Below are 57,671 nucleotides of genomic sequence, written 5' to 3' on the forward strand. Positions count from 1 at the left end.
TATGTCATAATTCGCGTATATTATATTCCAAATATATCCAATCAATCTCAAAATGTGATGATTCTTATATCAAAGAAATGTATATTGTTCATAGAAAACTAAGGTAAGCGTTTTAAAAAAGTGTTACAATGAATTCGGCTTGTATAATCTGCCATTTCGTAGATTGTGAGAGCGAGAGTGGCCGTGAAGGTTCAGTTTAGTTCGCAAAAGTTTAAGGAGGATTCTAGAATGAATATCCATGAGTATCAAGGAAAAGAAGTCCTGAGACAGTATGGAGTTGCCGTTCCCCAAGGGAAGGTTGCATTTTCTGTAGATGAGGCAGTTGAAGCGGCGGAGTCATTAGGTACCCCTGTAGTCGTGGTAAAAGCACAGATTCATGCTGGTGGCCGCGGTAAAGCGGGCGGTGTTAAAGTAGCTAAAAATCTGGATGAAGTGCGGACATATGCTGAGCAAATTCTTGGTAAAGTTCTCGTGACGCATCAGACAGGTCCTGAAGGTAAAGAAGTTAAGCGCTTGCTGATCGAGCAGGGCTGCGATATTAAAAAAGAATATTACGTTGGTGTTGTTGTAGATCGCGGCACGGGTCGCGTTGTTATGATGGCATCCGAAGAAGGCGGTATGGAGATTGAAGAAGTTGCCGCTCATTCGCCAGAGAAAATTATTAAAGAGGTCATCGATCCAGCGATTGGATTGCAAGCATTCCAAGCTCGTAAATTGGCATATGCCATTAACATTCCTACAGAACTTGTGAATAAAGCAGCCCAGTTCATGATGGCTCTATATAGCGCATTTGTTGATAAGGATTGCTCGATTGCCGAGATCAATCCGCTTGTTGTGACTGGCGATGGCCAAGTGATGGCGCTCGATGCGAAGCTCAACTTTGATTCGAATGCATTGTACCGTCACAAAGACATTCAAGCGCTTCGCGATTTGGATGAAGAAGACCAGAAGGAAATTGAAGCATCGAAATTCGACCTCAGTTACATTGCATTAGATGGCAACATCGGATGTATGGTTAACGGTGCCGGACTTGCGATGGCGACGATGGACATCATCAAATATTATGGCGGCGACCCTGCGAACTTCCTTGATGTAGGGGGCGGTGCAACCAAAGAGAAAGTTACTGAAGCCTTCAAAATCATCCTTTCCGATGAGAACGTGAAAGGGATTTTTGTCAATATTTTCGGCGGCATCATGCGTTGCGATGTTATCGCTGACGGCGTCGTTGCGGCTGCCAAAGAAATTGGCCTCGATCGTCCGCTTGTCGTACGTCTTGAAGGTACGAACGTTGAGATCGGCAAACGCATTCTGAACGAATCCGGCTTGAATATTGTATCTGCGGATTCGATGGCAGATGGCGCTCAGAAAATCGTAAAGCTCGTTGAAGCTGTTTAATATAGAAGAGGATGTGAATAACCCATGAGTATTTTGATCAATAAGAATACAAAAGTCATTACACAGAACATGACAGGTAAAACAGGGATGTTCCATACCAAAGGCGGCTTGGAATACGGTACTCAAATGGTAGGCGGCGTTGCATCAGGCAAAGGCGGAATGAACGTCGATTTCGAACTTGAGAACGGTACTGTTGTGACATTGCCAATGTTCAATACCGTTGTTGAAGCGGTTGCTGCAACTGGCGCGACAGCAAGCGTGATCTACGTTCCGCCAGCATTTGCTGCGGATGCGATCATGGAAGCGGTAGATGCGGAGCTGGAACTCGTAATCTGTATTACAGAGGGAATTCCTGTTCTGGATATGGTCAAAGTGAAGCGTTACATGGAAGGTAAGAAGACGATTCTAATCGGACCGAACTGCCCAGGCGTGATTACGCCGGATGAGTGCAAAATCGGTATTATGCCTGGATATATTCATACCAAAGGTCATGTTGGTGTTGTATCCCGCAGTGGAACACTCACTTACGAAGCGGTTCATCAATTGACGACACGCGGCATCGGTCAATCGTCAGCTGTAGGGATTGGCGGCGACCCGGTAAAAGGCTCGGAGTTCATCGACATTCTTCGATTGTTCAACGAAGATCCAGATACGCATGCAGTGATTATGATTGGTGAGATCGGCGGAACGGCTGAAGAGGAAGCCGCGGAATGGATTCAAGAGAACATGACGAAGCCAGTCGTAGGTTTTATTGGCGGTGCTACAGCGCCAGAAGGTAAACGTATGGGTCATGCGGGTGCAATCATCTCCGGCGGTAAAGGTACGGCAGCTGAGAAAATTGCGAAGCTTGAATCTTGCGGTATTCGCGTTGCTCCAACGCCTTCTGAGATGGGCTCAACGCTAGTGGCAGTCCTAGAAGAGCGCGGTATGCTTCAGAAATGTCTAACGAAATAAAGACTGCAATTTCATAAGTGTTATCATACGTAAGGTAAGCAACCTTTCTACATCCGTCTTCGCGGTGTGTGGAGGGGTTGCTTTTTTTATGTTCGCAGGGCTTGGACTTGCAAAGGAGTACTATTTTATGCACAATGAGAAAGGAGTTTGGGCAAATGATAGAAGATCGTCTCGTATTAATTGGGTTGCATCAGTTAGAGGGTATTGGTTCAAGGACGATTCAAATCTTACATCAAAATTTGCAATCATTCCATGAATTGTTTACTTTAGATAAGGTGGATCTCGTTGCAATGGGGATTCCCACAGAACGAGCTACTTATATGAAGGAACACGTTACACTTGAGAGAATCGAACAGGCTGTAGAACGCTATAATCAGTCTCAGATCGGTATTATTACGATATTAGACCCGGAATATCCTGAACTACTCCGCGAGACGCCTGCGCCCCCTTGGGTGCTGTATACGATGGGTAATCAATCCCTGCTGAAGGAACCTTCCATCGGTATGGTGGGGACACGCGTGCCAACGGCATACGGGAAAAAAGTGGCTGATTGGTTAGCTGTTGATTTGTGCGAAGCAGGATTTACAATCGTTAGCGGACTGGCGCGAGGAATCGATAGCTGTTGTCATCGGGGTGCGCTGCAAGCGAAAGGCAATACGATCGCTGTGCTAGGAACGAGCATTCATACGATCTATCCACCTGAGAATCGTGCGCTCCATGAGGAGATTACGGCGAATGGATTGATTGTATCCGAGTATCCGATAGGCAAAAAGTCACACCCGGGACTATTCCCGCTTCGTAATCGAATTATTGCGGGCCTTAGCATAGGGACGGTCGTCGTCGAGGCTGGTGTAAAGAGCGGATCGTTAATTACAGCGGATGCCGCGCTAGAAGCTTCTAGGGAAGTATTCGCTGTTCCTGGCCCGATTACATCACCGAAGAGTCAAGGCACGCTGAACCTATTGCGTCAAGGAGCGAAGCTTGTTGTTACGGCAAATGATATTATTGAAGAGTTTCCATTGGTACAGTCGAATGCGCGATCAATTGAAATTTTTGAACCATATTCCATGCCGGCATTGACAACAGAGGAGGAAACCATATATCGTTTAATCGAACCGGAGCCTATTGCATTTGATACACTTCTGGAAAAAAGTGAAAGTAATTTTGGACATTTGCATTCAGTTCTGTTATCTTTACTAATAAAAAAGGTAATTAGCCAACTTCCGGGTTCTGTGTATATAGCGAATTCATAACAGAAATACAAATAATGTAAAGTTTGGATGAGATGGAGAGGAGGATGAGCCTATGGCGGATTCACTAGTCATTGTGGAATCACCTGCAAAAGCAAAAACAATTGGTAAATATCTAGGCAGTAAGTATATCGTGAAAGCGTCAATGGGTCATGTCCGGGATTTGCCGAAAAGTCAAATCGGAGTTGAAGTCGAGAATGATTTCAATCCAAAATATATAACCATTCGTGGTAAAGGTTCTGTACTGAAAGAACTGAAGGACGCGCGTAAAAAAGTCAAAAAAGTCTATCTCGCAGCTGACCCGGATCGCGAAGGGGAAGCGATTGCATGGCATTTAGCCCATGTGCTCGAACTTGAGGAAGGTGAGAGCTGCCGCGTCGTATTTAACGAGATTACGAAGCAAGCGGTAAAGGATGCCTTTAAGACACCGCGTCAGATCAATATGGATCTTGTGAATGCACAGCAAGCGCGTCGTATTCTAGACCGACTCGTTGGTTATAAGATTAGTCCTTTATTATGGAAGAAAGTCAAAAAAGGATTGTCCGCTGGTCGGGTGCAATCCGTTGCCGTGAAGATTATCATTGATCGAGAAAATGAGATTGATGCATTCGTACCTGAGGAGTATTGGACGATTCAAGCGAGACTTGCAATCGGTAAGAATGAATTCGATGCCAAATTCCATTCCTTGGACGGCGTAAAGCATGAATTGCACAACGAAGCGGAAATGCAAAAAATTCTGGCTGCCATCGCAAAGCAGAAATTTACGGTCTCAGAAGTGAAAGAGCGGGAGAGACAACGTCATCCATCGCCACCGTTTATTACAAGCTCATTGCAGCAGGAAGCCGCACGTAAGCTCAACTTCCGTGCAGCGAAGACCATGTCCGTCGCTCAGCAGCTGTACGAGGGTGTCGATCTGGGTAAAGAAGGCACCGTCGGTCTGATTACGTATATGCGTACGGATTCCACGCGGATTTCCACTATTGCGCAAGAAGAAGCGAAAGCACTGATCGTGGATAAATACGGAAGCGATTTCGCGCCGGAGACACCAAGGCAATATACGAAGAAATCGTCTGCCAATGCACAGGATGCACATGAAGCGATACGACCTACATCTGCGCTTCGTGAGCCTGATGAGATTAAATCGTTTATGAGCCGCGATCAGTATCGTCTATATAAATTGATCTGGGAATGTTTTGTGGCAAGCCAAATGACATCGGCCATTCTTGATACGATGACAGTGGACATTACAGCAGGGCGTACAACGTTCCGTGCAGTGGGTTCCAAGGTGCGCTTCAAAGGCTTTATGCAGGTCTATGTGGAAGGTAACGATGACGGTTCAACGGACGGAGAAGATAAGCTGCTTCCAGCGCTTGCGCAGGGGGATTCATTAACGAAAAAGGATATTGAGCCTAAGCAGCATTTTACACAGCCGCCGCCACGATATACGGAGGCACGATTGGTCAAGACGCTGGAGGAACTCGGCATCGGAAGACCAAGTACTTATGCTCCAACGCTAGAGACGATCCAAAAACGCGGTTACGTCGCGGTGGAGGAGAAGAAATTCGTTCCGACTGAACTTGGTGAACTGATTATCGAGCAAATGGAGCAGTTCTTCCCGGAAATCCTCGACGTTGAATTTACGGCACATATGGAAGAAGACCTCGACCATGTCGAAGACGGTGAAGGCGAATGGGTATCTGTCCTGGCAGAGTTCTACAAATCATTCGAGAAGCGTCTAGAGGTCGCCGAAGAAGAGATGAAGGAGATCGAGATCGTCGATGAAGTCTCCGATGAGATTTGCGAGAAGTGCGGCAGACATTTCGTCTACAAGATGGGGCGTTTCGGCAAGTTCCTCGCGTGCTCAGGTTTCCCGGATTGCCGTAATACGAAGCCGATCGTCAAGGAAACAGGTGTTGAGTGTCCGACTTGTCACGAAGGACAAATCGTAGAGCGCCGCAGTAAGAAAGGCCGTGTATTCTACGGTTGTACAAGGTACCCAGAGTGCGATTTCGTATCGTGGGATAAACCGATCTCCAAGCCTTGTCCGAATTGCGGCAAGTTGTTGGTAGAGAAGCGTACCAAGCAAGGGATCAAACATCAATGTACATCTTGCGACTTCAGCGAAGAGGTACAAGAGCAAGAGGATCAAGATTAAATCAAGAATCGATTATCGAGAAGATAGACGATCACAACCTCATACGTTAAGCGTGCCGCACAGTCCCTTATCTAAGGGACTGTTTCGGCGAAAGCGCTCATTTCACGATAGAAATAAAAACGTGTAAAAGTTACTCTCAAGCCCAGTTCAGGGTGTCCAGAGGGCGTAGCCCTCGGGGTCCCCCTTCGTGAAGGGGGATTTAGGGGGTTGAAATGATATTTTAAAAGTAATAAATAGTTAATGATTAAATAAATTGTATAAGGGGGTAGTGGGGGAAGCCCCCACACCTCAAGGAGGAACCAACATTGTCAGAACAACAAAGAGTTACCGTCATCGGAGCAGGATTAGCAGGAAGTGAAGCGGCGTGGCAGATCGCGAGTCAAGGTGTACCCGTTACATTATATGAAATGCGCCCTGTGCAAAAAACACCAGCGCATCATACAGATAAATTTGCAGAGCTCGTATGCAGTAACTCGCTGCGCGCAAACGGACTCAGTAACGCGGTGGGTGTGATTAAAGAAGAAATGCGTATGTTGAACTCCCTTATTATTGGTGCGGCTGATCGCAATGCTGTACCTGCTGGAGGAGCCTTAGCGGTAGACCGCGATGGTTTCGGAGATGAGATCACGAATACGCTGCGTAATCATCCACTGATCGAAGTTCGCAATGAAGAAGTGCAAGAAATCCCGCAGGATGGCATCACCGTGATCGCTACGGGACCTTTAACTTCACCAAGTCTCTCTGCACAAATTAAAGGATTGCTAGGGGAAGAATATTTCTACTTCTACGATGCTGCAGCGCCAATCATCGAGAAGGATTCCATCGACATGAACAAGGTGTACCTTGCTTCGCGTTATGATAAAGGGGAGGCTGCATACCTCAATTGCCCCATGACGGAAGAGGAATTTAATGTTTTCTATGATGCCTTGATATCGGCTGAGACAGCAGCGCTCAAAGAGTTTGAGAAAGAAATTTATTTTGAAGGCTGTATGCCGATTGAAGTCATGATGAAACGTGGGAAGCAGACGGCGCTGTTCGGCCCAATGAAACCGGTTGGTCTTGTGAACCCGCACACCGGACAACTTCCTCATGCTGTTGTTCAGCTTCGTCAAGACAACGCTGCAGGCACCCTTTATAATATGGTCGGTTTCCAGACACATTTGAAATGGGGCGAACAGAAGCGGGTCTTCTCCCTCATTCCTGGGCTTGAGAATGCTGAATTTGTTCGCTATGGCGTTATGCACCGCAACACGTTCGTTAACTCGCCGAGATTGCTAAGACCGACTTACCAGTTCAAAGGGCGGGATAATCTCTTCTTTGCTGGACAAATGACAGGCGTTGAAGGTTATGTAGAATCTGCGGCTTCCGGTCTGATTGCAGGGCTTAATGCGGCTCGTTATGCGAAGCAGCAGGAATGCCTTGTTTTCCCGCAAGAATCTACACTTGGAAGTATGGCGCATTACATCACGAATGCAGATCCTGAGCATTTCCAACCGATGAATGCAAATTTCGGGCTTGTTCCTCCGCTGGAGAAACGTATTCGTAATAAGAAAGAAAAGAACGAAATGATTGCGAATCGAGCGCTCGATACGGTCCGTAATTTTGCACAAGAGCACCAACTCATTTATACTTAATATATCGAGATTGATGACACTTTAAGAAGCAGCTGCTCGTAGCTGTTTCTTTGTTTAGGAAAAGGCTTTTGATGTCGGGTGGGGGTCCATGTAATGCGCCTCTATCGACTTCGAAGCCATATCCCCACTTGGTGGGGTTACTTTAGGAGGGAGATTGCCTTATGGAAATGGCATTTCACGCAACGACGATTTGTGCCGTACGACATCAAGGGAAGGGAGCTATTGCAGGAGACGGTCAAGTGACTTTCGGTAATGCAATGGTGATGAAGCAGCACGCGAAAAAGGTCCGTAGACTATATCGTGGGCAAGTTGTTGCAGGCTTCGCAGGTTCCGTAGCGGATGCGATTACGCTATTCGAGAAATTTGAAGGCAAGCTGGAAGAACATCATGGAAACCTTCAGCGTTCTGCAGTTGAACTCGCCAAAGAATGGCGCTCAGATCGCGTTCTTCGGAAACTTGAAGCCATGATGATCGTAATGGATCATAGTGGATTGTTATTGATCTCGGGGAATGGTGAGATTATCGAGCCAGATGATGGCATTCTTGCGATCGGATCAGGCGGATCATTTGCATTATCAGCAGCGCGAGCATTACAGCGTCATGCCCCAGAGATGGAAGCCAAGGAGATGGCGAAGGCGTCGCTTCAAATTGCTTCGGAGATCTGCGTATATACGAACGGTAATATTATCGTCGAGGAAATATGAGAAAATGCTATTAAGGCGAGATGAACGATTGAGTTGGAGGGATGAAGATGAGTAATCAATCATTAACACCGCGTCAGATCGTTGCGGAATTGGATAAGTATATTGTTGGCCAGAAAAAGGCGAAAAAATCGGTTGCTGTTGCATTACGGAATCGTTATCGTCGAAGCTTGCTCGATGAGTCGCTTCGAGATGAAATTGTGCCGAAAAATATTTTGATGATTGGACCAACTGGGGTGGGGAAGACAGAAATCGCTCGCAGACTCGCGAAATTGGTTCAAGCGCCATTCGTGAAGGTTGAAGCAACGAAATTTACAGAGGTCGGTTATGTGGGCCGTGATGTAGAATCGATGGTCCGTGATCTAATCGAGACTGCGATTCGTATGGTGAAGTCAGAACGAATGGAACAGGTGAAGGACAAGGCAGAAGAAATGGCTAACGAGCGAATTGTTCAAATCCTCGTTCCGTCAGCGTCGAAGAACAAGAATCAGAAGAATCCATTCGAAATGTTATTCGGTAATAATGGGAATACGCAACAGCAGGAAGAGGCAGAGCCGCAAGATTCGAATGTTACTGAGCGTCGCCGTCAAGTACGTTTTAATCTGCTTGCTGGCAAGCTTGAGAATGATACAATTGAGATTGACGTCGAGGATGCGGCGCCGAATATGATGGATATGTTCGCTGGTCAAGGGAATGAACAGATGGGCATGAATATGCAAGAAATGTTCGGCAGCTTGATGCCTAAACGAACGAAACGCCGTAAATTATCGATTAAAGAGGCACGCAAAGTGTTGATTCAAGAAGAAGCCGGAAAATTGGTTGATATGGATGATGTGACGCAAGAGTCTATTCGAAGAGCAGAGCAATCTGGCATTATTTTTATTGATGAGATCGATAAAGTTGCTAGTGCAGGCCGAGGATCGGGTCCAGATGTGTCACGAGAAGGCGTACAGCGTGATATCCTGCCTATCGTAGAAGGATCAACGATCATGACCAAATACGGGCCTGTGAAGACGGACTATATCTTGTTTATCGCAGCAGGAGCCTTCCATATTGCGAAGCCTTCGGATCTGATCCCAGAGCTTCAAGGTCGATTCCCGATTCGGGTTGAGCTTAGCAGCTTATCCCTGGATGATTTTGTATCGATTTTAACGGAGCCGAAGAACGCATTAACGAAGCAATACGCTGATCTTCTGCGCACAGAAGATATTGAAATTGAATTTTCCGCGGAAGCCATACGGGAGATTGCGCATATTGCTGCAACGGTGAATCAGAATACAGAAAATATTGGCGCACGTAGACTGCATACGATCCTTGAGAAGTTATTAGAGGATTTATCGTTTGAGGCGCCAGAATTGACGCTAGACAAGATGACGATTACGCCAGAGTATGTCCGTGAGAAATTAGGGGATATTGCACAGAATCGTGATCTCAGTCAGTATATACTGTGATTCATAAGTTGAACTAGGAGGTTACGAGGTGACATTACTCGCCAACACACGTGCTTTGAACAAACTGCTGCAGCGTGCAGATGGCAAGGCTGTCAATTTCCGTGAAATGTCGGAGATCCTGCGAGATGCCATTCAGGCCAATATCTATGTTGTGAGCCAAAAAGGCAAAGTACTTGGATATGGGGTCATGGATGAGTCGGATTTACACGCCCTGGAGCAGACAGCAAATGATGTGCGTATTCCAGAAGAAATCAATCAATTGCTTCTTTCTTTTGACAATACGGCAAGAAACACCGATGCAGGGATGCAGAATCAAGAAGGATTGAATCAAATTTCGGCATTTTTCTCCCATTCGATTGTAACTGTTGTTCCAATAATAGGTCGCGGGGAAAGAATTGGTACTATTGTACTAACGAGTCCAAAAGCACTGTTTCAGGATGATGATCTCGTTTTGGCGGAATTTGGATCTGCTATTGTGGGAATGGAAATTAGTCGAGACCTTGCTGACGAGCATGAAGTCGAGACTCGCAATAAGTCTGCAGTGCTATCTGCGGTCAATTCGCTCACTTACAGCGAACTGGATGCGGTCGAACATATTGTCCATGAATTAACAGGTAACGAGGGGTTGCTTGTGGCGTCCAAAGTTGCGGACCGCGCGGGAATAACCCGTTCCGTTATTGTCAACGCGCTGCGCAAGCTGGAAGGTGCGGGCGTCATCGAGACACGTTCACTCGGAATGAAAGGGACCTATATTAAGATCATCAATGACCAATTTATAAGTCATATTACCCGTTAAAATGTTAAGTGTATATTAAGGTTTATATAGAACGACAAGAGTCCTATCTTTCGACGAAAGATAGGGCTTTTTGCTTATTGTGAAAAAAGGTAAACTCACAGAATATTATGATATACTGCCAGTATACATATTTCTGCATATTTTTTATTACACGACAATTTGCCACTAAAATATTGTCGAATTAAGGAGGATATCCAGGAATTTTGTAGAATTTTATTATTGCTAATTTAAAATGAAAGTGGGGAAAATTGTGAATTTGCTTAGCGGCGCAAGCTTTGAACGCTTACAAGGCGCGATCGACACCTCGAATTTACGCCAGAAAGTCATTGCGAACAACATTGCCAATGCAGATACGCCGAATTTCAAGAGATCTGACGTCTCCTTCGAAAGTATGTTGGAACAAGAAATGGATCGAAATTCCTCTTCACTCATCGGCAATCGGACGGATTCCCGGCATTTCTATATCGGACCCCAGTCCGGTTCGATGGTATCACCTCAAGTGACTACGGATGAGACAACGGTGTACAACAATAATCTCAACAATGTCGACATGGATAAAGAAATGTCACAGCTAGCTCAAAACCAATTGAAGTATAATGCCCTCATTCAACAACTCAATCACGATATTAAGATGAAACGCGTCGTACTCGAAGGGAGATAATGGTCTTGAACATTAGTAACAGCTTTAATATTAGTGCTTCTGCATTGACCGCTCAGCGTCTGCGAATGGATGTCGTCAGTTCCAATATTGCGAATGCGGAGACTACGCGTGGCAGGTATGTTGATGGTAAATTCGAACCTTATCGACGGAAGATGGTTGTCATGCAGCCATATCAGGAGGGAAGCTTCGCGAGCGCGCTTCAGTCTGAGCTCGGTGAGCCAGATGTCGGAAAGGGAGTGAAAATTACTCAAATCAAAGAAGATCAGGCGCCATTCAAGCAAGTCTATAATCCAACGCATCCTGATGCAGATTCGAATGGATACGTGAGTATGCCTAACGTTGATGTACTGAAGGAAATGGTGGATATGATTTCTGCGACAAGGGCTTATGAGTCGAACGTAACGGCACTAAATGCATCGAAGTCGATGTTTATGAAAGCACTTGAGATTGGTAAATAACATTATCTCGATCGAACGGGGGGGAAATGATGATTCAGAATAATTTGTTGGCAGGCGTAACGCCGAAGCTGACAACGAACATCGCACAGAATACTGCAACACCAGCAGAAGTTACTAAACAGTTTAGTGAGTTTTTGGGTGATGCATTGAATCAAGTCGATGCACAAGAGAAGAACGTACATAAAATGAGCGATAAATTCATTCTTGGCCAAGTGAATGTTGATCAATTAATGATCGCATCCGAACAGGCGACGCTTAGTCTTCAGCTGACGACACAAATACGCAATAAAGTGATCGAAGCGTATCAAGACATTATGCGTACGCAAATCTAATTAGAGATACATATTTAGCAAAGTTTCGGATGGGGTGACAGTGTGAACGAGAAGTTTGTCCAGTATCGAGATAAAGTGACTCAATTCTGGGGTCAATTCGGGAAAAAGCAAAAAGTATTGTTTTTATCAGTAATCGGCATTCTGCTCGTCGTCATTGTCCTATTAACATATCAATTCTCGAAGGTGGAGTACGAGACTGCTTTCAGAGATTTGAATGAAGTCGATGCTGCAGCAGTGATGCAGAATTTGGATGCAAGCGGTATTCCTTACAAGCTTAGCGCCGATGGCAAATCGATCTCTGTTCCTAGCGCATCGGCTTCTAAAGTGAGAATTGATATCGCATCACAAGGGATCGTAAAGAACGGGTCTTTGGGTTTTGGTGCATTTACGGATAGCTCTTCGACATTCGGTTCTACGGATCGTGAGTTCGATGTGAAGTACAAAAATGCGCTCAATGGCGAAATTCAACAATTATTGAATCGGATGCAAGGTGTCAGTGATTCGAAAGTGGTTGTAAATTTACCGCGTGAAAGCGTCTTTGCAGGTATGGAAGAGCAAGAAGCTGCATCGGCGTCGGTGAGTCTTAAATTCAAGCCTGGTTATCGACCAAGTCAAGAATCTGTGGATTCCTACTTCAATCTCATTAAGACTGCTGTTCCTAATCTAGCACTAGATAACATCACCGTGACAAGTGATGAAGGTGAGTTGTTGTCTTCCATGAAGAACGGTAATGCAACGATGTCTAGCGCGATTGAAGAACAAATGCAGATTCGTAAAAAATTCGAGAACGATGTTCGCTCCAGCGTGAAGCAGTTCTTAGGCCGCTGGTATTCTCCAGACAAAATTGAAGTGCTTGTCGGGGCGTCGATCAATTTCGATAAGAAGAACTCTGAACAAAAACTTGTTGAACCTGTAAATAAAGACGAGATCAAAGGGATAGAAATCAGTGTTCAAGAATCTCAAAAAACTTACAGCGGCAAAGATAGTCAAGCTGGCGGGGTTGCTGGGACAGGAGCACAAGAAATCCCAGGTTACCCTGGTAGTGACAATAGCGGTCAGTCAAATTCGGAAGAAAGCTCCAAAACGACCAACTATGATGTGAATCGTATCACGAACCAAATTCAATCCAGTCCGTTTTCGGTTAAAGATTTGAGCGTCAATGTTGCAATCGAACCGCCTAATGGTGATCTAGCGGCCTTTACGCCGGAGAAGAAGAAAGAAATTGAGACGATGCTTGTCAATTTCGTTCGTTCGAAGCTAGCAGATTCAGGTCTTGATTATTCAGACGATGTATTAGCCAAAAAGGTTTCAGTTATTGCACAAAATTTTGGTTCGACAGCTGCAGCAGCGGAAAAAGCGACATTAACCAACACATTATGGATTGGTGGAGGGGTGCTTGCTCTAGCATTACTCGCTGGGATCGGATTCATGGTGTATCGACGCAAAAAGAAACAGCAGGAAGAGTTCGAAGATATTCCGTTACAACCAGCAATGGAATTCCCTTCGATTGATCTTGATAATGTAACGAATGAGAACCAAGTTCGAAAACAATTAGAAACCCTTGCCAAGAAAAAACCAGATGAGTTTGTTAATTTGTTACGTTCTTGGTTAGCAGATGAATCGAGGTGACATAGGTGGCAAGAAATCAGAATCAAGGCTATCAAGTGTTAACAGGGCGTCAGAAAGCGGCGATTCTGCTCATTTCTCTCGGTCCGGAAGTATCGGCACAAATTTTTAAACATTTAAGAGAAGATGAAATCGAACAACTTACGCTAGAGATTGCGAATATGCGCAAAGTGGATAGTACGGAAAAGGAATCCATTCTAGCGGAATTCCATCAGATTTGTCTCGCTCAAGAATATATTACGCAGGGCGGTATCACTTATGCGAAGGAGATACTAGAGAAAGCGCTTGGTTCGCAAAAAGCGATTGAAGTCATTAATCGATTGACGGCGACGTTGCAAGTTCGTCCATTTGACTTCGCGCGTAAAGCAGATCCAGCACAAATCTTGAACTTCTTGCAGAACGAAAATGCTCAGACCATTGCATTAGTATTATCCTATTTGCAATTCGAACAGGCTGCTGTCATTCTATCTTCGTTGCCGCAAGAGAAGCAGGCTGAAGTTGCAAGACGCGTTGCGATTATGGACAGTACATCACCAGAAGTGATTAGTCAGGTTGAACGTGTCCTTGAACAGAAGCTATCTTCGACGGTTACGCAGGATTACACAAATGCTGGCGGGATCGAGTCGATCGTACAAATCCTTAACGGGGTTGACCGTGGTACAGAGAGAACGATTTTGGATTCCTTGGAAATTCAAGATCCAGAGCTTGCAGAAGAGATCAAGAAACGGATGTTCGTCTTTGAAGATATTGTTAATGTCGATAATCGTTCCATTCAGCGTATTATTCGCGATATTGAGAACTCCGACTTACAGCTTGCGCTTAAAGTGGCGAGTGAAGAGGTACGTGATGTTATTTTCCGGAATATGTCCAAGCGGATGGCGGATACATTCAAGGAAGAAATGGAATTCATGGGACCTGTGCGATTGCGTGACGTTGAGGAAGCTCAGACCCGCATCGTAGCAACGATTCGCCGTCTGGAAGAAGCCGGAGAGATTATTATCGCTCGCGGTGGAGGAGATGATATCATTGTCTAATTTGATCAAATCATCTCAATATGTCGCGGTGAAAGATTTGAAGTATATTGAGAAAATTCAATATGCGCAAGGTCTCTCACCGGAGATGGCTATCGTAGACGAGAGCGAAGTTCAAGCGAAGAGAGAAGCTGAATACGAGAAGATTCGTAAACAAATTATGGATGAAGCAGCGTTCGTGGCGGAAGAGGAAGTGCGACATGCCACGGATGAAGCTGAACGCATCGTTGAGGCTGCAAAAGCTGAAGCCGAAGAATGGTGGCAAGAGAGGCGTCAAGAGGACGAGCAGCTCATCGAGATGTCGAAGCTAGATGGTTTTGAACGAGGTTATCAGGAAGGGCTGGAGCAAGCACAGGAGGCTACACGTCAGCAAGTGGAGCAAATGCTTGCAGAAGCCAAAGCAATACTCGAACAGGCCTATCTTGCCAAGGATCAAATCATTCAAGAGGCGGAGCCTTTTCTCGTGAATTTAAGTTGTGCGATTGCTGAGAAAATCGTAGACAAGCATCTATCCATGGAACAAGATTACGCCGTGGAATTAATTCGTAAGCAATTAACACGGAAGAGAGAACAGGGAATGATCACGCTTTGCGTGGCGCCAGAACATCTGGCATTCGTCCAGGCTGCTCGGGAGGAATTAATTCTATCCATTGATTCTCAAGCTGAGCTGCAAATTCTTCCGGATTCTTCCGTAACCGACTGGGGATGTGTGATTCGATCCTCTTATGGAAGCATCGATGCACGAATTGATACACAACTCACAGAAGTTAAGAAACATTTGCTTCAAATTGCACTGCATCAGGATGATCGCTCGCAGGAGGATGATCATGCTTAATGCGGACCGATACATAGAACATTTGAAACACATCGATCCCATTCGCGTGAATGGGAAGGTAACGCAGGTCATTGGGTTAACGGTTGAATCGGAAGGACCGGATGCGAGCATCGGAGAAGTCTGCTACATCTATCCTACGAAGGCAGCGCAACCTCTAAAGGCTGAAGTTGTTGGTTTTCGTGATAATAAAGTTATCCTCATGCCGCTCGGTGAACTCCACTCGATCGGGCCTGGATGTGATGTGGTTGGTACAGGGAAGCCGCTAACGGTTCAAGTTGGATCTGAGCTGCTCGGCAAAGTTCTGGACGGCCTTGGACAACCCCTTGATCAATCCCATCTACCAAGTCGTATGGCACACTATTCGACGCATAATGTACCATCCAATCCACTCAAGCGACCTCGTGTAGCGGAGCCGATTGGAACGGGAGTTCGTGCAATCGATGGATTGCTTACGATGGGGAAAGGCCAGCGTGTCGGTATTTTTGCCGGTTCAGGTGTAGGGAAGAGTACCTTGCTTGGTATGGTGGCACGGAATACATCAGCGGATGTCAATGTCATTGCATTAATCGGGGAACGGGGTAGAGAGGTGCTCGATTTTATCGAACGCGACCTTGGACCTGAAGGGCTAGCTCGTTCAGTTGTTATTGTAGCGACTTCGGATCAACCAGCATTGATTCGAATAAAAGGCGCTTTAATCGCAACGACGATCGCAGAATATTTCCGTGATCGCGGATTGAATGTCATGCTGATGATGGACTCTGTGACGCGTTATGCGATGGCGATGCGTGAAGTTGGACTTGCGATCGGCGAACCGCCAGCGACACGTGGATATACTCCATCGGTTTTTGCGAGTCTACCGAAACTGCTAGAGCGTGCAGGTACAGGGCCTACAGGATCAATCACCGCGTTCTACACGGTTCTGGTGGATGGGGATGACATGAATGAACCTATCGCCGATGCTGTACGGGGGATCCTCGATGGTCATATCGTGCTGAATCGTTCCATTGCACATAAAGGACATTTTCCTGCGATTGACGTTATGGCGAGCATTAGTAGGGTTATGAAGGACATCGTGGATTCTGAACATACGAGTGCAGCGGAGAATTTGAAGCGTCTGCTCGCGGTATACAAAGAATCGGAAGATCTTATTAATATTGGTGCTTATCAGCGCGGTTCCAATGCTCAAATTGATATGTCGCTTGAGTATATTGAAGCGATTTGGAGTTATACGAAGCAAAAGGTCGATGAGAAAGTCACTTATCAGGATGCGCATGAACAGTTAGTCATGCAATTCGGAGCGAGTTAATCGTTACATTTACAGTTACGATGAAATTGAGGTAAGGAGTGCTGAAAATGGCAGTGCGGTTTCATTACCCTTTTCAAAAAGTGGTTGATCTGAAAGAAAGTGAAAAAACGCAGGCGGAATGGGTACTCTCTGCATCGATCGGTAAGCTGCAACAAGTTACTTCCGTCCTACATCAATTGGAATCTGAGAAAGAGAATGCGTTAGAGTCTATCCAAGAAGCGACGGTGGCTTGTTGTGTATCGAGTCTACAATCGATGCAGACTTATCTTAGTCGGATCGAGCAATCCATTCGGAATCAATTGAAGGATGTTCAAGTGGCAAAGACCGATGTCGAACGTAATCAATTGCATTTGACAGACAAAATGAAAGATGAGCAAGTGTGGCAACAAGCGAGAGAAAGAGCTAAAGAACGGTTTCGTTATGAAATGCAGCTTCGCGAGCAAAATGAGCTTGATGAAATGGCGACCGTGCGCTTTTCCTTGTCGGCTCGTTAACGCTTGAATGATCTCACTGGCGTTCTAAGAGATCGTTGATTCGAGAAGGAGAGATCGGTTTGAAAGAAGCGGATATCGAGAAAAGTTCATACAGTGGGTTTGAACGATTTTTGTTTTTTGTGACACCCATCATTTTTACAATTGTATTGTTATTCGTGTTGCTGGCGTTATTCAATTTCCCAGTTCGTAATACGATCCTTGAGATTGCTCAGAAAATCCCGATTGTTAACCAGTTCGTACCTGAACCGTCATCCAAGACGGCGGTTCAAGGGGGAACAGACACGAACGCGAAGAATGACAATTTAGAGAAAAAAATCGAAGAATTGAATCAATTGCTAGCTGCCAAGGACGCAGAATTGAAGAAATCAACGGCATTAATTGATCAGAAGGATCAAGAGATTACGACATTGAAAGATAACGTCGCTCAGACAGAACAGAAGTTTGAAGAGAAGAAACAAACCGACGAAGCCTATCAAGCTCAGATTACGGGTCTAGCGAACATGTATGCGAAGATGCAGCCTTCCAAGGCAGCACCTGTCATGGAAAGCTTGACGCTCGACGAGCAAGTGCTGGTGCTCCAAGCGATGAAACCAAATGATCGTATTAAAATTCTAGAGAAAATGACACCGAAAGCCGCGGCGGATGCATCGATTCTATTGAAAGATGCACAACCATCCGAGAATCTGGCGATCGCAGCAGTACAAGCGAGATTGAACAAACTTAAAAACGAGGAGAAGAACAAAGTCAAAGACAAGCTGGACAACGTTCAGTTGACTCAGACGTTCCGGAACATGACGCCTAAAAGCGCAGCTTCCCTCATTCTAGAAACCGCTAAAATTAGCGAGGACAAAGCATTGCTTATCCTCAAATCGATCGATGATTCGACGAGATCCCAGATCTTATCGGCCATGACAGAGAATAAAGACACAAAATCGAATAAAGATACGGCGGCCATTGCTGCTAAGCTATTATCCAAAATCATGCCAGCCAAGTAATCGTTCGTACTTGAAAGGAGGTGAAAAAGATGGAAATGATGATTCAATCTACATCAGCTTCGATCAGTGCGAAATCGACGAATGTTTCGGCGACCAAGAGCGCGCCTAGCATGGATAAATCGGGTAATACCTTCGGACAAGTGCTTGGACAATCGATGAATGGACAAGAGGCAGCAAGTGGTACCGGGAACACGGCACCAGTAAACGTACAATCTTTGATAAAAAGTGCATTGGCGACAGATTCTACGGGAGAAATCAGTACTGATCAGCTGATTGAAGCACTTATCGCTTCACTGCAACAATCGGACGGGGAGATTGAGAATAATCCCGATCTATTGAGTCAATTGCAAGAATGGATTAAGTTGGCCGACGAGCTTCTAGCCGTTCTCGCTAACCCTCAACTAATTGTACAGGAGCCATTGAATAACACAGCTGAAATCGATTTGGCTGCTGACCCAGCAACATTGCGTTTTGCGGTTCAAGATAGGCTCGTCCAGCTCGTCACCCTTGTCAAGACAGAGGGAGCAGCAGAGATGCAACCAGCAGCGCTCATGAACAAGTCGACGAGTGCGGAATTCTTACAAACATTGCAGTCGATGTTAGGTGAGATGACAGAGCAATCGAACGACACGACAGCGCCGAAACCAACGAATGCAGCTCGTCAAGCTACACAGTTGATTCAAGCGCTGCAAGCGATCTTGAACAAAGGGAACGCAGTGAATACGGATGCGGTTAAGACGATGGAGCTTCTGTCAGCTCGTCCTATGCAACCGACAGCGATCGTAGGAAATCTTGTGAAGGTTTCATCCGAGAATCAAACAACATTACAACAAGCACAATCAACTTTGAATTCTTCAGGTGATCAATTAGGAACGAATGCAGCATCTGACACAGATGCGTCACCGATTGTCACTGCTGGTCAGATGGCACTACGTGCTCATGATACAACGGTACTTCGGCCTGCGGCTCCTGTGATCCAAGCGCAGAACTTTGCACCTGAGATGAGCCAGTTCATTAAACAATTGGATATTGCGAAATTCAATGGCGTTTCGGAAGCTAAGATCATTCTGTTCCCTGAACATCTTGGTCAAGTGGACATTCGTATTACAGTTCAGAATGGTCACATTGTCGCACAGTTTATGACGGAACATGCAGCAGCCAAAGATATGTTGGATACACAGATGGCTCAGCTCCGTACTGCGCTTCAATCTCAGGGCTTACAAGTTGAGAAGCTTGAAGTAACACAGAACCAGAACCTTCACTCCCAAATGTTCCATGATGGACGTCAGTCGAATCGTGGACAAGCACAAGCGGAGCAGCAGAAGAATCAAGCAGCAGGTCAAGAAGATGGTTCGATCGGTCAATTACAATCGAATCTGCAAGAGGAACAAGCGATACGCCTGAATGGGCTAAGTCGAGGCAGTTCCTTCCATGCAACGGTGTAGAAAGAGAGTAGGTGAATGCAATGGCAAAAGATGTGGTCTCAACCTCGAATATGTGGCCGAACTATAGTCCAACGAATGTGGCGGCAGCAGCGAAGAAGGAGAAGAGCTCCCTCGGGAAGGATGATTTCTTCAAAATCTTGATTACGCAAATGACGAATCAGGATCCGACGCAGCCGCTCAATGACCGTGAGATGATCGCCCAGATGGCTCAGTTCTCCTCGGTAGAACAATTAATGAACATTAATAAGCTGCTGACATCGATGCAGCAATCCCTTGGCTCTTCATCAGGTTTGATTGGGAAGCAGATCAGCTGGAAGACCGAAGGCGATAAACCGGAGATCAAATCAGGTATCGTGGAATCTATCATTATCCGTGAAGGCGTACAATACGCCAAAGTTGGGTCTGATGAAATCCTGCTAAGCAAGATTGATAAGATTGAGAATCCTGCAGATAAGACACCTCCAACGGATGAAACGAAGCCAGAACAGCCAAAACCTGACCAACCGAAGCCTGATGTACCTACGAATGGCAACAGTGATCAACCTGAGGCGGACAAGCCTTCGAATCCAACTGGGGCTAGCGAATCATGACGGATCGGATGACGGTTGGCCAGTTTTATACTGGCAAAATTGCTCCTGCTGGGGTTAGGCCACAAACAGGACGCCCATCAAACGTCAATGATGGAAGCTTTGAAGAGATCCTTCAAAGTAATTTTGTAAGGTTCAGCCAGCATGCCGAAATGCGTCTGCGCCAAAGAGGGATTCAAATGGGCCCAGAGCAGTTATCGAAGTTAGAGACAGCGATCGATAAGGCAGCGGCTAAAGGGGCGAAGGAATCACTCGTTCTCTTGCCAGATACGGCTCTGATTGTGAACATTAAGAATCGAATGGTTGTAACGGCAATGGACCAATCATCCATGAAGGACCATGTGTTCACACAAATTGATAGTGCAATCGTTCTGACATAAAGTGGGCTGGACCTAATCAGGAGGCCTAGGATTGCGGATCGACCGAAGCAATCTATGTATGACAAAGATACGATTAGAATGAGGAGGATATCTATTCATGCTAAGATCGATGTATTCTGGAGTATCCGGTATGCGCGGATTTCAGACGAAACTTGATGTCATCGGTAACAACATTGCGAACGTGAATACGGTTGGATTTAAATCAGGCCGTGTCATGTTTAAAGATATTATGAGTCAAACGGTTGGCGGCGCATCTGCTCCGAACGATGCAGGTCAAGGCGGTATCAACCCGAAACAAATCGGCCTTGGGGTAACCGTTGGTTCGATCGATACGATCCATCTTGGCGGAAGCGCGATGACAACGAACCAGCCGCTTGACCTCCGCATTGACGGCGATGGATTCTTTGCTGTTCAGCTTGGAGATGATCAAGAACAGCCATTTTTGACGCGTGCAGGTAATTTCCATATTGATGCGAATCGCAACATTGTGACAGGAGACGGGATGAGAGTCGTTGCATCCGGCGGTGGTCCGATTGAACCTTTAGAAGACACTGTTACAGGACTTACGATAGCGCAAGATGGAACGCTGATGCTAGCGATGAATGACGGAACCATTCAACAAGGACCGAAGATTGGTATCGTTAAGGTTGTCAATCCAGAGGGTCTTGAGAAAATCGGCGGGAACCTGTATCGCATGACAGCGAATGCGAATCCGGATGGTGCGCTCGAAGTTGTTGATGCGAACAGCACGGAAGCAGGAACGGGTGCAATTATTTCAGGACAATTAGAAATGTCCAACGTTGAATTGACAGCTGAATTCACGGAGATGATCGTTGCGCAGCGCGGTTTCCAAGCTAACTCCCGGATCATCACAACTTCGGACGAAGTTCTGCAAGAGGTTGTTAACTTGAAACGATAAGTTCCTATGATTAAGTAACGGAGGGGAGATTCCCCTCCGCATCTCACAGGAGGGTAGCCATGATCTCACTTACGCGGTTCAACGGTTCCCAGGTATGGATTAACGCTTTACTTATAGAGAGTGTCGAAGAATCACCCGATACATATATTACGCTCGTCACAGGTAAGAAAATCATCGTACTGGAGAAGTCAGCTGATATCATTCGTTTGATGAAAGATTACCTAAGCAGTATTGGTGTGCAAGGCGCGACCATCAAGTTTCAGCAAATGGAGGGACAATCATGAAAAGAATGTTGCCATGGCTAATTACCGTCCTACTCGCCATCACATTAATTATTGTTGCAGCATTTCTCTTGTTCAATTACTGGTCTAAGGATGCGAACAGTTCGAAGGTAGACAGCGCCATTAGTCAGGTAGAGACAAAACAATTGACTGCGGATCAAATCGTTGAAGTGTCTTCTCAAATTACGGATATCAAGACGAACTTGGCTGATACAGGCTATGTCGTGATGATGGGCTTCTCTTTCCAACTTGATAGCAAGAAGACGAAAGAGGAATTCGATAAAATCAAAGATATCACTATTAAGCCGATTATCATTAAGACTTTGGCGGATATGCAGCCAACGGAGCTTAATGGTGCGAAAGGCAAAGATCAACTCTGTGCGAAGCTGACCAACCTAATCAACACTGCACTTCCTAATGGAAAGTTGATCAATATGGGGATTACTGATTTTATTATGACGTCCATATAATTTGGCGATAGAATGATTCCTTTAAGGGGGTGAAACGATTGGTTGATGTATTGTCACAAAATGAGATCGATGCCTTGCTTGCGGCGTTATCTTCCGGCGAGATGGATGCAGAAGAACTGAAAAAGGAAGAATCGCAAAAGAAAATTAGATCTTACGATTTTAAGAGAGCAGTTCGTTTCTCCAAGGATCACATTCGAAGTTTGACACGAATACACGAGAATTTCGCTCGGTATTTGACGACGTATTTCTCAGCACAATTACGTACATTTGTGCAAATCAATGTCGTGCAAGTCGAACAATTGCCGTATGACGAGTTTATCCGATCAATCCCAAAAATGACGATTTTGAACATTTTTGAGGCAGAGCCGCTAGAAGGTCGAATGGTTCTAGAAGTTCATCCTAACGTAGCATTTGCTATGGTTGATCGTTTACTTGGCGGCACCGGCGTAGCTCCTTCGAAGATCAGTGCGCTGACAGAGATCGAGACGATGGTGATGGAACGGATTTTTAGCAGAGCCTTTGATAGTCTACAAGAAGCTTGGAAGACGGTCATCGACATTGCACCGAGACTAGAAGCACTTGAGACAAACCCGCAATTTATGCAAATTGTTTCGCCGAACGAGACGATTGCCTTAATTTCGTTAAGCACCAAAATCGGCGATACGACAGGGATGATTAATCTATGTATCCCGCACGTCGTCATCGAGCCGATCATGTCTAGATTGTCGGTTCACCACTGGTTCGTCTCTCAGAAGAAATCGAGAGCTCCGGAAGAAGTCGAAGTGCTTCGTCAACGGGTGAACAAAGCGAAATTGCCGCTGATTGCTGAGCTTGGTAATTCACAGATATCCATACGCGAATTTTTAAGTTTATCGGTGGGTGATGTTATAACGTTAGAGAAAAAAGTTGAAGAAGGCCTATCGATCCGCGTCGGAGAGAAATTGAAATTTCTTGGCAGTCCGGGTGTCGTTAAAGATCGCGTGGCGATTCAAATTGATGAAATTGTGAGCGAAGGGGTTGAAGAATTTGACGAGTAAAGACTATTTATCTCAAGAGGAAATTGATGCTCTATTGAATCAATCCTCCGCATCATATACAGATGAGGGTTCGAAGTCTGAAATATCCATCAATGATTATTTAACCGCACTGGAACAAGATGCTCTGGGGGAAATTGGTAATATTACGTTTGGAAGTGCAGCCACTGCGCTGTCCACACTTCTTGGGAAAAAAGTCGACATTACGACCCCCCAAGTATCTATCATTTCACGCGAAAATTTCAGCAGTGAGTTCCCAAAACCGCATGTGGCTGTACATGTTACCTATGTTGATGGGTTTGAGGGTATCAATTCGCTGGTTATACATACGAGAGATGCACAAGTCATCGCGAATTTGATGCTTGGTGGAGATGGTCAGATTACGGAAGATGAAGAGCTGAACGATATCCATATTAGCGCTGTACAGGAAGCCATGAATCAAATGATGGGGTCCTCTGCAACGTCGATGTCGACGATCTTCAATCGGTTCGTCAATATCTCGCCTCCAGGGATTGATATTCTCAATATTGAGAGTGGCAGAGGAGTTCAGAAGCTGCCTACAGAAGATTATTTGGTGAAAGTATCGTTCCGCTTAATTATCGGCGATTTAATTGACTCGACAATTATGCAGTTACTTTCGATTTCTTTTGCCAAAGAATTAGTGGCATCGCTACTAGGTGAAGCAGCAGCTGAACCTGAAGCACCAGCGCCTACGCCGGTCGCCAATGAGTCTGTGGCTGCGAATGAGCAGGCAGCAGCTGCCATGCACATGAACCCGAATGCAGGATTCAGCGCAGTTGATCCTACGATTGGTTATGAGCCTACCAACGCACCGTCCATGCCATATGCAGAGCAGCAAGCGCAACAGCCTATGATGCATCAGCAGCCGATGTATGGCCAACCGATGTATGCACAGCCTCAAGCCTATCAACAGCACGGTTATGGCGCACCAATGGGGCAACCTTCGATGCTTGGAAATGGCGCGAATCGAAATGTGCAACAAGTTCAATTTGCTAGTTTTCAGAATACTCCTTATTTACAGACAGAGGAAACTAATCTAAATTTATTATTAGACATTCCGCTGAAAGTGACTGTAGAATTAGGTAGAACCCAGAAGCAAATTAAGGAAATTCTCGAATTATCGCAAGGATCGATTATTGAATTGGACAAGCTCGCAGGGGAACCTGTCGATATATTGGTGAACAACAAGTTAATTGCCAAAGGTGAAGTTGTCGTAATCGATGAGAATTTTGGGGTTCGTGTCACAGATATCGTAAGTCAATGGGATCGTATTCAAAAACTACAATAAGCACTAGGGAGGATTTTTTAACATGTCAAACCGTATTTTAGTCGTAGATGACGCAGCTTTTATGAGAATGATGATTCGTGACATTCTGACGAAGAATGGGTATGAAGTTGTAGGGGAAGCACAAGATGGTGCTCAAGCGATCGAGAAGTTCAAAGAGTTCAAGCCGGACCTCGTAACCATGGATATTACGATGCCTGAGATGGATGGCATCTCTGCGTTGAAAGAAATCAAGAAATTGGATGGTTCCGCAAAAGTCATCATGTGTTCCGCGATGGGACAACAAGCGATGGTTATCGATGCGATTCAAGCGGGTGCCAAAGACTTTATCGTCAAACCATTCCAAGCGGATCGTGTAATTGAAGCGATTAAGAAAACGTTAGGATCCTAAATCGAATGATTTCGTTCCTAGCCCTAGAATCAGACACAGGTAATAATTTGAGCTACTCAGGTGCGGTGATGAATATCATCTGGGTGCTCATCGTTCTCGTAATCATTATCTTTCTAATCGTGTTTGTCATTCGATTCCTAGGACAGAAGAACCGCAACTGGAGCCGAAACCAAGCGATTCGTACGCTTGGGGCGATCGGGCTTGCGCAGAACAAATCGATGCAAGTAGTAGAGATCGGGGATTCGATCTACATTATCGGTGTTGGCGAAGATATACGTCTCATCGATAAGGTGTCGGATCCTGATGAGGTTGCGGTTATTCTTGCTTCCTTTGAGCAGAATCAAACCAGACAAGGGCAAGATATCGCTCCCATTCTCTCGAACTTGATGAAGAAATTTCGTAAATCGGAGGATTCGGCGCCCCTCTCACAAGAGGAACTGAATACCTCCTTTCATGAAGTGTTCCAGAGCAAGTTAAACCGAGTGACAAGCCGGAAGCAGAAGGTAGAGGAATTGCTTCAGGACGAAAATAATTCAGATCGGTTGATGGACAAATGAACAAAAAAGTATTGGTATGCTTAACCGTTGTATTGTTCTTGGCATCGCTGATGGTAGTACAATCCGCTTTTGCGGCTGACCCCATTCCGAATATTAATTTCCAAATCGGGGATGGTGGGGACAAGCCAGGTACGAGTTCGTTGTCATTATTGCTAATTATCACGATTTTAAGTGTTGCGCCTGCGATATTGCTTCTTATGACGAGCTTTACACGCATTGTCATCGTACTTGGGTTCGTACGAACCTCCCTTGGGACTCAGCAGATGCCTCCCAATCAAGTGTTAATAGGTCTAGCCTTATTCATGACATTATTCGTCATGTCTCCTACCCTCTCAGATGTGAACAAAGTTGCTTTGCAGCCCTATTTGAATGGACAAATCTCACAGACGCAGGCTCTAGAAAAGGCCGCAGTTCCAATGAAGAAGTTCATGTTCAAACAGACGAGGGAGAAGGATTTATTACTATTCATGAAGTACACGAAGACAGAGAAACCGAAGAGTTATGAAGACATTCCGATTTCTGTACTCGTGCCCGCATTTGCGATCAGTGAGCTCAAGACCGCGATGCAGATGGGTTTTATGATCTTTATCCCATTTCTAGTCATTGATATGGTCGTCGCGAGTACGCTTATGGCCATGGGGATGATGATGCTTCCACCGGTCATGATCTCATTACCTTTCAAAATATTATTGTTTATACTGGTCGATGGTTGGTATCTCGTTGTGAAGTCATTGTTAACGAGCTTTGGCACATAACGGATCAGGACAGATAGAAGGAGGACGCACATGACCACGGATTTTATTATCGGCCTTGCCGGTCAAGCCGTTTTCACGGTTTTGAAGGTTAGTGCTCCAATGCTTGTGCTAGGATTGCTGGTTGGACTTATAATTAGTATTTTTCAAGCGACGACTCAGATCCAAGAGCAGACACTTGCTTTTGTTCCTAAGATCGTTGCGGTAATGCTTGCCCTTCTCCTTTTTGGACCTTGGCTCTTAACAACCATGATTGATTTCACGCACAATATTTTGGACAATTTAAATCAATTTATCGGGTAGGCGTGAGCGAATGGATTTTATACAAGAGGCTCTCCCTGTTTTTTTGCTAATTTTTTGTCGGATTTCAGCGTTTTTTGTAATAGCGCCTGTCTTTTCATCACGAAATGTGCCGAATCAGTTTAAGATCGGTTTATCCTTTTTCGTCGCATTGATTATTTACTTAAGTTATGGCTTAAGCCAACGGGTGCCATTCGATACCCACTACATATTGCTAGTTATGAGAGAAGTACTTGTTGGATTACTTATTGGTTATTGCGCGGTTTTGTTCATGGCGGTTATTAATACGGCGGCGAGTTTTATTGATATGCAGATTGGGTTCGCGATGGCGAATGTGATCGATCCGTTATCTGGTCAATCCTCACCGATCATGGGGGGATTCAAATATGCCGTTGCCGTGCTGTTATTCCTGATCATGAACGGACACCATTATATGCTCGATGCGATGTTCAAGAGTTATGAATGGATCCCGTTATCCAATGCATTATTCCAGCGAATCTATGATGGGAGTGTCTCGACGTTCCTGATCACGACATTTTCGAACTCGTTCTTGCTTGCATTCCAGTTAGCGGCGCCGATCGTGGTTGCATTATTCTTAACCGATGTTGGGCTCGGATTCCTTGCTCGAACTGCACCGCAATTTAACGTGTTTGTCATTGGGATTCCACTCAAGATTATTGTGGGCTTGGCGATTCTATTGCTCGTCATTCCAGGACTTGCGTATTTGTTCCAACAGCTTTTCGCTACAATGTTCGATTCAATGGAGCAATTAATTCAATTGATTGGTCGTACAGGTGCTGCAACGTGAGAAGGGGAGGGGTAACGGTGAACTTGCGGTATCAACTGGACCTTCAGCTTTTTTCTCAGGAGAAAACGGAGAAAGCAACACCGAAGAAACGGCAAGAATCTCGTCAAAAAGGTCAAGTTGCAAAAAGTCCGGACGTATCTGGTGCTTCCATCCTATTGGGCGCATTTATGTGTCTATTGATGCTTGGAGGTTTCTTTAAAGAACGATTAATGAATCTTTTCACAGATCCGCTGCTTCACCATATGAATATTTCGTTCACGCAAGAGACGATTTTACAATTTTTCGGGCAGATCGCTTTGAATATTCTCATCTTCATGGCACCTATATTCATCATTGCCATCGTGCTTGGTTTGGTTGTGAACTATTTACAAGTCGGGTTCTTATTTACAGGAGATCCGATTAAGATGAAGCTGAGCAAAATTAATCCGATCAGTGGGTTCAAGAACATTATCTCGATGCGATCGCTGGTAGAATTTATGAAGTCGATCCTCAAGCTGACGGTCATAGGACTATTGGTATATACATCCATTATCGGTCAGAAAGCAGAAATTTTGCAGCTCTCGCATCAATCGATTGAACATATTTTCACTTTTGCGGCGAAAGTAACACTTGGGCTCGGGATAAAGATTGCAGCTGTTTTGCTCGTTCTGGCAGGTCTTGATTATTTGTATCAACGCTATGAACATGAGAAGAGTCTTCGCATGTCCAAGCAAGATATTAAAGATGAATATAAGAAAATGGAAGGGGACCCGTTGATAAAAGGAAAGATTCGTGAGCGTCAACGCCGTATGGCTTTATCGCGAATGATGCAGGAAGTACCTAAGGCGGATGTGATTATTACGAATCCAACGCACTTTGCTGTTGCCATTAAATATGACGCGGCAATGATGCAAGCACCACAAATTATTGCAAAGGGGCAAGATTACGTCGCTTTAAAAATCAAAGAGTTAGCGAAAGAGCATAACATCGTTACGATGGAGAACAAACCGCTTGCGCGAGCACTCTTTGCGCGGACGGAGATCGGAGATTCCATCCCTGCAGACCTCTTCCAAGCGGTAGCAGAAGTATTGGCCTATGTCTATAAGTTGAAAGGCAGAGTCAAATCTCGGTAGAAAGGGAGGTAGCGAATCATGAAAATAAGAGATATTACTGTTCTCGCAGGCATTATTGGTATCGTGCTTATGATGGTCCTGCCCATCCCTTCATGGCTGTTGGACGTATTATTAATCATTAACATCTCGACGGCGTTAATGATTCTTCTTATAGCGATGAATTCGAAGGAAGCATTACAGTTCTCGATTTTCCCAGCATTATTGCTCATTACGACGTTATTCCGGTTGGCACTTAATATCTCGACGACCAAACTAATCTTGACGCATGGTGAGGCTGGTCACGTCGTTGCAACGTTCGGTCAATGGGTTGCCCAAGGTGAGATTGCCGTTGGTTTCGTCGTCTTCCTTATCTTGGTTGTCGTACAATTCATCGTTATCACGAAAGGTTCAGAGCGGGTAGCCGAGGTTGCAGCTCGCTTCACACTCGATGCGATGCCAGGTAAACAGATGAGTATTGACGCAGATTTGAATGCGGGACTCATTAATGAACAACAAGCGAAGGAACGGCGTTCAAAGATTGAGAAAGAAGCAGACTTCTACGGCGCAATGGATGGAGCGAGTAAGTTCGTCAAAGGGGATGCGATCGCCTCGATCATCATCTTGATTATCAACTTAATTGGCGGATTTATTATCGGTATGGCTGTTCACGGCATGCCTTTTGGCGAAGCACTTAGCCGATATACGATTCTATCGATCGGGGACGGCTTGGTGAGTCAGATCCCTGCATTATTGATCTCGACAGCGGCTGGTTTGATCGTTACTCGCGCAGCATCGGATGGTAACTTGGCACAGGATCTTAGTGCGCAAGTATTCGCTTATCCGAAATTGATCTACATTGTCGTGGGTACAATTACGATCCTTGGATTGTTTACGCCAATTGGCCCATGGGCGACGCTTCCATTCGGTGCCTTACTCTTGTTCGCTGCACGCAAGATGCAGAAGACGATGGATAAGAAGCAAGCGGAAGAAGAACTTCAGGTGGAAGAGCAACAGATCGAAGAAGTTCGGAGCCCTGAAAGTGTTATTAACTTATTGCAAGTTGATCCAATCGAATTTGAATTTGGATATGGACTGATTCCATTAGCAGATACGCAACAAGGTGGAGATTTACTTGACAGGATCATCATGATCAGACGTCAATGTGCTCTGGAACTAGGACTTGTGGTCCCTGTTATCCGAATTCGCGACAATATTCAACTAAAACCGAATGAATACGTCATAAAAATTAAAGGAAATACCGTCGCCGGTGGTGAATTACTAATTAATCATTATTTGGCAATGAGTCCTGGGTATGATGATGATTCGATTACAGGGATCGACACGACAGAGCCGGCTTTTGGCCTACCTGCCCTATGGATCGATGAACCTACGAAGGAACGTGCTGAATTGGCAGGATATACAGTAGTAGATCCGCCATCTGTCGTTGCAACGCATTTGACAGAAATTATTAAGAAGCATGCATATGAGCTGCTAGGACGACAAGAGACAAAAGCCCTGGTGGATAACGTTAAGGAATCTTACCCTGTGCTTGTCGATGAGCTGATCCCGAATGTGCTTACCGTCGGTGAAGTACAGAAAGTTCTGGCGAAGCTGCTTCGCGAGAAAATTTCGATTCGAGACCTCGTGACGATTTTTGAGACGCTCGCGGATTATGGCGCGTATTCGAAGGATCCTGAAGTTTTAACGGAATATGTCCGCCAATCGCTATCCAGACAAATCACGCAGCAATTTACTGCACAAGGTGAGACGCTTCGTGTCATTACAGTTGGCCCTGCATTAGAAAAGAAAATTGCGGAGAGTGTACAGTCTTCGGACCAAGGAAGCTATCTCGCTTTAGATCCGAATTCGACACAGATTGTGTTCCAGAAGATCACTGAACAGGTACAGCGATTAATCCAATCAGGTCATCAACCCGTAGTGTTGACATCACCGACGATTCGGATGTACTTGCGTCAAGTGATCGAACGAATGATGCAGGATATTCCCGTACTATCGTATAGCGAATTAGAACCAAATGTTGAAATTCAAAGTGTAGGGGTGGTGAACTTATGAGAGTAAAACGCTATATCGTAGAGACCATGCCGACAGCGATGCAGCAAATTCGAGCCGAGCTTGGGAATGATGCCGTTATTTTAAGTACAAAAGACCTATATATCGGTGGCTTCCTCGGTATGTTTCGAAAGAAGCGCATTGAAGTGGTTGCTGCCGTCGATAAGGCTCCAGTCCCACCTGCGAAATCAGTAGATACTCGACAAGTTCGCTCCCTATCAACGCAACAAAATGCAGTGGATGATGGTGCAGTTGCAACGCTAATCGCAGCTGCATCTACGGCGTCCAATAAACATGCGGCATCGGCTTACAGGTCAGTTCAAAGTCAGGAGATTGGCGCAATTGGATCAGTAGGGCAACCAACCGCTTCTTCTGTCCTAGTCACCAGTCATGCTGAACCACAACGCCCTCCTGAGCCCAGCCCGATTGTTGGAATTGGGAAACCTCAACAAGGACAAGCCGTTCGCGAAGATTTGATCTTTGATGAACTGCGGCAAGTGAAAGAATCCATTGCTAGATTATCGAAACAGTCGATCGGGATGAACGAGGATGAGGTTTATGAGCCTGTCATCTCATTACTTCAAGAACAAGAGATTGCCTCCCATGTCATTGACACCTGGTTAGATGAATATAAGCAAATGCTGGCGTCGAGTGAGCAGGAAGGCTCAGCCGAGCAGTTTGCCACTTTTGTTCGAGACGGGATGAGACAGCAGATCCAATCTGTATCGCCGGAAGGCATTCAAAGTCATACTCGTGTTATTTATGTCGCTGGTCCTACAGGGGTTGGGAAGACAACAACGATTGCGAAGCTTGCAGCGGATCAATTATTCCGTCATGGGCGGAAGGTTGGATTTATTACGTCAGATACCTATCGGATTGCTGCTGTAGAGCAGCTTCGTACGTATGCGACAATCCTCAATATTCCATTAGAAGTGGTGAATTCACCAGCGGATCTCATGCGTGCCATGAAGGCGCTTGAACATTGCGATTTAATATTTATGGATACAGCTGGTCGTAATTTCCGCAATGAATTGTTGGTCTCGGAACTGAATAGTCTATTGAAGCCTTTGGATGCGAGCGAGACCTACCTCGTTCTTAGCTTGACCGCGAAATATCGGGATATGGCGAAGGTCGTAGAGCATTTTCAGAAGTATCAATTGGATAAGGTTATTTTTACGAAGTTGGATGAGACAGGGACCTATGGATCAATTCTGAATGTCATCCATGATTATCATTTGAAGTTGTCATACATAACGGATGGCCAGAATGTGCCCGAAGATATTCGACTGTTAGAGTCCGAGAGGATCATTCAACTTATTTTAGGAGAAGAAGTGCATGTTTGATCAAGCTCAAGCACTCAGGAATCTTGTTAATCGTCACAATCAAATGCAAGGCTCCCAGCGCAATACACGAATTGTTACAGTGACGAGTGGTAAAGGTGGCGTTGGAAAATCGAACTTTACCTTGAATTTTGCACTTAAGCTGCAATCGCTTGGACAGAAAGTGCTTGTGTTTGATGCCGATCTTGGGATGGCCAATATCGATGTTTTAATGGGTGTGAATTCAAGGGTGAACCTCTACCATCTCTTGAAGAGAGAGAAGACGATTTGGGAGGTTATTCTCAAAGGTCCGAACGACCTGCATTTTATTGCAGGGGGGTCCGGGTTCCAAGAACTACTCACACTGCCCGAGGAGGAGTTGCTCTATTTCACTGAACAAGTGCATGCAATTTCTGGGGAATATGACATCATTCTTTTCGATACGGGGGCAGGGTTATCCAAGGAAACGTTAAATTTCATCCTCTCAGCCGAAGAGACCATTGTCGTTACGACACCAGAGCCAACTTCGATTACAGATGCATACGCTCTGATCAAGATTGTACATCGGATGAATCCAAAGGTTGAATTTCGTCTAGTCGTAAATCGGGTATCAGGTCTACAAGAGGGGATACAGACATCGAACAAAATTAATTTAGTCTCCGAGCAATTTCTTGATCTGAAAATCCCAACCCTTGGGTATGTCATGGATGATGCACATGTCTCAAATGCGGTGAAAAAGCAAGTTCCTTTTACCATTGCATTCCCGCAGAGTGCGTCAAGTCGCGACGTCGAACAGTTAGCCCAAGCTTATCTTAATAAATCAAGTCAACCTCCACGATTGCCTTCGGAAGGCGGAGTAAAAGGATTCCTAACTAGAATGCTGAAATTTATGAAATAATCCTTTTCAAAGGAAGTGAGGCCGAGATGCAAGTCTTCAAAGTATTGGTTATCGATGATTCCGCATTTATGCGTAAATATATTTCAGATATGGTGACATCGGATACACAATTCGAGGTAGTGGACACGGCGAAGAACGGGCAAGAAGCTGTTGAGAAGGTTAAATCATTAAATCCAGATGTCATCACGATGGATATTGAAATGCCTGTTATGAACGGGCTTGAAGCGCTGAAGGTGATTATGGAAGATCATCCGACGCCTGCCATAATGTTATCTAGTTTTACGGAGAAGGGCGCTAGAGAGACTATTCTTGCGTTGGAGTTAGGGGCATTTGATTTTATTCAGAAGCCGTCAGGGACAATTTCTTGTGACATTCATGTGGTATCCGAGCATTTACATGAGCGATTGCGTGCTGCGATTACGTCAAAGATGAAGAAGCGGCCGATTCAAGTTAACGTCGTTACCGAGTCCGAGTCCATTGAGGGCGGTTCACCAAAGGTACCTATTCCACCGATATCAGCAGCTCCGGCAGCACCCGTGATTCCGGTGAAGAAGGAGTTCATCGATTCTGTCAGGAAACCGATGATTCAGGAACGCCAAGAATTACAATATCGAACACCTCTCTCACCAAAGAAACTGGAGCCGATCAAGCCGGAGGCGCCGAAATGGGATCGCAAATTACATACAGTTGAAACGATTCGAGAGACGGCCGCCACCCTTGCGTCTGTTCCACCTAACGAAGTTAGGGAGTCGAAAATAAAGCAGTCAAAACGAACAACCTTCAATCAACTGGTCGCCGTAGGATCATCGACGGGCGGGCCACGGGCGCTCAAGGAGCTCCTTACTGGTATTCCAGAAGATTTTCCGGCTCCGATTGTTATCGTGCAGCACATGCCAGCAAATTTCACGAAGTCGTTAGCGCAAAGATTGAACACCTTCTGCCAGATACGGGTTGTCGAAGCAGAGAACGGGGATCGTCTAGAACCAGGTACAGCCTATATTGCTCCAGGCGGTTGGCATATGACCATCAGGCGTGAAGCCAAGGGAACGTGTGTCGTTGAGTTAGATAAACAGGAACTTAGAAATGGACATCGTCCTTCCGTCGATATCCTGTTCGAATCATTGATTCCATTAAAGGATCTCGAGAAGCATATCGTATTACTTACCGGAATGGGCAGTGATGGTGCACGAGCGATGAAGTCACTCACAGAACATGGCGTGAAGTCAACCTTTGCTGAGAGTGAGGAGTCCTGCGTGGTTTATGGGATGCCGAGATCTGCGATTGAGCTAGGCTGTGTTAAACATATATTGCCGATTCAAGAAATAGCTCCAAAATTATTGCAAGTCGTCAAGTAAATTGAAATTGTGACTTCACTGAGGGGGTGCTTGTAATGGAAATGAATCAATATTTATCAATGTTTATTGACGAGTCAACCGATCATTTGCAATCGTTGAACGACAATATGATGCAGCTTGAGAACAACCCAGAAGATATCAGCATCGTACAAGTCATATTCCGTTCCGCACACACACTTAAGGGCATGTCCGCGACGATGGGGTTCAACGACCTGGCGTCACTTACCCATCAAATGGAGAACGTGCTCGACTTGGTTCGTAACAACGAGCTGAAGATGAATGAATTTATTTTTGACACGTTATTCAAAAGCTTAGACGCTCTTGAGACGATGGTGCAAGATATTACGCAAGGTGGCGAAGGAAAAGCGGATGTATCAAACATCGTAGCGGCGCTGCAGTCCATTGTTCGCGGTGATTACGGACAAGCAGGAGCAGCAGGTGAGGCGCAGGCTTCCGGAGCACAGAATACGACGACGGAATTCCGCCTCGATGAATATCAATATGCCGTATTAGAGCAATCGATTAAGACAGGGCTTCCTGTGTTCTATCTAGATGTCGTGATTCGCGAAGATTGTGTCCTGAAGGGTGTTAGAGCCTACATGGTATTTAATGCCTTAGAAGAGAACGGGGAAGTCGTTAAGTCGAATCCATCAGTTCAAGATATCGAGCAGGAGAAATTTGAACGCAGCTTCTCTGTTTATTACATATCGAAGATTGACCAAGAGTCACTTCATCAATTAATCTCAGGTATCTCAGAAATCGAACAAGTCAATATTCTGGCGGTTGATGAAGAATCATTGATACAGATTAGCCAGGAAGATGAGCAAGTCAATGAAGCTACATCACAAATCCTTCAAGCGGTGAAGGAAACTGCAGCAACGGCAGCTCCGGTGGCATCTGCAGCAGCGGAAGCGACGCCAGCGCGTCGTTCAGCACCAGTCAAGCCAGCAGCATCAACAAACGGTTCAGCTTCACAAGCAGGATCGAGAACCATTCGTGTTGATATCGATCGACTGGATGTATTAATGAATCTATTCAGTGAACTATTGATCGATCGTGTTCGACTCGAACAGCTTGCTAGTGATCTTAAGAGTCAAGATTTAACAGAGACTGTCGAGCACATGGCGCGCGTAAGCGGCGATCTACAGAACATTGTTCTGAAGCTGCGGATGGTTCCGATTGATACAGTCTTCAACCGCTTCCCGCGGATGATTCGCGACTTGGCAAAATCGCTTGACAAGAAGGTTGATCTTGTTATCACTGGAGCGGATACAGAGCTAGACCGTACAGTGATCGAAGAGATTGGGGATCCGCTGGTTCACTTGTTGCGCAATGCGGTGGATCATGGGATCGAATCCATTGCGGAGCGTGTTGAATCCGGCAAGTCTGAGACAGGGACACTTGAGCTTCGCGCATTCCATAGTGGAAATTCTGTCTTTATTGAAATTCAAGATGACGGTAAAGGAATAAATCGTGAGAAAGTATTAAAGACAGCAATTAAGAATGACGTCGTTCGCGCGGATGAAGCAAATGCGATGACGGATGAGCAAGTCTATCAGTTATTGTTCGCACCTGGATTTAGTACAGCGGATAAAGTATCTGATATCTCAGGGCGTGGCGTAGGTCTTGATGTGGTGAAGTCGAAGATCCTCTCCTTAGGTGGGAATGTATCGGTAGATTCCAATTGGGGCGCTGGTTCGAAGTTCTCTGTTCAGTTGCCGCTAACGCTCTCCATTATCGCAGCGATGCTCGTGCGTGTTGGCGAAGAGAAGTACGCTCTACCATTGTCCTCGATTGTGGAGACAATGATTGTTGATCATAAGAACATCAGACATGTTCATGGAACCAAAATGATTGATTATCGTGACACGGTCATCCCAATTGTAGCGTTAGCAGATATCTTCGATTGTCCGAAGTCAAGCGACGCCCAGAAAGAATCGTCTGATGTGATCGTTATTCGTAAAGGCGAACGTCTAGCAGCATTCATGGTCGATGATTTCATCGGTCAGATGGAGATCGTCATCAAGACGTTAGGCAAATATTTAACGAATATCCATGGCATTTCTGGGGCAACAATCCTTGGAGACGGTCAAGTGGCGCTTATCATTGATCCAAACGCATTGGTGAAATAGAAGGAAATAGTAGGAGGAGGTTCTACCCATGGAAGAAGATATTAAAGTTATCGTATTTGCACTCGGAACAGAAGAATATGGTGTCGAAGTTGATAGCGTAAAGACGATTGAGCGTTTGTCTCCAATTACTCGCGTTCCCAAGACGTATCACTTTGTCAAAGGCGTGATTAACTTACGCGGTGTCGTTGTTCCTGTGATTGATTTACGCGGACGTTTTGGTCTACCTGAGACGGAGCACACGGAACATACACGTATCATTATCGTTAATGTGAATGAAATGGAAGTCGGATTTATTGTTGATACAGCTAATGATGTCATTGATCTCAACACGGATCTCATTGAATCTCCGCCTGAAGTGGTCGGTGGAATCAAAGCAAAATATTTGCGCGGTGTCGCAAAGGTTGGGAACGATCGATTGTTGATTATGTTGAATCTACCAGAAGTGCTTAACAAACAAGAGATTATTCAACTTGAAGATATGGGAGAATAAGCAGTGGAAATTTTTCGAAATTTAGCAGAAGTCAATGTTGATGTTCTGAGAGAAGTCGGAAATATTGGTGCTGGCCATGCAGCGACTGCATTATCTCGATTGGTGGATAAACCAATCGACATGGCTGTTCCAGCTGTACGCATGCTGCCTTTTGACGAGATAGCTGAGCAGGTGGGTGGCCCAGAGCAGATTGTTATTGCCACGTTCCTTCGTGTGGAGGGCGATGCACCAGGTAATCTGTTTTTCCTTATGAAGCCGAGCGCTTCTAAAAAATTACTTCGCTCCTTATCCGGGATTGAAGTCGTATCAGATGATGAGTACACAGAAATGGAAATATCCGCTCTATCAGAGATCGGTAACATCCTTGCGGGCTCCTATCTCTCATCATTAGCAGATTTTACGGGGTTGTTCATGACTCCGACTGTGCCAGCTCTTGCAATAGATATGGCCGGTGCAATATTAAGTTATGGATTGATGCAATTTGGTCAAATGGGCGATGGCGCACTTCTAATAGACACGACCTTCTTAGAGGGAGACGAGGAAGTGGAAGGACAGTTTTTTCTGATTCCAGACCCATCGTCTTTTGCGAAAATATTTCGTGCATTGGGAGTACCTTACGAATGATAGAAGACTTGCAAATCGTGAAAGTAGGGATGGCGGATTTGAACGTCGTCCAGGGAAGTGGCATTATACGCACGACAGGTTTAGGCTCTTGTGTGGGGCTAACATTATATGATTCAATAGCACAAATTGCCGGCATGGCTCATGTCATGCTCCCTTCTTCAGATACGGCGCGTGAAGGTCAATTGAATCTGATGAAATATGCGGACACAGCTATCCCCGTTCTGATCGAGAAGATGGAGAAGTTAGGCGGTCAGCGGAGACGAATGGGAGCCAAAATGGCCGGAGGCGCGCAGATGTTCGCTTTTAATTCCATGTCGGATACGATGCGGATAGGCCCGCGGAATGTTGAGAACTGCAAAGAGATGTTAATGAAGCTTTCGATTCCACTCCTTGCGGAAGATACAGGCGGGAATTTTGGTAGAACGATAGAAATGAATTGTCAGACAGGTATTTTACATATTCGCAGCGTTCAAATGGGTGTGAAGGAACTATGAAGATGACAGGGAATATTCGTTGGAATGTTGGATTTGGTATTGCGGGCTTTGCGTTTACATTTTTACTATCCGTTCAGAACAACTTGCTAACGACAAGTCTTGTACGCAGTGTTTATGCTTTTCTGATTTGGTTTGTGATCGCCTTCATCATAAGAGCTATTCTGTTTCAACTTCTTGCTAGTAAAGAGGTTGCAGCATCATCGACGGACCAAGGGTCAGTTGATTCGGTTGGTGGACAGCTTGATCTCGTTATTCCTGATGAGTCAGAAGAACTGCACAATATGCTCAAACCATCAACACCTAAGGAACAAATCGCCGTTCAGGAAGGATTCGTACCTTTGAATCCCCCGAAGATCGTGAAGTTAAGTGATCAAGACCCTGAACAAATGGCAAAGGTAATTCGTCACCTGACAGAAGATTAAGGAGGGCGAAATGTAAATGTTAGATAATAAAATCTCTCATCTATCGAACTATGATCTCTGGGAAAGCTGGAGAGAGGGCGGTCAGATTGAAGCGAAGAAACAATTGATCGAGCAATACTTATCAATCGTGGATTATGTATCAAATCGGCTGGCCATTGGATTGCCGAAGAACGTAAGCAAAGACGATTTAGCGAGTAACGGCGTCGTAGGCTTGATCGATGCTATTGAGAAGTTCGATTACAAACGTGGATTACAGTTCGAGACCTACGCATCATGGCGCGTTCGCGGGGCGATACTCGACGGACTGCGTCAAGGGGACTGGGTGCCACGTTCTGTACGAGAGAAGTCGAAGAAAATTGAAGAGGCCTATCAACATCTAGAACAGCGTTATTTGCGTTCTGTGACCGACGCTGAGATGAGCGAGTACCTGGATGTATCGGAGAAAGATTTCCAACAGATGCTGCAGGATGTCGCGGTTACGAGTGTCTGCTCGCTGGAGGATCCGATCCGAGACGAAGAGTCCGAGACACGACTTTCTCTGCTAATTGATGAGAAAGCGAAAAATCCGGATTATAAGGTAAATGAGTTCTTCTTGAAAGAATCCTTAGTTAAAGGAATTGAGAAGTTAACGGAGAAAGAACGGACAGTTGTCTCGCTATTCTATTACGAGGATCTATCTCTTAGTGAAATTGCGGAAGTGATGTCGCTCTCTCCTTCGCGTATCTCTCAATTGCATTCCAAGGCAATCTTGAGATTGCGTGGTTCACTGGATAAGTACAAAAATCAACTTCTATATAACTAGGTGTTGGATAGAGGAGGGTGTAATGTTTATGGCAAAGGAAGTCCGGTTGAACGAATTCGTGGACATTTCTTTATCAGAGAACAAATTCGAGGCCTATTTACAGATCAATGAACATTTCGACAATAGCACATTTACATCAGATCAACTTGAGGCATTTCTGAGAGAGAACCGTATACAACATGGCATTCAAAAGAATATTTTGCAGCAAATCGTTCAGACACCTAGAGCATTCCAGAACAACTTTACCGTAATTGCTATGGGAACATTGCCCATAACTGGGACAGACGGATACATTAATTACTCAACTAGACTTATCAATCAAGAGAAGAAACCGATGGAACTTGAAGATGGCTCAGTTGACTACCGGGAAGTTATTCAACTGAATAATGTTCAGAAAGGCCAGCTGATCGCAGAACGTATATTGCCTACAGAGGGAACACCCGGCATGACTGTAACAGGTGAGGAAATCGCACCGAAAAAGGGCAAGGAGGTTCGGTTCAAAATCGGGAAGAATGTCGTCGTCGACGCGGAGCAGAAAGCGATGTATGCTGCGATCGATGGGCTGATTGCTAAGACCGATAAGGATAAAGTGAATGTGTTTCCAGTCTACGAAGTGAATGGGGATGTGGATTATAATATCGGTAATATCGATTTCATCGGAACGGTCGTCATCCGAGGAAATGTGTTAAATGGATTTCGTGTCAGAGCGTCTGGAGATATCCGTGTTATTGGCGGCGTTGAAGGCGCAGAATTGGATGCAGACGGATCAATCGAAATCACGGGCGGAATTATTGCAGGCAATAAGGGCTCCGTACGTGCAAAAGTGAATGTGAAGAGCTCGTTCATTCAAGACGGAAATGTGTTTGCCGGCAATGATGTCATCGTCTCGCAAAGCATTATGCATTCCTCGATACGTGCGGGTAAGAATGTGATCTGTGCAGGCACGAAAGGTCTGATCGTTGGCGGCTTAATCCAAGCTGGGGAACGTGTGGCAGCACGGACCATCGGGAATACCATGTCTACAGCTACGGTGATCGAGGTAGGTGTATTGCCGGAATTACGCAATGAACTACTAGAATTACGCACCCATTTGCGCGGATTGATTGAGAATCTAGATAAAACAGAAAAAGCGCTGACATTATTGGATCAGCTAGCTTCTTCAGGTCAATTGACGCCAGATCGACTTGCGATGCGTGTCAAATTAACATCGACGAAGAAACAGAATAAGCAAGAACAATACGAGATCCGCGATCGTATTCTCGAAATTGAGAAGACGCTAGAGGATACGAATGCAGCGCGTGTCGATGTCATGAAGACGATCTATGGTGGTGCCAAAATCGTGATCGGGCGTTACACAAGGTTTATGAAAGAACCTGTAGAACGGATTAGCTTCCGACTTGCTGACGGCGATGTGTCAATGAGTCCTTACATTTAATAAAGTGAGGCTGAAGTTGTCTACTATGAATCCGGAGGGACTGCTATGGTTAGACCTATTGAAATGCAAATGTCAATTCCAAGATCGCAGGATGCATCTTCAGTCCATCATCAGACGCTGCATAAACCTTTTGTTGATCAGACGATGCTTGCAGAACAAGCAACCCGAAAGACAGAGCAGTTGCGATCTAAGAATACCCAGGTCGATGAGACTGTTCAATTGCCTATCCATGATGAGGAAAAGCGACACCAGCAGTCATCAGACCGTAAGCATAAGCGTAAGCCGGCAGAAGGGAGCTCAGAGCAAGACACTGAGGTCCCTATTCATCCATATAAAGGACATCGCATCGATTTAACTCTATAATTTGATGAAATAAAGGTGATTGGATTGAATCTTGACCCCTTGTGGTACGTTGTCATCATTGGTGCTGCGGCTATTTTATATGCAGTTATGATCCCAAGACAGCGCAAACAGCAGACTGGTAATCAAAGTGAAATCGTACGAGAAGTAGAAGAGACTCTGGAGCATTTCATGGACGAAATTGACCAGGACAATAAAGAACTCGTTCAATTGGTCACGCAGATGAAACAAGACTTCGTTACGCAACAGAATATTCTTGGACATCGCGTTGAACAGCTTGAGCATCGGTGTCAACAGCTTGAACTTCAGCTAGGGCAGCAAGCACAGCAATGGATCGCGCAGCAGCAGACCTCTATTGCTGAAGAGCCGATACACTCTGTTGAACCTTCGCTGACAATTTCCGTTCCTGTTGTGGAGCAGCAGCAAATTACCGAACCAGAGCCATCGAAGGAAGATGCGTCTATTAAGGGGCGTTATGCTGAAGTATTTGCACTTTATGAGGATGGAAAATCGATTGATATGATCTCGAAGAAAACAGGAATTCCTAGCGGTGAAATCCAACTTATCCTTCAGCTGTCCAAGCAGGAGGCGAGCCGTGATTAATAAACGTCATTTTTTTCTGGGGCTAGGTAGCGGTCTGATCCTGGGGAGTGTCCTTCTTCAGCTAATGCTCGCTGCTAACCCAGTACAGCCAAAGAATAACCAGACGGAACTGAGCGCTTTTACCGTTGAACAGCTTGAAGCCGAAGCGATGAAATTGGATATGCACCTCGTGCCCGCCGATGCTAAGGCATATACATCAGAACAACTGAAAGAACTACTCAAGACGAAGGAAGCCGAGTGGCGGGCCTCACAGGCCCAAACTCAGCAAGTGACAGTACAACCAAAGGATAATAGCACGACCGCTTCCACCCCTCCTGCGCAAGAGAAAACGAATGTTGAAGCGCCTAAAGTAACTTTAAAGATTGTAGCGGGGATGTCCCTTGTCAAAGTGAGCGACAAGCTTGAGGATCTAGGGATCGTTGATTCTTCCGCGAAATTTGTTGCATATGGTAAGAAGCATGGTATTAACAGCAAAATTCGCACAGGAACGTACGAACTGTCAGCAGATCAGACGTTTGCAGAGATCGCGAAGATCATTACGACCAGACCTTAGTCGAAAAAACAAGTTTTTCCGTGCATCATGCTTGCAACGCATTTTGACTTATGATATAGTAAATGACGGTGTTAAAAACACACGCTATTTAATTTCGATAAGGGTGCTTCTATCGTAGAAGTCTTGTCGAAAGATGAGATTAGCGGCGGACAAAATAAAAACCATATTAGGAGGTGTGTGAAGATGGCAGTAATCTCCATGAAACAGCTTTTGGAAGCTGGTGTTCACTTCGGTCACCAAACTCGTCGTTGGAACCCGAAAATGGATCGTTATATCTTCACTGAAAGAAACGGTATCTACATTATCGACTTGCAAAAAACAGTTAAAAAGGTTGAGGAAGCTTACAACTTCGTTAAATCTGTCGCTGAAGAAGGCGGCACAATCCTATTCGTAGGTACGAAGAAACAAGCTCAAGATTCCGTTAAAGAAGAAGCAGAGCGTTGTGGAAACTTCTTCATCAACCAACGTTGGTTGGGTGGAACGTTGACTAACTTCCAAACAATCCAAAAACGTATCGATCGTTTGAAAACTCTTGAGAAGTGGGAAGAGGACGGCACGTTCGAAGTTCTTCCGAAGAAGGAAGTTATCTTGCTTCGCAAAGAGAAAGATCGTCTTGAGAAATTCTTAGGCGGTATCAAGAACATGAAAGGTTTGCCAAGCGCATTGTTCGTTATCGATCCACGCAAAGAGCGTATTGCAGTAGCAGAAGCTCGTAAATTGGGTATCCCAATCGTTGGTATCGTTGATACGAACTGTGATCCAGACGAGATCGACTACGTTATCCCAGGTAACGATGACGCGATCCGTGCAGTTAAATTATTGACTGCGAAAATGGCTGATGCGATGATCGAAGCAAACCAAGGCGAAGACACAACAGCTTAATTAAATGATAATTAAATGAAAAGGGTGGTTGGTAGGTGTGAAACCTCTCGCCGCCCTTTTTTTGAGAAAACAAACTGATCGTCAGAGAAGATGACGAATTTAACTTTGGAGGGAATATACAATGGCAGTTACGGCTAGCATGGTAAAAGAACTTCGTGAAAAAACAGGCGCAGGTATGCTTGATTGCAAAAAAGCGCTTGATGAGTCTAACGGAGATGTAACAAAAGCAATCGAAATTTTGCGTGAAAAAGGTTTGGCGGCTGCAGCGAACAAATCCGGACGTATTGCAACGGAAGGCGTATGTGAAGCTTACATCCATGCAGGCGGACGTATCGGCGTTCTTGTAGAAATCAACTGCGAAACAGACTTCGTTGGTAAAACAGACCAATTCAAAGAGCTTGCTCGTGACATCGCTATGCACATCGCGGCTATGAGCCCTCGTTATGTTCGTCGTGAAGAAGTTCCAATGGAAGATCTTGAGAAAGAAAAAGAAATCCTTCGTGCACAAGCACTTAACGAAGGTAAACCAGAAAAAATCGTTGATAAAATGGTTGAAGGCCGTATCAACAAATACTTTGAAGAGTTCTGCTTGATGGAACAATCCTTCGTTAAAGATCCAGACAAAACAATCGAAACATTGCTTAAAGAAAAAATCAGCACAATCGGTGAGAACATCTCCGTTCGTCGTTTCGTTCGTTACGAGCTTGGAGAAGGCATGGAGAAAAAAGTGGATAACTTCGTAGAAGAAGTTATGGCGCAAGCAAAAATGTAAGCTAACGCTTACTAACGACACAATTGCATCATGAGTTAAAAGGTCGGAACACGCTGTGTTCCTTCTTTTTTAACTACATACAAGCAGCATCTGTTTTGAAGGCAATAGGGATGGACGAATCATCCGAAAGTGGAGGGTAAATCATTGAAACAACCAGTATATAAACGAGTCGTCTTAAAAGTAAGTGGTGAGTCTCTGTCCGGCCAGACTGGCTTTGGCATTGAATCTGATGTTATTAATTCCATTGCTGAACAAGTAAAGGAAGTCGTTGAACTTGGCGTTGAAGTTGCAATTGTTTGCGGCGGAGGCAACATTTGGCGCGGAATCGCAGGCAGCGAAAAAGGGATTGACCGTGCAACAGCGGACTACATGGGTATGCTTGCTACAGTAATGAATTCCCTTGCCTTGCAAGACGCGCTAGAGCAAATCGATGTCCCAACACGTGTTCAGACTTCTATTGCAATGCAGCAAATTGCCGAGCCTTATATCCGTAGACGTGCGATCCGACACTTGGAAAAAGGCAGAGTTGTTATTTTCGCAGCAGGTACGGGGAATCCATTCTTCTCAACAGATACGACGGCAGCGCTTCGTGCGGCTGAGATCGAAGCAGATGTCATTCTGATGGCGAAGAATAAAGTAGACGGTGTCTACACGGCAGATCCATTCAAGGATGAGACTGCAGAGAAGTTCGAACAATTAACTTATCTTGAAGTGTTAAATCGTAATCTTGGCGTGATGGACTCAACCGCTTCTTCATTGTGCATGGATAACAATATTCCACTTGTCGTCTTTGCCATTACGGAGAAGGGCAATATCAAACGTGTTGTACAAGGTGAGAAGATTGGAACGATTGTAAAAGGGAGTGTAGACTAATGCCACAATCAATCAAAAAGAATGCAGAAGAACGTATGGGGAAAGCAATTGAATCCTTGAAACGCGATCTTGCAACGTTGCGTGCAGGTCGTGCATCATCATCGATGCTGGATCGGATCCAAGTTGAATATTATGGCGCTCCAACCCCAGTGAATCAACTCGCGAATGTGAATACACCAGATTCTCGTACCCTTATGATTCAGCCATGGGATAAAACATCATTAGGCGCAATTGAGAAAGCAATCTTGAAGTCCGATTTGGGATTGACACCAGCGAATGATGGAACTCAAATTCGTCTATCGATTCCTATGTTGACAGAAGAGCGTCGTGTGGAACTCGTGAAATCGACGAAGAAATTCGGAGAGGACGCGAAAGTAGCCATTCGTAACATCCGTCGTGATGCGAATGATGACATTAAAAAACTCGAGAAATCAGACATTTCGGAAGATGAATCTCGTCGTCACCAAGAAGATGTTCAGAAAACAACGGACAAATATATTGGTGAAGTTGATAAAGTCACTGCATCCAAAGAGAAAGAAATCATGGAAGTATAATGTCATGCCTGCTGCCCCTCCGAACGGTGGGGTTTGTTGTCTTTTTTCTACATGTGAGTAGTTCTCATCATCTAGGTTGGAGGAAATGGAATGATTAAGCGATTCCAGAAATGGTTGGATGACAGACCCAAAGGTCAAGCGTCATTCAATTTAACAAAGGATAATATTCCTGAGCACATCGCGATAATTATGGACGGGAACGGCCGCTGGGCTAAAAATCGTGGATTACCTCGCATTGCAGGGCATCATAATGGCATGAAAGCAGTGAAGAAAGTAACCATTGCTGCAGATGCGTTGGGTGTGAAATGCCTGACCATGTATGCTTTTTCCACGGAAAATTGGAAACGTCCAAAAGAAGAAGTCGACTTTCTGATGAAGCTGCCGGAGGAGTTCCTGTCCATTGAACTCGCGGAGCTGATCGAGAAGAATGTTCAAGTTCGCATGATGGGCCACAAAGAAGATCTGCCGTCGCATACGCTCAAGGCGATTGAAGAAGCGGAACGTCAGACGAAGAACAATACGGGACTTATTCTTAATTTTGCATTGAATTATGGCGGTCGTAGGGAAATTGTAGAGAGTGTTCGTGAGATCGGGCAACGCGTGCTGAATGGTGAATTGCGCCCTGAAGATATTGCGGAGTCAGACATTGAGCAGCATTTGTTATCGAATCATTTACCGAATCCAGATCTTCTCATTCGGACCAGTGGAGAGCTCCGTTTGAGTAATTTTATGCTATGGCAGTTAGCTTATAGCGAATTTTGGTTCACTGATGTATATTGGCCTGCGTTCACAGAGGAACATTTGTATGAAGCAATCGCCGAATACCAACGGAGAACACGCAGATATGGCGGTTTAGTATAACTTCGTAGGAGTGGATATCATTGAAGCAACGCATCATTACCGGGATAATTGCAGGATCGGCATTCCTTGCCTGCACTGTGATCGGTGGACCTTGGTACCAAGGACTTCTAATCGTGTTATCCTTAATCGGCTATTATGAATTTGCCAGAATGAACCACTTTCAATGGTGGAACATCACCTCCCTGCTCGGTTTTGCAGGTGTCATTTATTTTGTATTCCCATGGGAAGGGTTTGACGTAAGTGTCGAACCGATGTGGATGTGGCTTCTCATGTTTCTTTTCTTAACGATAACCGTATTATCTAAGAATCGCATTGATATTGATCGAATCGCAGTGATGTTCCTCGGCGCAGTCTATGTGGGTGTGGGCTTCCAGGCGATGATTACGACACGCTATACACCCGATGATCACGGATTGTTCTGGACATTCTTATTGTTTGGCTGCATATGGGCCTCTGATTCAGGCGCTTATTTTACAGGACGCGCATTTGGTAGAACAAAGTTATGGCCTTCGATTAGCCCGAATAAAACGATTGAAGGTGCATTTGGGGGAGTCGTCATCTCCGTCGTTATTGCACTGTTGTTTGCTTGGTACGCACCGGAATTGCTTCCGTTCGGCAAAGCGGTTGGCATCGGTATTGTTGCAGCAGTCGTTGGGCAATTAGGCGACTTGATCCAATCGGCATATAAACGCATTCGCGGCATTAAAGATAGCGGGAATTTCTTGCCGGGGCATGGCGGGGTACTCGATCGTTGTGACAGTTGGTTGATTGTGTTTCCGTTCGTGCAGCTGTTAATGCTGCTGCCGCATGCATAAGGGAGAGAAACGATCGTGAGAAAAATATCTATATTGGGTTCGACAGGTTCGATTGGTACACAAACATTGGACGTGATTTCCCATTACCCTGAACAATTTAAAGTTGAAGGATTGGCAGCAGGTACGAATGCTGCTTTATTTATAGAGCAAATCCATCGATTTAAACCGCGTAAAGTATCGATTGCGACCAAAGAGCTTGCAGATCAATTGAAGCAACACATTCCTTCTGATATTGAAGTGTATTATGGGGACGAAGGGCTTATTGAAGTTGCTGCACGAACGGATGCTGATTTTGTTGTTACGGCGCTGGTTGGGAGCCAAGGGCTGCCTTCGACATTAGCAGCGATCCAAGCGGGTAAGAACATTGGTCTAGCGAATAAAGAAACGCTCGTGACGGCAGGGCATATCGTAACGTCGATGGTTCGTGATTATGGCGTCACCATGCTGCCGATTGATAGTGAACATTCTGCCATTTTCCAATGTTTGAACGGCGAATCGATGGAGAATATCAAGAAAATTACGATTACGGCTTCGGGCGGCTCTTTCCGCGATCGGACACGAGAACAACTTCAAGGTGTCACGGTTGAGGAGGCTTTGAATCATCCGAATTGGTCGATGGGGGCGAAGATCACTATTGATTCAGCAACGATGGTGAACAAGGGGCTAGAAGTGATTGAAGCGCACTGGCTGTTCAACTTGCCTTATGAACAGATTGATGTCCTCGTTCATCCGGAGAGTATCATCCACTCTTTTGTTGAGTTTAACGACAGTAGTATCATCGCCCAGATGGGAAATCCAGATATGCGTGTTCCGATCCAATATGCTCTTACATATCCTGAACGGATTGCTTCACCTGCTGCTTCGCTTGATCTTGCTCGGATCGGTAAGCTGCATTTCCGTGAGATGGACTATGACCGCTATCCATGTTTAAGAATGGCCTTTGAATGTGGTAGAATAGGGGGTACGGCTCCTACGGTTTTCAATGCGGCGAATGAAGTGGCTGTGGCGCGGTTTTTACGCGGTGAAATAACATTTCTTCAGATTGAAGATGTCATTGCATCTGCACTTGAGAAGCACCAACGGATTGCAATGCCTACCTTAGAGCAAATTCAAGAGACAGATCGATTGACAAGACAATTGGCATTGAACATCCCTTTTGGGTTATCCTAGGAGTATACGCTTAAAAAAACTTATGCCAAAGCATTCTCGTGAAGCGAAATAGGGAATATGGATAATTTATATGGACATAAGTGAGTGAGGGAGGATGCTGTCAGTTGGAAATGGTTCAGATCATTTTTTTAACGGTATTAGTCTTTTTTGTCCTCGTAACGATTCATGAGTGGGGGCATTTCTACTTCGCGAAACGTGCTGGTATTCTCGTTCGTGAATTTGCAATTGGATTTGGACCAAAGCTGTTCTCCTTTAAGAAAAATGAGACACGGTATACGCTGCGGCTACTGCCACTCGGCGGATTCGTGCGGATGGCAGGAGAAGATCCTGAATTAGTTCAGATCCAGCCAGGTCAGACCATCGCTGTAAGATTGAATCAAGATCAAATCACTCATCTCTATCTAGATCAACTGGATCAACGTAAAAATGTTGTGCGTGGAACGGTTGAAGAAATTGATATTGAAGAGCACTTGTTCGTGAAGCTGGATGTCGATGGTGATATTCAGACGATTGCCGTTCATCCGCAAGCGATGATGGTTACCAAAGGTCAGGAGACGCAAATTGCTCCGTATAACCGTCAATTTGGCAGCAAAACGGTAGGTCAGCGTGCGATGGCTATATTTGCCGGGCCGTTAATGAATTTCTTCCTTGCCTTTGTGCTGTTCGCGGCGTATATTATGATGGCTGGTGTGCCAGAAGAGAACCCGCAGCACCTCAAAATTGGACAAATCACAGAGGGCAAACCTGCGGATCGTGCAGGACTCAAACCAGGGGATATTATCGACACGATTAATGGCGTAGATATCGGTACAGATTCTGCTAAAATGATTGAAATGATCGGTAAATCGACAGATAAAGTGATGCATTGGACGATTATACGGGACGGCGTAGAGAAAAACATCGATGTAACGCCAGAGCTTATCGAAGGTCAAGAAGGCGGTAAAGTCGGTATCGTGCCGGATTATCCGATGCGTTCCGCATCATTTGTGGAGACGATCAAGTACTCGGGGATTGCCATGAAGAATACGACCATTCGGATATTCGATGGATTCCGGATGCTGATCTTCGGACAGTTCAAGCTGGATGATCTAGGTGGTCCTGTACGAACATTCGAAGTGACAGGTCAGATTGCGAAGCAAGGGATAGCCCAACTGACTTCATGGGCTGGAATACTGAGCTTGTATCTTGGTATCTTCAACTTACTCCCAATACCAGCACTGGATGGCAGCCGTCTTGTCTTTATTGGCGTCGAAGCCATTCGAGGGCGCAAGGTGGATCCGAACCGGGAGAGCATGGTGCATATTATTGGATTCGCCATGTTAATGTTGTTAATGCTGGCTGTCACGTATAATGATATTTTGCGGCTAGTAAAAGGATAAGCGGCGTTTATTGTCGAATTGTACAAAATCATACTAATGAGCTATAGCATTTCATGGGAGGCATTTAGATTCGTATGTCTAAAGATAAGCAGTTTGTAACAGAAATTACACCGCAGCAAGAGGATTTCTCTCGCTGGTATATTGATGTCATCAAGAAAGCAGATTTAATGGATTACTCTCCCGTTCGCGGATGTATTGTATTCCGTCCAGATGGCTTCGAAATTTGGGAACATATGCAGGAAGAATTGAACCGTCGGTTCAAAGAAACCGGTCATCGGAACGCATACTTCCCAATGTTTATTCCGGAGAGTTTCTTCCAGAAGGAGAAGGAGCATGTTGAGGGCTTCAATCCGGAGCTTCCATGGGTTACTGAAGCAGGCGGCGAGAAGTTGGAAGAACGTCTTGCGATTCGTCCGACTTCGGAGACCATGATCGGACATATGTATTCGAAATGGATTCAATCCTACCGTGATTTGCCGGTGTTAATTAACCAATGGGCGAACGTTGTTCGTTGGGAGAAACGTACGCTACCATTCCTTCGTACAAGTGAATTCCTATGGCAAGAAGGCCATACGGCACATGAGACAGAGGAAGAAGCACGTCAAGAGACGATGCAAATGCTCGAAATCTACCGTGATTTCGTTGAAAATTATCTTGCGATTCCGGTTATTATGGGCGCGAAGACACCTTCAGAGCGGTTTGCCGGTGCAGTCGATACGTATTCGATTGAAGCGATGATGAAAGACGGACGTGCCGTACAAGCAGGAACATCTCATTATCTTGGCAATAAGTTTGCCGTTGCATTTGATATCAAATATCTCAGCAGAGAGAACAACCTTGAATATGTTCATACGACGTCATGGGGTGTAAGTACACGTCTTATCGGATCGATGATCATGGTTCACGGTGACGATCGTGGCCTTGCATTACCACCGAAGGTTGCTCCAACGCAAGTGATTATGATTCCAATTGGACCGCCGAAGACGCGTGAGCAAGTGATTGGACGTACGGACGAGTTGTTCAAGGAACTGAAGCAAGCAGGCATCCGTGTTCGCGTCGATGACCGTTCGGATGTGAGCCCAGGCTGGAAATTCAATGAATACGAAATGCGCGGCGTGCCGCTTCGCCTAGAACTCGGTCCTCGTGACATGGAGAATGGCGTATGTGTACTCGTATCGCGTATTACTGGCGAGAAGCGTATCGTACAGCAAGCGAACCTCGTTGAAGAAGTGAAGACCATGCTAGAAGATATTCATCAAGAAATGTTTAATCGTGCGAAGCAGTTCCGCGAAGATCATTTCAAATCGGTGGATACACTAGATGAACTCAAAGCTTCTATGGAAGAGCAGCGTGGATTCTATCTTGCAGGTTGGTGTGGATCGGCTGCTTGTGAGTCGCAGGTCAAAGAAGAGACAGGCGCAACAAGTCGTAACATTCCTTTCGAGCCGCAAGAGAAGAAGTCGACTTGCCTATGTTGTGGGGAACAAGCAGAGCACACGGTTGTATTCGCTCGCGCTTACTAATATTTTGAATTAAGTTGAAAAGCTTCTTACGAAGATCTCGATGATTTATCGATGCCTCTTTTGCAGAAGCTTTTCGATTTTGTAGGGGGGACATCATGGGAAATTTGGGGGAGAAAAGAAAGCGGTTCGAGATACTCCTGAATCAAGCTGAAATTCCAGGCAGTATGATCGATGCTTATTTTACAGAAGGATACATCGATCGTGTGGAGACGAGCCGGACGAATCGGGAGTGGACCATCTATATACGTCGTGATTCGATCTTACCTTCACCCGCTTATCGTACCTTTGGTGTGCAAGTGCGTGAACGGATGTCTCACATTGCGAAGATCAAGATTATTCTTGAATATTCGGAAACGGTGACGACTGGCGAGATCGTCGAAGAATATTGGGGATTATTCCTGGAGTGGGTACAACGTGAGATCGCTTCGGTTCAGGGATTCATGAGTAAAGCACAAGTTCAAGCGGAACAATCGAATGTGCTCGTAACGCTGAGCGATACTACATCATTGGAACTCGCTCGCAAGCGCAGCATTGACGACGCGATCACGCGATTTTATGAGCAATATTTCAATCGGACCGTGCGCGTGAAGCTTCAAGCAGGTGAATTTAATTCCGAGAAGTATGAAGAATTCCAGCAGAAGCTGGTTGTTGAAGAACGTGAAGTCATTCAACAGATGATGACAAGTATCGAACCTGAAGTTGAGAGTGACAGCGGCAGTAACGAGGACATTAAATTACAAGTGGGATATGAAATTAAAGAGCAGCCTGTGCCACTTGAACAGATTCAAGACGAAGAGAAGAAGGTTACGATTCAAGGTGCTATTTTCGGGCTAGATGTGAAGGAGCTTCGAAATGGCAGTACGTTATATACGTATTACTTGACGGATTTCACAGATTCCTTGCAGATGAAGATGTTCGCGAAGAACAAAGAAGATGTCAAGATTATGAATCTGCTGGCGAATGGCAAGTGGGTGCGGGCACGGGGCAAGGTGGAATATGACCGCTTCATGCAAGTTCCTGAACTTGTCATGATTCCTTCAGACCTGATGGAGATCAAAGCACCACCTGATCGGATGGACCATGCGAAGGAGAAACGCGTAGAATTCCATTTGCACTCCACGATGAGTACGATGGATGCTGTGACTTCGATTGATCAATACATCAAGATGGCTGCGAAGTGGGGCCATAAAGCAATTGCCGTAACAGATCATGCGAATGTCCAGTGCTATCCGGAGGCAGACAAAGCTGCGAAGAAAAATGGCATTAAGCTGATCTATGGACTAGAAGCGAATGTTGTGAATGACGGTGTTGATATTGTGTTGGAACCACAACCGATTGAACTGAAGCAAGCGACTTATGTCGTATTTGACGTCGAGACTACTGGATTATCGGTAACGAATAGTAAGATTATCGAGCTTGCCGGGGTTAAAATGTGTGAAGGGCGTGAAATTGGCCGGTTCGCTAAATTCATCAATCCTCATGAGAAAATCCCGTACAATATTACGCAGCTTACGAACATTACCGATGAGATGGTCAGAGATGCACCGGAACTTGATCCTGTTATTCGAGAATTCGTGGATTTCATTGGCGACTCCATTCTGGTTGCCCACAACGCGAGGTTTGATATGGGATTCTTGCAGCATGCCTTGAGACAGCTCAACCTTTCTCCAGTTACGAATCCGGTTATCGATACGCTAGAGCTTGCTAGACTGATTCATCCGACCTTGAAAAATCACCGCCTAAACACGTTAGCGGCTAAATATAAAGTATCGCTTGAGAACCATCACCGCGCGATTGATGACTCCATTGCACTTGGCGGCATCCTATTTGGGCTCTTACAAGATGCGGAAGAGCAGCTTCGCATTACGATGCTGGATCGATTGAATGACTATGTCGGTAAAGATCTGTCCAATATGCGTCCATTCCATTGCGGAATCTATGCGGTGAACAATGTAGGGAAGAAGAATTTATACAAATTGGTCTCATTATCTCATACCGAAACATTCAAACGGGTTGCTTGTATCCCGCGCAGTAAATTAATTGAACATCGCGAAGGACTTATCGTCATATCCGGCTGCGAGAAAGGTGAACTGTTCGAGACGGTACTCAACAAAACGATTGAAGAGGCCGAAGAGGTGGCGCAATTTTACGATGTTCTTGAGATTCAACCTCTTACAATGTATATGCATTTGGTGGAGAAAGGTCTGGTTGCCAGCCCAGCGCACATTGAACAAGCGATTCAGAATATTTGTCGTATAGGGTTGAAGCTGGACAAGCCTGTTATTGCTACAGGGAATGTCCATTACTTAAATCCGAGAGATAAAATTTATAGAGATATCGCTATTCACGGCATTACGGGCTTCAGTCCGCTCAAAGATATTCGTAAGCCGGATGCGCATTTGCGTACGACAGACGAGATGCTCGAGGAGTTCGCATTTTTGGGCAAAGAAAAAGCCTATGAAGTCGTCGTGACGAACACGAGCGCTTTGGCGGATCGTTTTGAAGAGATCAAATTGTTCCCTGACAAACTGTTCACGCCGAATATTGACGGCGCGGACGAAGAGATTCGGAGCACATGCTACCAGACCGCCAAGGATCTGTATGGCGATGAGTTGAACGAGATTATTATCGCTCGGCTGGAGAAGGAACTCGTTCCGATTATCAAATTCGGCTTTTCAGCGAACTATCTCATCTCGGCACGGCTCGTGAAGAAGTCGAACCAAGATGGTTATCTGGTTGGTTCTCGGGGATCCGTTGGATCTTCGATCGTTGCAACGTTCCTAGGAATCTCCGAAGTTAATCCGTTACCGCCGCATTATTTGTGCCTCAATTCAAACTGTAAGCACAGCGAATGGTTCACGGACGGAAGCGTACCGAGCGGCTTTGATCTTCCGGACAAAAGCTGTCCGAACTGTGGCCAGCCACTGAAAGGGGAAGGGCAGGACATACCTTTCGAGACGTTCCTTGGATTTAAAGGGGATAAAGTTCCCGATATCGACTTGAACTTCTCCGGGGATTATCAGCCGATTGCCCATAACTTTACCAAGGAGATGTTCGGCGAGAAATGCGTGTTCAGAGCGGGTACGATCGGTACGGTTGCAGAGAAGACGGCATTCGGATTTGCGAAGAAATACGAAGAAGACCAGCATAAGAAATGGCGCGGGGCTGAACTAAATCGACTGGCATCAGGCTGTACTGGCGTCAAGCGGAGCACAGGACAGCATCCCGGCGGTATCGTCGTCGTGCCGGATTATATCGACGTTGAAGACGTTACGCCAGTCCAGTACCCGGCTGACGATGTGAACGCCGAGTGGAAAACGACTCATTTCGATTACCATGCTTTTGAAGCGAACCTACTGAAGCTCGATATTCTGGGGCACGATGATCCGACGATGATGCGGATGCTGCAAGATTTAACGGGTGTTGACCCGACATCCATTCCAATGAATGATCCGAAAGTGATGAGTTTATTCAACTCTACGGACGCGATTGGGGTAAGACCGGATCAGATTCGGACGCCCGTAGCGACGTATGGCATTCCCGAGATGGGGACGAAATTCGTTCGTCAGATGTTAATTGAAGCAAAGCCATCAACCTTTGCCGATTTACTTCAGATTTCTGGGTTGTCCCACGGGACGGGTGTATGGCTTGGTAATGCGCAGGATCTGATTAAGAACGGAACGTGTACGATCAAGACCGTTATCGGTTGTCGTGACGAGATCATGTTGTTCTTAATTTATAAAGCAGGGATGGACGCCGGCTTGGCCTTCAAGATTACGGAGAATGTACGTAAAGGGAAAGGTCTATCCGATGAATGGATACAAGAGATGAAGAACTGCAAAGTGCCGCAGTGGTACATCGATTCTTGCCTCAAAATCCAGTACATGTTCCCGAAAGCCCATGCGGCAGCATATGTTATCTCGGCCGTCCGCTGTGCTTTTTATAAGATCTATCACCCGATCGCGTTCTACGCTACTTACTTCTCGGTTCGTGGCGCGGACTTTGATCTGGATGTATTATGTCAAGGTTATGATGCGATTCATAAGATGATCGTAGAGATTGAAGCGAAGGGCTTCCAGGCGACACCGAAGGAGAAGAACAGCTTATCGATCCTTGAAATGTCGCTTGAAATGACGGCGCGAGGATTTACGTTCAAGCCGATAGATCTGTATCGATCGGACGCTACGAAGTTTATCGTAGATGGCGACAGCTTAATTCCTCCATTCGCTGCGATACAAGGGATTGGAGAGAATGCGGCCCGCAGTATTGCGGCAGCTAGAGAGCAGGGTGAGTATCTATCTATTGAAGACTTCCAGATGCGATCCAAAGCAAGTAAGACGATCGTGGAGGTTCTGGGTCAAATGGGATGCTTCCGCGGGTTGCCTGAGAGCAATCAATTGTCGTTATTCTAGAGAATGCTTCGCTTCCCTTCTGCTTACGCTACTTGTCATTGCGCTATGCGTATGTTATAATTTTTTGGTAATGATGATGATATAACTGTCGCGAAGAAGAGTGGGGAAACCCACTCTTTACCTTTTGGTATATAGCTTTTTAGATAGTGAGTCTTTAATCGGCAAATCGTATGGTTACAGGTAAGAAACAAGGGGGTAACATCTTGAGTACACCGAAGATTAAATCGGTTGTGGAAGAAATGGTTCAACCATATTTGGACGAAAACGGGTTCGAGCTCGTGGACGTTGAATATGTGAAGGAAGGCAGCAGTTACTTTTTGCGTGTGTTCGTGGATAAGGAAGGCGGCATCGACATAGAAGATTGCGGCCTAATTAGCGAATTTCTGAGCAATCAACTAGACGCCAATGACCCGATTCCTGAAGCGTATTTCTTGGAAGTCTCTTCGCCAGGCGCAGAACGGCCGCTCAAAAAGCCAGAAGATGTTCACAAAGCAGTAAATAAAAACGTGTATGTGACTACATATGAGCAGATTGACGGCACCAAGGAATTTGAAGGTATGCTGCTTTCCTTTGACGGGGAAGAAATGGTCATCGAGGCTATCACGAAAGGAAGAAAGTCAAAGAAGACTATTCCTTACGCGAAGGTTGCGAGTGCAAGATTAAGTATTCTGTTCTAACTAACTGATGATGAATAAGGGTAAAGGATTGAAAGGGGGAGCTATTTTCCAATGAGTATGGATTTTATCGAAGCGCTTCATGAAATCGAGCGCGAAAAAGGGATTAGCAAGGATATTTTGTTAGAGGCGATCGAGGCCGCTTTAATTTCAAGTTATAAACGTAACTTTAATACGGCGCAGAACGTTCGCGTTGACATGAACCGCCATAATGGCGTGATCAAGGTCTATGCGAGAAAAACCGTCGTGGACGAGATTCTTGATCCTCGGATGGAGATTTCTCTCTACGCGGCACGCGAGATTAACCCGAACTTCCAAATGGGAGATATCGCGGAGATCGAAGTAACGCCGCGCGATTTCGGACGCATTGCTGCTCAGACAGCGAAGCAAGTTGTTACGCAACGCATTCGTGAAGCTGAGCGCGGATTGATCTACAACGCGTATATTGAGAAGGAAGAAGATATCGTTACGGGTATTGTCCAACGCCAAGATCTGCGTAATGTATATATCGACTTAGGCAAGATTGAAGCGGCTTTGCCACTCAACGAGCTTATGCCGAACGAGAAGTTCAAGCAAGGTGATCGTGTTAAAGCGTACATCACGAAGGTTGAGAATACAACGAAGGGGCCGCAAATTTTGCTCTCCCGCACACATCCAGGTCTTTTGAAGCGTTTGTTCGAGCTTGAAGTGCCTGAGATTTTCGATGGTGTCGTAGAAATTCGTTCCGTAGCTCGTGAAGCTGGCTTCCGTTCGAAGATCGCCGTCTATTCGCGCAATGAAGAAGTTGATCCGGTAGGATCCTGTGTAGGACCGAAAGGGATGCGTGTTCAGACGATCGTGAACGAGCTGAAAGGCGAGAAAATCGATATCGTCTGCTGGTCCGAGCGCGTTGACGAATATGTAGCGAACTCACTGAGTCCTTCCAAAGTCTTAGAGGTTCAAGTATTCGAACAAGAGAAGATGGCGCGTGTGATCGTACCGGACTATCAATTGTCCCTTGCCATTGGTATTAAAGGTCAGAATGCTCGTCTTGCAGCTAAGCTTACAGGCTGGAAGATCGATATCAAGAGTGAGACGCAAGCGGAAGAAGAATACGGACGTGAGAGAACAGGCGAGACGATGCATCAGGATTCTGTATCGATCGACTAATTGATTACGCGACGGGGGAGGGGATCATATGAGACCTAGAAAAGTACCGCTGCGAAAATGTGTTGCTTGTCAGCAAATGATGCCCAAGAAAGAACTGATTCGTGTGGTGAAGACACCACAGGATGAAGTGTTAATTGATTTGACTGGCAAAAAAGCAGGGCGCGGCGCATATTTGTGCGGTAAGCTGTCCTGTTTCAAGCTAGCTCATAAGAGCAAGGCGTTGGACCGTGCATTGAAGCATCAGGTACAGCCTGAAATATACAACCAACTGGAGCAGGACTTTATTCGCGTGGAAGATGAATTCATTGCGAATAAGGAGCGGGCGGAGGATGAAGATGAGTAAAGTGAAGTCCTACTTGGGACTTGCAATGCGTGCAGGGAAGCTGATCACGGGTGATGAAATCGTGCTCAAGGCGGTCCGTGCAGGCGGGGCTCATCTCGTTATTGTCGCAGGCGACGCTTCAGAGAACACCAAGAAGAAATTTCGCGACAAATGTCATACGTACAACGTGCCGCTTGCGATCGGGTTCGATCGGGGAACTTTGGGAGAATGCATTGGTAAAGCCGAACGCGTCGTTCTAGCCGTGACAGACCCAGGTTTTTTTCGAATGATCAGTAAGGAAATGTTGATATTGTCGGAGGTGGAGTATATTGA

At 45.5% G+C, this 57,671-nt stretch carries 60 protein-coding genes (2 of these 60 running past the window's edge); all 60 read left to right on the forward strand.

Annotated elements, in window-relative coordinates:
- Positions 1-228: 228 nt before the first annotated feature.
- Positions 229-1,395, forward strand: coding sequence for an ADP-forming succinate--CoA ligase subunit beta (gene sucC / locus GCU39_RS04795; protein WP_152392458.1), 1,167 nt, complete (start codon positions 229-231; stop codon positions 1,393-1,395).
- 24 nt (positions 1,396-1,419) lie between these two features.
- Positions 1,420-2,349 carry a succinate--CoA ligase subunit alpha gene (gene sucD, locus GCU39_RS04800; protein WP_152392459.1) on the forward strand — a complete coding sequence of 310 codons (930 nt, stop codon included), beginning with the start codon at positions 1,420-1,422 and terminating at the stop codon, positions 2,347-2,349.
- Between the two features lie 155 nt (positions 2,350-2,504).
- Positions 2,505-3,602 carry a DNA-processing protein DprA gene (gene dprA / locus GCU39_RS04805; protein WP_152392460.1) on the forward strand — a complete coding sequence of 366 codons (1,098 nt, stop codon included), beginning with the start codon at positions 2,505-2,507 and terminating at the stop codon, positions 3,600-3,602.
- A gap of 52 nt (positions 3,603-3,654) precedes the next feature.
- Positions 3,655-5,754 (forward strand): type I DNA topoisomerase, encoded by a 2,100-nt coding sequence (gene topA / locus GCU39_RS04810; RefSeq protein ID WP_152392461.1) that lies wholly within the window; start codon positions 3,655-3,657, stop codon positions 5,752-5,754.
- 305 nt (positions 5,755-6,059) lie between these two features.
- The gene (gene trmFO, locus GCU39_RS04815; protein WP_152392462.1) at positions 6,060-7,388 is read left to right on the forward strand and encodes an FADH(2)-oxidizing methylenetetrahydrofolate--tRNA-(uracil(54)-C(5))-methyltransferase TrmFO; all 1,329 of its coding nucleotides are present in this window, start codon (positions 6,060-6,062) and stop codon (positions 7,386-7,388) included.
- Between the two features lie 161 nt (positions 7,389-7,549).
- The gene (gene hslV / locus GCU39_RS04820; protein WP_152392463.1) at positions 7,550-8,092 is read left to right on the forward strand and encodes an ATP-dependent protease subunit HslV; all 543 of its coding nucleotides are present in this window, start codon (positions 7,550-7,552) and stop codon (positions 8,090-8,092) included.
- 47 nt (positions 8,093-8,139) lie between these two features.
- Positions 8,140-9,540, forward strand: a complete 1,401-nt coding sequence (gene hslU, locus GCU39_RS04825; protein WP_152392464.1) for an ATP-dependent protease ATPase subunit HslU — start codon at positions 8,140-8,142, stop codon at positions 9,538-9,540.
- 28 nt (positions 9,541-9,568) lie between these two features.
- Positions 9,569-10,336 carry a GTP-sensing pleiotropic transcriptional regulator CodY gene (gene codY, locus GCU39_RS04830; RefSeq protein ID WP_152392465.1) on the forward strand — a complete coding sequence of 256 codons (768 nt, stop codon included), beginning with the start codon at positions 9,569-9,571 and terminating at the stop codon, positions 10,334-10,336.
- A 250-nt stretch (positions 10,337-10,586) separates the two neighbouring features.
- Positions 10,587-10,997, forward strand: coding sequence for a flagellar basal body rod protein FlgB (flgB, locus tag GCU39_RS04835; protein ID WP_152397091.1), 411 nt, complete (start codon positions 10,587-10,589; stop codon positions 10,995-10,997).
- 5 nt (positions 10,998-11,002) lie between these two features.
- The gene (gene flgC, locus GCU39_RS04840) at positions 11,003-11,455 is read left to right on the forward strand and encodes a flagellar basal body rod protein FlgC (RefSeq protein ID WP_152392466.1); all 453 of its coding nucleotides are present in this window, start codon (positions 11,003-11,005) and stop codon (positions 11,453-11,455) included.
- Positions 11,456-11,484: 29 nt separating this feature from the next.
- Positions 11,485-11,787, forward strand: a complete 303-nt coding sequence (fliE, locus tag GCU39_RS04845) for a flagellar hook-basal body complex protein FliE (protein WP_152397092.1) — start codon at positions 11,485-11,487, stop codon at positions 11,785-11,787.
- 42 nt (positions 11,788-11,829) lie between these two features.
- Positions 11,830-13,416: a flagellar basal-body MS-ring/collar protein FliF gene (gene fliF, locus GCU39_RS04850; protein ID WP_152392467.1), complete on the forward strand. Its 1,587-nt coding sequence runs from the start codon at positions 11,830-11,832 to the stop codon at positions 13,414-13,416.
- 5 nt (positions 13,417-13,421) lie between these two features.
- Entirely contained in the window at positions 13,422-14,447 is a 1,026-nt protein-coding gene (gene fliG, locus GCU39_RS04855; protein WP_152392468.1) for a flagellar motor switch protein FliG, read from the forward strand.
- Positions 14,440-15,279 carry a FliH/SctL family protein gene (locus GCU39_RS04860; RefSeq protein WP_152392469.1) on the forward strand — a complete coding sequence of 280 codons (840 nt, stop codon included), beginning with the start codon at positions 14,440-14,442 and terminating at the stop codon, positions 15,277-15,279. The genes fliG and GCU39_RS04860 overlap by 8 nt, the downstream gene beginning before the upstream one ends.
- Positions 15,266-16,585, forward strand: a complete 1,320-nt coding sequence (gene fliI, locus GCU39_RS04865; RefSeq protein WP_152392470.1) for a flagellar protein export ATPase FliI — start codon at positions 15,266-15,268, stop codon at positions 16,583-16,585. The genes GCU39_RS04860 and fliI overlap by 14 nt, the downstream gene beginning before the upstream one ends.
- Before the next feature lie 47 nt (positions 16,586-16,632).
- Entirely contained in the window at positions 16,633-17,079 is a 447-nt protein-coding gene (gene fliJ, locus GCU39_RS04870; protein ID WP_152392471.1) for a flagellar export protein FliJ, read from the forward strand.
- Between the two features lie 59 nt (positions 17,080-17,138).
- Entirely contained in the window at positions 17,139-18,074 is a 936-nt protein-coding gene (locus GCU39_RS04875; RefSeq protein ID WP_227793445.1) for a MotE family protein, read from the forward strand.
- Positions 18,075-18,103: 29 nt separating this feature from the next.
- Complete coding sequence (locus GCU39_RS04880; protein ID WP_152392472.1) at positions 18,104-19,519, forward strand: flagellar hook-length control protein FliK; 1,416 nt, start codon at positions 18,104-18,106, stop codon at positions 19,517-19,519.
- A gap of 20 nt (positions 19,520-19,539) precedes the next feature.
- Entirely contained in the window at positions 19,540-20,109 is a 570-nt protein-coding gene (locus GCU39_RS04885) for a flagellar hook capping FlgD N-terminal domain-containing protein (RefSeq protein WP_152392473.1), read from the forward strand.
- Entirely contained in the window at positions 20,106-20,486 is a 381-nt protein-coding gene (locus tag GCU39_RS04890; protein ID WP_152392474.1) for a TIGR02530 family flagellar biosynthesis protein, read from the forward strand. Before GCU39_RS04885 ends, GCU39_RS04890 begins: the two co-directional genes overlap by 4 nt.
- Before the next feature lie 97 nt (positions 20,487-20,583).
- On the forward strand, positions 20,584-21,405 hold the full coding sequence (flgG, locus tag GCU39_RS04895; RefSeq protein WP_152392475.1) for a flagellar basal body rod protein FlgG: 822 nt from the start codon (positions 20,584-20,586) through the stop codon (positions 21,403-21,405).
- 59 nt (positions 21,406-21,464) lie between these two features.
- On the forward strand, positions 21,465-21,689 hold the full coding sequence (locus GCU39_RS04900) for a flagellar FlbD family protein (protein WP_152392476.1): 225 nt from the start codon (positions 21,465-21,467) through the stop codon (positions 21,687-21,689).
- Positions 21,686-22,156, forward strand: coding sequence for a flagellar basal body-associated FliL family protein (locus GCU39_RS04905; RefSeq protein WP_152392477.1), 471 nt, complete (start codon positions 21,686-21,688; stop codon positions 22,154-22,156). Before GCU39_RS04900 ends, GCU39_RS04905 begins: the two co-directional genes overlap by 4 nt.
- 38 nt (positions 22,157-22,194) lie before the next feature.
- Positions 22,195-23,193 carry a flagellar motor switch protein FliM gene (gene fliM / locus GCU39_RS04910; protein WP_152392478.1) on the forward strand — a complete coding sequence of 333 codons (999 nt, stop codon included), beginning with the start codon at positions 22,195-22,197 and terminating at the stop codon, positions 23,191-23,193.
- Complete coding sequence (gene fliY / locus GCU39_RS04915) at positions 23,183-24,499, forward strand: flagellar motor switch phosphatase FliY (protein ID WP_152392479.1); 1,317 nt, start codon at positions 23,183-23,185, stop codon at positions 24,497-24,499. Before fliM ends, fliY begins: the two co-directional genes overlap by 11 nt.
- A 22-nt stretch (positions 24,500-24,521) precedes the next feature.
- Complete coding sequence (locus tag GCU39_RS04920) at positions 24,522-24,887, forward strand: response regulator (RefSeq protein WP_018757854.1); 366 nt, start codon at positions 24,522-24,524, stop codon at positions 24,885-24,887.
- A 5-nt stretch (positions 24,888-24,892) separates the two neighbouring features.
- Positions 24,893-25,444 (forward strand): flagellar biosynthetic protein FliO, encoded by a 552-nt coding sequence (locus GCU39_RS04925; RefSeq protein ID WP_152392480.1) that lies wholly within the window; start codon positions 24,893-24,895, stop codon positions 25,442-25,444.
- Positions 25,441-26,199 carry a flagellar type III secretion system pore protein FliP gene (gene fliP, locus GCU39_RS04930; protein WP_152392481.1) on the forward strand — a complete coding sequence of 253 codons (759 nt, stop codon included), beginning with the start codon at positions 25,441-25,443 and terminating at the stop codon, positions 26,197-26,199. The genes GCU39_RS04925 and fliP overlap by 4 nt, the downstream gene beginning before the upstream one ends.
- A 30-nt stretch (positions 26,200-26,229) precedes the next feature.
- The gene (gene fliQ / locus GCU39_RS04935; RefSeq protein WP_152392482.1) at positions 26,230-26,499 is read left to right on the forward strand and encodes a flagellar biosynthesis protein FliQ; all 270 of its coding nucleotides are present in this window, start codon (positions 26,230-26,232) and stop codon (positions 26,497-26,499) included.
- Positions 26,500-26,509: 10 nt separating this feature from the next.
- A complete protein-coding gene (fliR, locus tag GCU39_RS04940) occupies positions 26,510-27,304 on the forward strand; it encodes a flagellar biosynthetic protein FliR (protein WP_152392483.1) in 795 nt (264 codons plus the stop codon).
- A 17-nt stretch (positions 27,305-27,321) separates the two neighbouring features.
- Complete coding sequence (flhB, locus tag GCU39_RS04945; RefSeq protein WP_152392484.1) at positions 27,322-28,416, forward strand: flagellar biosynthesis protein FlhB; 1,095 nt, start codon at positions 27,322-27,324, stop codon at positions 28,414-28,416.
- Between the two features lie 18 nt (positions 28,417-28,434).
- Positions 28,435-30,468 carry a flagellar biosynthesis protein FlhA gene (gene flhA / locus GCU39_RS04950; RefSeq protein WP_152392485.1) on the forward strand — a complete coding sequence of 678 codons (2,034 nt, stop codon included), beginning with the start codon at positions 28,435-28,437 and terminating at the stop codon, positions 30,466-30,468.
- Entirely contained in the window at positions 30,465-31,808 is a 1,344-nt protein-coding gene (gene flhF / locus GCU39_RS04955; protein WP_152392486.1) for a flagellar biosynthesis GTPase FlhF, read from the forward strand. The genes flhA and flhF overlap by 4 nt, the downstream gene beginning before the upstream one ends.
- Positions 31,801-32,682 carry a MinD/ParA family protein gene (locus tag GCU39_RS04960; protein ID WP_152392487.1) on the forward strand — a complete coding sequence of 294 codons (882 nt, stop codon included), beginning with the start codon at positions 31,801-31,803 and terminating at the stop codon, positions 32,680-32,682. The genes flhF and GCU39_RS04960 overlap by 8 nt, the downstream gene beginning before the upstream one ends.
- Before the next feature lie 26 nt (positions 32,683-32,708).
- Entirely contained in the window at positions 32,709-34,037 is a 1,329-nt protein-coding gene (locus tag GCU39_RS04965; protein WP_152392488.1) for a protein-glutamate methylesterase/protein-glutamine glutaminase, read from the forward strand.
- A 35-nt stretch (positions 34,038-34,072) separates the two neighbouring features.
- The gene (locus GCU39_RS04970) at positions 34,073-36,169 is read left to right on the forward strand and encodes a chemotaxis protein CheA (protein ID WP_152392489.1); all 2,097 of its coding nucleotides are present in this window, start codon (positions 34,073-34,075) and stop codon (positions 36,167-36,169) included.
- A gap of 28 nt (positions 36,170-36,197) precedes the next feature.
- Positions 36,198-36,659, forward strand: a complete 462-nt coding sequence (locus GCU39_RS04975; RefSeq protein ID WP_152392490.1) for a chemotaxis protein CheW — start codon at positions 36,198-36,200, stop codon at positions 36,657-36,659.
- A 3-nt stretch (positions 36,660-36,662) separates the two neighbouring features.
- Positions 36,663-37,283 carry a chemotaxis protein CheC gene (locus GCU39_RS04980; RefSeq protein WP_152392491.1) on the forward strand — a complete coding sequence of 207 codons (621 nt, stop codon included), beginning with the start codon at positions 36,663-36,665 and terminating at the stop codon, positions 37,281-37,283.
- Entirely contained in the window at positions 37,280-37,777 is a 498-nt protein-coding gene (locus tag GCU39_RS04985; RefSeq protein WP_152392492.1) for a chemotaxis protein CheD, read from the forward strand. Before GCU39_RS04980 ends, GCU39_RS04985 begins: the two co-directional genes overlap by 4 nt.
- Positions 37,778-37,779: 2 nt before the next feature.
- The gene (locus tag GCU39_RS04990; protein ID WP_152392493.1) at positions 37,780-38,199 is read left to right on the forward strand and encodes a hypothetical protein; all 420 of its coding nucleotides are present in this window, start codon (positions 37,780-37,782) and stop codon (positions 38,197-38,199) included.
- A gap of 16 nt (positions 38,200-38,215) precedes the next feature.
- Complete coding sequence (locus GCU39_RS04995) at positions 38,216-39,001, forward strand: FliA/WhiG family RNA polymerase sigma factor (protein ID WP_152392494.1); 786 nt, start codon at positions 38,216-38,218, stop codon at positions 38,999-39,001.
- Between the two features lie 28 nt (positions 39,002-39,029).
- Positions 39,030-40,436 carry a flagellar assembly protein A gene (locus tag GCU39_RS05000; protein ID WP_152392495.1) on the forward strand — a complete coding sequence of 469 codons (1,407 nt, stop codon included), beginning with the start codon at positions 39,030-39,032 and terminating at the stop codon, positions 40,434-40,436.
- 45 nt (positions 40,437-40,481) lie between these two features.
- The gene (locus GCU39_RS05005; RefSeq protein ID WP_152392496.1) at positions 40,482-40,799 is read left to right on the forward strand and encodes a hypothetical protein; all 318 of its coding nucleotides are present in this window, start codon (positions 40,482-40,484) and stop codon (positions 40,797-40,799) included.
- Between the two features lie 24 nt (positions 40,800-40,823).
- Positions 40,824-41,399 carry a DUF6115 domain-containing protein gene (locus tag GCU39_RS05010; RefSeq protein ID WP_152392497.1) on the forward strand — a complete coding sequence of 192 codons (576 nt, stop codon included), beginning with the start codon at positions 40,824-40,826 and terminating at the stop codon, positions 41,397-41,399.
- Positions 41,392-41,952, forward strand: coding sequence for an MltG/YceG/YrrL family protein (locus tag GCU39_RS05015; RefSeq protein ID WP_152392498.1), 561 nt, complete (start codon positions 41,392-41,394; stop codon positions 41,950-41,952). Before GCU39_RS05010 ends, GCU39_RS05015 begins: the two co-directional genes overlap by 8 nt.
- Positions 41,953-42,135: 183 nt before the next feature.
- Positions 42,136-42,834, forward strand: a complete 699-nt coding sequence (rpsB, locus tag GCU39_RS05020; RefSeq protein ID WP_152392499.1) for a 30S ribosomal protein S2 — start codon at positions 42,136-42,138, stop codon at positions 42,832-42,834.
- A 121-nt stretch (positions 42,835-42,955) separates the two neighbouring features.
- Positions 42,956-43,606 (forward strand): translation elongation factor Ts, encoded by a 651-nt coding sequence (gene tsf, locus GCU39_RS05025; RefSeq protein WP_152392500.1) that lies wholly within the window; start codon positions 42,956-42,958, stop codon positions 43,604-43,606.
- A gap of 144 nt (positions 43,607-43,750) precedes the next feature.
- Positions 43,751-44,479: a UMP kinase gene (gene pyrH, locus GCU39_RS05030; protein ID WP_152392501.1), complete on the forward strand. Its 729-nt coding sequence runs from the start codon at positions 43,751-43,753 to the stop codon at positions 44,477-44,479.
- Complete coding sequence (gene frr, locus GCU39_RS05035) at positions 44,479-45,033, forward strand: ribosome recycling factor (RefSeq protein ID WP_152392502.1); 555 nt, start codon at positions 44,479-44,481, stop codon at positions 45,031-45,033. Before pyrH ends, frr begins: the two co-directional genes overlap by 1 nt.
- A 90-nt stretch (positions 45,034-45,123) precedes the next feature.
- The gene (locus tag GCU39_RS05040) at positions 45,124-45,894 is read left to right on the forward strand and encodes an undecaprenyl pyrophosphate synthase (protein ID WP_152392503.1); all 771 of its coding nucleotides are present in this window, start codon (positions 45,124-45,126) and stop codon (positions 45,892-45,894) included.
- 20 nt (positions 45,895-45,914) lie between these two features.
- Entirely contained in the window at positions 45,915-46,709 is a 795-nt protein-coding gene (locus GCU39_RS05045; RefSeq protein WP_152392504.1) for a phosphatidate cytidylyltransferase, read from the forward strand.
- Between the two features lie 15 nt (positions 46,710-46,724).
- A complete protein-coding gene (locus tag GCU39_RS05050) occupies positions 46,725-47,879 on the forward strand; it encodes a 1-deoxy-D-xylulose-5-phosphate reductoisomerase (RefSeq protein WP_152392505.1) in 1,155 nt (384 codons plus the stop codon).
- A 104-nt stretch (positions 47,880-47,983) separates the two neighbouring features.
- On the forward strand, positions 47,984-49,258 hold the full coding sequence (rseP, locus tag GCU39_RS05055; protein ID WP_152392506.1) for an RIP metalloprotease RseP: 1,275 nt from the start codon (positions 47,984-47,986) through the stop codon (positions 49,256-49,258).
- A 74-nt stretch (positions 49,259-49,332) separates the two neighbouring features.
- Positions 49,333-50,781 (forward strand): proline--tRNA ligase, encoded by a 1,449-nt coding sequence (gene proS, locus GCU39_RS05060; protein ID WP_152392507.1) that lies wholly within the window; start codon positions 49,333-49,335, stop codon positions 50,779-50,781.
- A gap of 95 nt (positions 50,782-50,876) precedes the next feature.
- The gene (locus GCU39_RS05065) at positions 50,877-55,193 is read left to right on the forward strand and encodes a PolC-type DNA polymerase III (protein ID WP_152392508.1); all 4,317 of its coding nucleotides are present in this window, start codon (positions 50,877-50,879) and stop codon (positions 55,191-55,193) included.
- 203 nt (positions 55,194-55,396) lie between these two features.
- Entirely contained in the window at positions 55,397-55,870 is a 474-nt protein-coding gene (gene rimP, locus GCU39_RS05070; RefSeq protein ID WP_152392509.1) for a ribosome maturation factor RimP, read from the forward strand.
- 51 nt (positions 55,871-55,921) lie between these two features.
- Positions 55,922-57,016, forward strand: coding sequence for a transcription termination factor NusA (nusA, locus tag GCU39_RS05075; RefSeq protein ID WP_152392510.1), 1,095 nt, complete (start codon positions 55,922-55,924; stop codon positions 57,014-57,016).
- Between the two features lie 28 nt (positions 57,017-57,044).
- Positions 57,045-57,359: an RNase P modulator RnpM gene (gene rnpM / locus GCU39_RS05080; protein WP_018757886.1), complete on the forward strand. Its 315-nt coding sequence runs from the start codon at positions 57,045-57,047 to the stop codon at positions 57,357-57,359.
- On the forward strand, positions 57,352-57,671 hold the 5' portion of the coding sequence (locus GCU39_RS05085) for a L7Ae/L30e/S12e/Gadd45 family ribosomal protein (protein WP_152397094.1). It continues 4 nt past the right edge of the window; 320 of the gene's 324 nt are visible here — the first part of the coding sequence; the start codon lies at positions 57,352-57,354; its stop codon lies off the right edge, out of view. Before rnpM ends, GCU39_RS05085 begins: the two co-directional genes overlap by 8 nt.
- Positions 57,668-57,671, forward strand: the 5' portion of a protein-coding gene (gene infB / locus GCU39_RS05090; RefSeq protein WP_152392511.1) for a translation initiation factor IF-2. Its footprint extends 2,660 nt past the window's final position; 4 of the gene's 2,664 nt are visible here — the first part of the coding sequence; it begins with the start codon at positions 57,668-57,670; its stop codon lies beyond the right edge, outside the window. The genes GCU39_RS05085 and infB overlap by 8 nt, the downstream gene beginning before the upstream one ends.

This window comes from Paenibacillus guangzhouensis (assembly GCF_009363075.1).
GTDB classification, from domain to species: Bacteria; Bacillota; Bacilli; order Paenibacillales; family Paenibacillaceae; genus Paenibacillus_K; species Paenibacillus_K guangzhouensis.

Excerpts from the sequence above, each read along its gene's own strand:
- sucC (WP_152392458.1), top strand. The coding sequence starts at position 229 with ATGAATATCCATGAGTATCAAGGAAAAGAAGTCCTGAGACAGTATGGA.
- sucD (WP_152392459.1), top strand. The coding sequence starts at position 1,420 with ATGAGTATTTTGATCAATAAGAATACAAAAGTCATTACACAGAACATG.
- dprA (WP_152392460.1), top strand. The coding sequence starts at position 2,505 with ATGATAGAAGATCGTCTCGTATTAATTGGGTTGCATCAGTTAGAGGGT.
- topA (WP_152392461.1), top strand. The coding sequence starts at position 3,655 with ATGGCGGATTCACTAGTCATTGTGGAATCACCTGCAAAAGCAAAAACA.
- hslV (WP_152392463.1), top strand. The coding sequence starts at position 7,550 with ATGGAAATGGCATTTCACGCAACGACGATTTGTGCCGTACGACATCAA.
- hslU (WP_152392464.1), top strand. The coding sequence starts at position 8,140 with ATGAGTAATCAATCATTAACACCGCGTCAGATCGTTGCGGAATTGGAT.
- fliE (WP_152397092.1), top strand. The coding sequence starts at position 11,485 with ATGATTCAGAATAATTTGTTGGCAGGCGTAACGCCGAAGCTGACAACG.
- fliI (WP_152392470.1), top strand. The coding sequence starts at position 15,266 with ATGATCATGCTTAATGCGGACCGATACATAGAACATTTGAAACACATC.
- fliJ (WP_152392471.1), top strand. The coding sequence starts at position 16,633 with ATGGCAGTGCGGTTTCATTACCCTTTTCAAAAAGTGGTTGATCTGAAA.
- GCU39_RS04880 (WP_152392472.1), top strand. The coding sequence starts at position 18,104 with ATGGAAATGATGATTCAATCTACATCAGCTTCGATCAGTGCGAAATCG.
- GCU39_RS04885 (WP_152392473.1), top strand. The coding sequence starts at position 19,540 with ATGGCAAAAGATGTGGTCTCAACCTCGAATATGTGGCCGAACTATAGT.
- GCU39_RS04890 (WP_152392474.1), top strand. The coding sequence starts at position 20,106 with ATGACGGATCGGATGACGGTTGGCCAGTTTTATACTGGCAAAATTGCT.
- flgG (WP_152392475.1), top strand. The coding sequence starts at position 20,584 with ATGCTAAGATCGATGTATTCTGGAGTATCCGGTATGCGCGGATTTCAG.
- GCU39_RS04900 (WP_152392476.1), top strand. The coding sequence starts at position 21,465 with ATGATCTCACTTACGCGGTTCAACGGTTCCCAGGTATGGATTAACGCT.
- GCU39_RS04905 (WP_152392477.1), top strand. The coding sequence starts at position 21,686 with ATGAAAAGAATGTTGCCATGGCTAATTACCGTCCTACTCGCCATCACA.
- GCU39_RS04920 (WP_018757854.1), top strand. The coding sequence starts at position 24,522 with ATGTCAAACCGTATTTTAGTCGTAGATGACGCAGCTTTTATGAGAATG.
- GCU39_RS04925 (WP_152392480.1), top strand. The coding sequence starts at position 24,893 with ATGATTTCGTTCCTAGCCCTAGAATCAGACACAGGTAATAATTTGAGC.
- fliP (WP_152392481.1), top strand. The coding sequence starts at position 25,441 with ATGAACAAAAAAGTATTGGTATGCTTAACCGTTGTATTGTTCTTGGCA.
- fliQ (WP_152392482.1), top strand. The coding sequence starts at position 26,230 with ATGACCACGGATTTTATTATCGGCCTTGCCGGTCAAGCCGTTTTCACG.
- fliR (WP_152392483.1), top strand. The coding sequence starts at position 26,510 with ATGGATTTTATACAAGAGGCTCTCCCTGTTTTTTTGCTAATTTTTTGT.
- flhA (WP_152392485.1), top strand. The coding sequence starts at position 28,435 with ATGAAAATAAGAGATATTACTGTTCTCGCAGGCATTATTGGTATCGTG.
- flhF (WP_152392486.1), top strand. The coding sequence starts at position 30,465 with ATGAGAGTAAAACGCTATATCGTAGAGACCATGCCGACAGCGATGCAG.
- GCU39_RS04960 (WP_152392487.1), top strand. The coding sequence starts at position 31,801 with ATGTTTGATCAAGCTCAAGCACTCAGGAATCTTGTTAATCGTCACAAT.
- GCU39_RS04965 (WP_152392488.1), top strand. The coding sequence starts at position 32,709 with ATGCAAGTCTTCAAAGTATTGGTTATCGATGATTCCGCATTTATGCGT.
- GCU39_RS04970 (WP_152392489.1), top strand. The coding sequence starts at position 34,073 with ATGGAAATGAATCAATATTTATCAATGTTTATTGACGAGTCAACCGAT.
- GCU39_RS04975 (WP_152392490.1), top strand. The coding sequence starts at position 36,198 with ATGGAAGAAGATATTAAAGTTATCGTATTTGCACTCGGAACAGAAGAA.
- GCU39_RS04985 (WP_152392492.1), top strand. The coding sequence starts at position 37,280 with ATGATAGAAGACTTGCAAATCGTGAAAGTAGGGATGGCGGATTTGAAC.
- GCU39_RS04990 (WP_152392493.1), top strand. The coding sequence starts at position 37,780 with ATGACAGGGAATATTCGTTGGAATGTTGGATTTGGTATTGCGGGCTTT.
- GCU39_RS04995 (WP_152392494.1), top strand. The coding sequence starts at position 38,216 with ATGTTAGATAATAAAATCTCTCATCTATCGAACTATGATCTCTGGGAA.
- GCU39_RS05000 (WP_152392495.1), top strand. The coding sequence starts at position 39,030 with ATGGCAAAGGAAGTCCGGTTGAACGAATTCGTGGACATTTCTTTATCA.
- GCU39_RS05005 (WP_152392496.1), top strand. The coding sequence starts at position 40,482 with ATGGTTAGACCTATTGAAATGCAAATGTCAATTCCAAGATCGCAGGAT.
- rpsB (WP_152392499.1), top strand. The coding sequence starts at position 42,136 with ATGGCAGTAATCTCCATGAAACAGCTTTTGGAAGCTGGTGTTCACTTC.
- tsf (WP_152392500.1), top strand. The coding sequence starts at position 42,956 with ATGGCAGTTACGGCTAGCATGGTAAAAGAACTTCGTGAAAAAACAGGC.
- frr (WP_152392502.1), top strand. The coding sequence starts at position 44,479 with ATGCCACAATCAATCAAAAAGAATGCAGAAGAACGTATGGGGAAAGCA.
- GCU39_RS05040 (WP_152392503.1), top strand. The coding sequence starts at position 45,124 with ATGATTAAGCGATTCCAGAAATGGTTGGATGACAGACCCAAAGGTCAA.
- proS (WP_152392507.1), top strand. The coding sequence starts at position 49,333 with ATGTCTAAAGATAAGCAGTTTGTAACAGAAATTACACCGCAGCAAGAG.
- GCU39_RS05065 (WP_152392508.1), top strand. The coding sequence starts at position 50,877 with ATGGGAAATTTGGGGGAGAAAAGAAAGCGGTTCGAGATACTCCTGAAT.
- nusA (WP_152392510.1), top strand. The coding sequence starts at position 55,922 with ATGAGTATGGATTTTATCGAAGCGCTTCATGAAATCGAGCGCGAAAAA.
- rnpM (WP_018757886.1), top strand. The coding sequence starts at position 57,045 with ATGAGACCTAGAAAAGTACCGCTGCGAAAATGTGTTGCTTGTCAGCAA.